General features: G+C 71.2%; 48 protein-coding genes, 5 tRNA genes and 6 pseudogenes (1 of these 59 only partly in view). 41 read left to right on the top strand and 18 right to left on the bottom strand.

Annotated elements, in window-relative coordinates; all coding sequences use genetic code 11:
* Positions 1-185: 185 nt before the first annotated feature.
* On the bottom strand, positions 186-1,736 hold the full coding sequence (locus IF89_RS0130600) for an MFS transporter (protein ID WP_030774937.1): 1,551 nt from the start codon (positions 1,734-1,736) through the stop codon (positions 186-188).
* Positions 1,737-1,838: 102 nt separating this feature from the next.
* Here IF89_RS0130600 and IF89_RS0130605 point away from each other — a divergent pair, with 102 nt between their 5' ends.
* On the top strand, positions 1,839-2,417 hold the full coding sequence (locus IF89_RS0130605) for a TetR/AcrR family transcriptional regulator (RefSeq protein ID WP_030774938.1): 579 nt from the start codon (positions 1,839-1,841) through the stop codon (positions 2,415-2,417).
* Positions 2,418-2,467: 50 nt separating this feature from the next.
* Here IF89_RS0130605 and IF89_RS0130610 read toward each other — a convergent pair whose 3' ends face one another.
* A complete protein-coding gene (locus tag IF89_RS0130610; protein ID WP_030774940.1) occupies positions 2,468-3,808 on the bottom strand; it encodes a PucR family transcriptional regulator in 1,341 nt (446 codons plus the stop codon).
* A gap of 158 nt (positions 3,809-3,966) precedes the next feature.
* Between IF89_RS0130610 and IF89_RS0130615 the strand changes: the two genes are divergently transcribed.
* Together IF89_RS0130615 and pruA are read left to right on the top strand one after the other, a co-directional pair.
* A complete protein-coding gene (locus IF89_RS0130615; protein ID WP_030774945.1) occupies positions 3,967-4,893 on the top strand; it encodes a proline dehydrogenase family protein in 927 nt (308 codons plus the stop codon).
* A gap of 32 nt (positions 4,894-4,925) precedes the next feature.
* Positions 4,926-6,557 carry an L-glutamate gamma-semialdehyde dehydrogenase gene (pruA, locus tag IF89_RS0130620; RefSeq protein ID WP_030774947.1) on the top strand — a complete coding sequence of 544 codons (1,632 nt, stop codon included), beginning with the start codon at positions 4,926-4,928 and terminating at the stop codon, positions 6,555-6,557.
* A gap of 100 nt (positions 6,558-6,657) precedes the next feature.
* Here pruA and IF89_RS38460 read toward each other — a convergent pair.
* Positions 6,658-7,358 (bottom strand): annotated as a pseudogene (locus tag IF89_RS38460) (nitroreductase family protein).
* Between the two features lie 147 nt (positions 7,359-7,505).
* Here IF89_RS38460 and IF89_RS0130630 point away from each other — a divergent pair.
* The 4 genes from IF89_RS0130630 to IF89_RS0130645 all read left to right on the top strand — a co-directional run bounded on the left by IF89_RS0130630 (position 7,506) and on the right by IF89_RS0130645 (position 11,004).
* The gene (locus IF89_RS0130630; RefSeq protein ID WP_030774949.1) at positions 7,506-8,042 is read left to right on the top strand and encodes a GNAT family N-acetyltransferase; all 537 of its coding nucleotides are present in this window, start codon (positions 7,506-7,508) and stop codon (positions 8,040-8,042) included.
* A 398-nt stretch (positions 8,043-8,440) separates the two neighbouring features.
* Positions 8,441-8,569 carry a hypothetical protein gene (locus IF89_RS49130; RefSeq protein WP_257856696.1) on the top strand — a complete coding sequence of 43 codons (129 nt, stop codon included), beginning with the start codon at positions 8,441-8,443 and terminating at the stop codon, positions 8,567-8,569.
* Positions 8,570-8,650: 81 nt separating this feature from the next.
* Complete coding sequence (locus tag IF89_RS0130640; protein ID WP_030774950.1) at positions 8,651-9,691, top strand: 3-isopropylmalate dehydrogenase; 1,041 nt, start codon at positions 8,651-8,653, stop codon at positions 9,689-9,691.
* 227 nt (positions 9,692-9,918) lie between these two features.
* Entirely contained in the window at positions 9,919-11,004 is a 1,086-nt protein-coding gene (locus IF89_RS0130645) for a branched-chain amino acid aminotransferase (protein WP_030774951.1), read from the top strand.
* A 70-nt stretch (positions 11,005-11,074) separates the two neighbouring features.
* On the opposite strand, the gene IF89_RS0130650 is transcribed toward IF89_RS0130645, so the two are convergent.
* Positions 11,075-12,502, bottom strand: a complete 1,428-nt coding sequence (locus IF89_RS0130650; RefSeq protein WP_043194621.1) for a cytosine permease — start codon at positions 12,500-12,502, stop codon at positions 11,075-11,077.
* Positions 12,503-12,657: 155 nt separating this feature from the next.
* Between IF89_RS0130650 and ureA the strand changes: the two genes are divergently transcribed.
* The 6 genes from ureA to IF89_RS0130680 all read left to right on the top strand — a co-directional run bounded on the left by ureA (position 12,658) and on the right by IF89_RS0130680 (position 20,252).
* Positions 12,658-13,395: an urease subunit gamma gene (gene ureA, locus IF89_RS0130655; RefSeq protein ID WP_051807853.1), complete on the top strand. Its 738-nt coding sequence runs from the start codon at positions 12,658-12,660 to the stop codon at positions 13,393-13,395.
* Complete coding sequence (locus tag IF89_RS0130660) at positions 13,392-15,134, top strand: urease subunit alpha (RefSeq protein WP_051807855.1); 1,743 nt, start codon at positions 13,392-13,394, stop codon at positions 15,132-15,134. Before ureA ends, IF89_RS0130660 begins: the two co-directional genes overlap by 4 nt.
* 30 nt (positions 15,135-15,164) lie before the next feature.
* Positions 15,165-16,214 carry an agmatine deiminase family protein gene (locus IF89_RS0130665; RefSeq protein ID WP_030774955.1) on the top strand — a complete coding sequence of 350 codons (1,050 nt, stop codon included), beginning with the start codon at positions 15,165-15,167 and terminating at the stop codon, positions 16,212-16,214.
* A gap of 30 nt (positions 16,215-16,244) precedes the next feature.
* Complete coding sequence (locus tag IF89_RS0130670) at positions 16,245-16,910, top strand: TetR/AcrR family transcriptional regulator (protein WP_030774961.1); 666 nt, start codon at positions 16,245-16,247, stop codon at positions 16,908-16,910.
* 285 nt (positions 16,911-17,195) lie between these two features.
* Positions 17,196-18,824: a citramalate synthase gene (gene cimA / locus IF89_RS0130675; protein WP_030774963.1), complete on the top strand. Its 1,629-nt coding sequence runs from the start codon at positions 17,196-17,198 to the stop codon at positions 18,822-18,824.
* 72 nt (positions 18,825-18,896) lie between these two features.
* Positions 18,897-20,252, top strand: coding sequence for a hypothetical protein (locus IF89_RS0130680; RefSeq protein ID WP_030774965.1), 1,356 nt, complete (start codon positions 18,897-18,899; stop codon positions 20,250-20,252).
* A 32-nt stretch (positions 20,253-20,284) separates the two neighbouring features.
* Here the strand turns inward: IF89_RS0130680 and IF89_RS0130685 are convergent, their stop codons facing one another.
* Positions 20,285-20,893, bottom strand: a complete 609-nt coding sequence (locus IF89_RS0130685) for a YceI family protein (RefSeq protein WP_030774967.1) — start codon at positions 20,891-20,893, stop codon at positions 20,285-20,287.
* 275 nt (positions 20,894-21,168) lie between these two features.
* Here IF89_RS0130685 and IF89_RS0130690 point away from each other — a divergent pair, with 275 nt between their 5' ends.
* A complete protein-coding gene (locus IF89_RS0130690) occupies positions 21,169-22,752 on the top strand; it encodes an acyl-CoA carboxylase subunit beta (protein ID WP_030774969.1) in 1,584 nt (527 codons plus the stop codon).
* Positions 22,753-22,824: 72 nt separating this feature from the next.
* On the top strand, positions 22,825-23,025 hold the full coding sequence (locus IF89_RS0130695) for an acyl-CoA carboxylase subunit epsilon (protein WP_030774971.1): 201 nt from the start codon (positions 22,825-22,827) through the stop codon (positions 23,023-23,025).
* A gap of 172 nt (positions 23,026-23,197) precedes the next feature.
* On the opposite strand, the gene IF89_RS0130700 is transcribed toward IF89_RS0130695, so the two are convergent.
* From IF89_RS0130700 to IF89_RS49135, 8 genes and pseudogenes are all read right to left on the bottom strand, one after another.
* Complete coding sequence (locus tag IF89_RS0130700; RefSeq protein ID WP_007266770.1) at positions 23,198-23,782, bottom strand: GTP-binding protein; 585 nt, start codon at positions 23,780-23,782, stop codon at positions 23,198-23,200.
* Positions 23,763-24,305: a DUF742 domain-containing protein gene (locus IF89_RS42590; protein ID WP_078628617.1), complete on the bottom strand. Its 543-nt coding sequence runs from the start codon at positions 24,303-24,305 to the stop codon at positions 23,763-23,765. The genes IF89_RS0130700 and IF89_RS42590 overlap by 20 nt, the downstream gene beginning before the upstream one ends.
* A 93-nt stretch (positions 24,306-24,398) precedes the next feature.
* Positions 24,399-24,665: pseudogene (locus tag IF89_RS42595) on the bottom strand (roadblock/LC7 domain-containing protein); the annotation flags it as partial.
* Positions 24,643-27,804 (bottom strand): annotated as a pseudogene (locus IF89_RS0130705) (nitrate- and nitrite sensing domain-containing protein); the annotation flags it as partial. The pseudogenes IF89_RS42595 and IF89_RS0130705, both read right to left, overlap by 23 nt.
* Positions 27,805-28,100: 296 nt before the next feature.
* The gene (locus IF89_RS0130710) at positions 28,101-28,682 is read right to left on the bottom strand and encodes a GTP-binding protein (protein WP_030774976.1); all 582 of its coding nucleotides are present in this window, start codon (positions 28,680-28,682) and stop codon (positions 28,101-28,103) included.
* On the bottom strand, positions 28,663-29,055 hold the full coding sequence (locus IF89_RS0130715) for a DUF742 domain-containing protein (RefSeq protein WP_030037344.1): 393 nt from the start codon (positions 29,053-29,055) through the stop codon (positions 28,663-28,665). Before IF89_RS0130715 ends, IF89_RS0130710 begins: the two co-directional genes overlap by 20 nt.
* Before the next feature lie 151 nt (positions 29,056-29,206).
* Positions 29,207-29,473 (bottom strand): annotated as a pseudogene (locus IF89_RS42600) (roadblock/LC7 domain-containing protein); the annotation flags it as partial.
* Positions 29,469-33,062, bottom strand: a pseudogene (locus tag IF89_RS49135) (nitrate- and nitrite sensing domain-containing protein); the annotation flags it as partial. The pseudogenes IF89_RS49135 and IF89_RS42600, both read right to left, overlap by 5 nt.
* Before the next feature lie 575 nt (positions 33,063-33,637).
* Here IF89_RS49135 and IF89_RS0130725 point away from each other — a divergent pair.
* The 9 genes from IF89_RS0130725 (at position 33,638) to IF89_RS0130765 (ending at position 37,615) form a co-directional block, all read left to right on the top strand.
* Complete coding sequence (locus IF89_RS0130725; RefSeq protein ID WP_030774981.1) at positions 33,638-33,826, top strand: hypothetical protein; 189 nt, start codon at positions 33,638-33,640, stop codon at positions 33,824-33,826.
* Positions 33,827-33,920: 94 nt separating this feature from the next.
* Complete coding sequence (locus IF89_RS0130730) at positions 33,921-34,709, top strand: fumarylacetoacetate hydrolase family protein (RefSeq protein ID WP_030774984.1); 789 nt, start codon at positions 33,921-33,923, stop codon at positions 34,707-34,709.
* Entirely contained in the window at positions 34,702-36,177 is a 1,476-nt protein-coding gene (gene gltX / locus IF89_RS0130735; RefSeq protein WP_051807857.1) for a glutamate--tRNA ligase, read from the top strand. The genes IF89_RS0130730 and gltX overlap by 8 nt, the downstream gene beginning before the upstream one ends.
* Positions 36,178-36,312: 135 nt before the next feature.
* Complete coding sequence (locus IF89_RS0130740) at positions 36,313-37,041, top strand: HAD family hydrolase (RefSeq protein ID WP_030774986.1); 729 nt, start codon at positions 36,313-36,315, stop codon at positions 37,039-37,041.
* An 85-nt stretch (positions 37,042-37,126) separates the two neighbouring features.
* A tRNA-Gln gene (locus IF89_RS0130745) sits at positions 37,127-37,198 on the top strand.
* Positions 37,199-37,225: 27 nt separating this feature from the next.
* Positions 37,226-37,298: transfer RNA gene (locus IF89_RS0130750), tRNA-Glu, on the top strand.
* Between the two features lie 64 nt (positions 37,299-37,362).
* Positions 37,363-37,435 (top strand) — tRNA-Glu (locus IF89_RS0130755).
* A gap of 21 nt (positions 37,436-37,456) precedes the next feature.
* Positions 37,457-37,528 (top strand) — tRNA-Gln (locus IF89_RS0130760).
* 14 nt (positions 37,529-37,542) lie between these two features.
* A tRNA-Glu gene (locus IF89_RS0130765) sits at positions 37,543-37,615 on the top strand.
* Between the two features lie 170 nt (positions 37,616-37,785).
* Here IF89_RS0130765 and ndgR read toward each other — a convergent pair.
* Positions 37,786-38,502 (bottom strand): IclR family transcriptional regulator NdgR, encoded by a 717-nt coding sequence (gene ndgR / locus IF89_RS0130770; protein ID WP_007266782.1) that lies wholly within the window; start codon positions 38,500-38,502, stop codon positions 37,786-37,788.
* Between the two features lie 181 nt (positions 38,503-38,683).
* Here ndgR and leuC point away from each other — a divergent pair, with 181 nt between their 5' ends.
* From leuC to IF89_RS0130790, 4 genes are all read left to right on the top strand, one after another.
* Positions 38,684-40,108 (top strand): 3-isopropylmalate dehydratase large subunit, encoded by a 1,425-nt coding sequence (leuC, locus tag IF89_RS0130775; RefSeq protein WP_030774987.1) that lies wholly within the window; start codon positions 38,684-38,686, stop codon positions 40,106-40,108.
* A 3-nt stretch (positions 40,109-40,111) separates the two neighbouring features.
* Positions 40,112-40,705: a 3-isopropylmalate dehydratase small subunit gene (leuD, locus tag IF89_RS0130780; protein WP_030774988.1), complete on the top strand. Its 594-nt coding sequence runs from the start codon at positions 40,112-40,114 to the stop codon at positions 40,703-40,705.
* 137 nt (positions 40,706-40,842) lie between these two features.
* Positions 40,843-41,070: a hypothetical protein gene (locus tag IF89_RS0130785; protein ID WP_030009267.1), complete on the top strand. Its 228-nt coding sequence runs from the start codon at positions 40,843-40,845 to the stop codon at positions 41,068-41,070.
* Between the two features lie 144 nt (positions 41,071-41,214).
* Complete coding sequence (locus IF89_RS0130790) at positions 41,215-41,892, top strand: HU family DNA-binding protein (protein ID WP_030774994.1); 678 nt, start codon at positions 41,215-41,217, stop codon at positions 41,890-41,892.
* 300 nt (positions 41,893-42,192) lie between these two features.
* Here IF89_RS0130790 and cofC read toward each other — a convergent pair.
* Positions 42,193-42,795 (bottom strand): annotated as a pseudogene (gene cofC, locus IF89_RS0130795) (2-phospho-L-lactate guanylyltransferase); the annotation flags it as partial.
* 245 nt (positions 42,796-43,040) lie between these two features.
* On the opposite strand from cofC, the gene IF89_RS0130800 reads away from it, so the two are divergent.
* Genes IF89_RS0130800 through IF89_RS0130810 form a run of 3 tightly spaced genes read left to right on the top strand, consistent with a single transcriptional unit; the run spans position 43,041 to position 45,997 of the window.
* On the top strand, positions 43,041-43,793 hold the full coding sequence (locus IF89_RS0130800) for a lysophospholipid acyltransferase family protein (protein WP_030775003.1): 753 nt from the start codon (positions 43,041-43,043) through the stop codon (positions 43,791-43,793).
* Positions 43,790-44,800 carry an NAD(P)H-dependent glycerol-3-phosphate dehydrogenase gene (locus tag IF89_RS0130805; protein WP_030775005.1) on the top strand — a complete coding sequence of 337 codons (1,011 nt, stop codon included), beginning with the start codon at positions 43,790-43,792 and terminating at the stop codon, positions 44,798-44,800. Before IF89_RS0130800 ends, IF89_RS0130805 begins: the two co-directional genes overlap by 4 nt.
* Positions 44,801-44,839: 39 nt before the next feature.
* Positions 44,840-45,997, top strand: a complete 1,158-nt coding sequence (locus tag IF89_RS0130810; RefSeq protein WP_030775007.1) for a D-alanine--D-alanine ligase family protein — start codon at positions 44,840-44,842, stop codon at positions 45,995-45,997.
* A 68-nt stretch (positions 45,998-46,065) separates the two neighbouring features.
* On the opposite strand, the gene IF89_RS0130815 is transcribed toward IF89_RS0130810, so the two are convergent.
* Both IF89_RS0130815 and IF89_RS0130820 read right to left on the bottom strand, forming a co-directional pair.
* The gene (locus IF89_RS0130815) at positions 46,066-46,557 is read right to left on the bottom strand and encodes a DUF3515 family protein (protein WP_030775009.1); all 492 of its coding nucleotides are present in this window, start codon (positions 46,555-46,557) and stop codon (positions 46,066-46,068) included.
* A gap of 23 nt (positions 46,558-46,580) precedes the next feature.
* Positions 46,581-46,814 (bottom strand): Lrp/AsnC family transcriptional regulator, encoded by a 234-nt coding sequence (locus tag IF89_RS0130820; RefSeq protein WP_030028650.1) that lies wholly within the window; start codon positions 46,812-46,814, stop codon positions 46,581-46,583.
* 245 nt (positions 46,815-47,059) lie between these two features.
* Between IF89_RS0130820 and IF89_RS0130825 the strand changes: the two genes are divergently transcribed.
* Together IF89_RS0130825 and thiD are read left to right on the top strand one after the other, a co-directional pair.
* Positions 47,060-48,043: a thiamine-phosphate kinase gene (locus tag IF89_RS0130825; RefSeq protein WP_030775012.1), complete on the top strand. Its 984-nt coding sequence runs from the start codon at positions 47,060-47,062 to the stop codon at positions 48,041-48,043.
* The gene (gene thiD, locus IF89_RS0130830; protein ID WP_030775014.1) at positions 48,040-48,840 is read left to right on the top strand and encodes a bifunctional hydroxymethylpyrimidine kinase/phosphomethylpyrimidine kinase; all 801 of its coding nucleotides are present in this window, start codon (positions 48,040-48,042) and stop codon (positions 48,838-48,840) included. Before IF89_RS0130825 ends, thiD begins: the two co-directional genes overlap by 4 nt.
* A 103-nt stretch (positions 48,841-48,943) precedes the next feature.
* Here thiD and rpmB read toward each other — a convergent pair whose 3' ends face one another.
* A complete protein-coding gene (gene rpmB / locus IF89_RS0130835; RefSeq protein WP_007266795.1) occupies positions 48,944-49,129 on the bottom strand; it encodes a 50S ribosomal protein L28 in 186 nt (61 codons plus the stop codon).
* Between the two features lie 243 nt (positions 49,130-49,372).
* Between rpmB and IF89_RS0130840 the strand changes: the two genes are divergently transcribed.
* The 8 genes from IF89_RS0130840 to rnc all read left to right on the top strand — a co-directional run.
* On the top strand, positions 49,373-51,064 hold the full coding sequence (locus IF89_RS0130840; RefSeq protein WP_030775016.1) for a DAK2 domain-containing protein: 1,692 nt from the start codon (positions 49,373-49,375) through the stop codon (positions 51,062-51,064).
* A gap of 26 nt (positions 51,065-51,090) precedes the next feature.
* Positions 51,091-53,283, top strand: coding sequence for an ATP-dependent DNA helicase RecG (gene recG, locus IF89_RS0130845; protein ID WP_030775018.1), 2,193 nt, complete (start codon positions 51,091-51,093; stop codon positions 53,281-53,283).
* A 73-nt stretch (positions 53,284-53,356) separates the two neighbouring features.
* Positions 53,357-53,935 carry a 16S rRNA (guanine(966)-N(2))-methyltransferase RsmD gene (gene rsmD, locus IF89_RS0130850; RefSeq protein WP_030775019.1) on the top strand — a complete coding sequence of 193 codons (579 nt, stop codon included), beginning with the start codon at positions 53,357-53,359 and terminating at the stop codon, positions 53,933-53,935.
* A 14-nt stretch (positions 53,936-53,949) separates the two neighbouring features.
* Positions 53,950-54,429: a pantetheine-phosphate adenylyltransferase gene (gene coaD, locus IF89_RS0130855; protein ID WP_030775025.1), complete on the top strand. Its 480-nt coding sequence runs from the start codon at positions 53,950-53,952 to the stop codon at positions 54,427-54,429.
* Between the two features lie 103 nt (positions 54,430-54,532).
* Positions 54,533-55,612, top strand: coding sequence for an ATP synthase F0 subunit B (locus IF89_RS0130860; RefSeq protein WP_030775028.1), 1,080 nt, complete (start codon positions 54,533-54,535; stop codon positions 55,610-55,612).
* Between the two features lie 140 nt (positions 55,613-55,752).
* Positions 55,753-56,403 carry a YceD family protein gene (locus IF89_RS0130865; protein ID WP_030775030.1) on the top strand — a complete coding sequence of 217 codons (651 nt, stop codon included), beginning with the start codon at positions 55,753-55,755 and terminating at the stop codon, positions 56,401-56,403.
* Positions 56,404-56,405: 2 nt separating this feature from the next.
* Positions 56,406-56,579 carry a 50S ribosomal protein L32 gene (gene rpmF / locus IF89_RS0130870; RefSeq protein WP_003965982.1) on the top strand — a complete coding sequence of 58 codons (174 nt, stop codon included), beginning with the start codon at positions 56,406-56,408 and terminating at the stop codon, positions 56,577-56,579.
* Between the two features lie 19 nt (positions 56,580-56,598).
* Positions 56,599-57,078 carry the 5' portion of a ribonuclease III gene (rnc, locus tag IF89_RS0130875; RefSeq protein WP_030775032.1) on the top strand. 366 nt of this gene lie beyond the right edge of the window, so 480 of the gene's 846 nt are visible here — the first part of the coding sequence; it begins with the start codon at positions 56,599-56,601; its stop codon lies beyond the right edge, outside the window.

The following is a 57,078-nucleotide window of genomic DNA, read 5'->3' on the forward strand; positions in this document are numbered from 1 at the left end:
GAAAAACGCTCGGCTGGGAAACCCCAGCCGAGCGTCTGTCTAAACTGCTGGCCACCACACGTCAGTGATCACGTGTTGCGACGACCCCTGGAATCTGCCTGACCCCGGGCCCTTCCGTGTTCTGCGTGCCGCGTCCCGCGTACCGGGTCTCTTGCATCCGCCTTCCGGCGGACGCGCCGCGCCGATCAGTGGTACGCCGCGTCCTGCTCCCGCGCCCCGGCGGCGCGGGCGGGCTCCGCCGGGGCGGGGGCGCCGATTCCCCGCATCAGGGCCGCTGCGAGTACGGCCGCCCCGAGCAGCAGCGCCGTACCGCCCCAGGCCGCGAACTGCATTCCGTGGACGAAGGCCTCGCGGGCCAGGGTCAGGACCTGCCCGCCGGCCTCCCCGCCGATCCGGTGGGCGGTGGCGACGGCACCGCCCAGGGTCTCCCGTGCGGCGGGCTCGGCGCCGGCCAGGTCGCTGCGGTAGACCGCGGTGCCCAGGCTGCCGAGGACCGCCATGCCCAGGGCGCCGCCGAACTCCGTACCGGTCTCCAGCAGGGAGGCGGCGGAACCGGCCTTCTCGGCGGGGGCCGCGCCCAGGGCCATGTCGGAGACCAGGGACATCACGGTGACGATGCCCGATGCCAGGACACCCGCGCCCGTCAGCAGCAGCCACAGGGAGTCGGTGCCCACCAGGCCGATCAGCGCGAATCCGGCGGCGGCGAGGACGAAGCCGCCGGCGACGACGTAGGCCCGGTCCACCTTCTGGGCGAGGGCCGCGGAGACGGGGGCCGCCGCACCGATGACGACAGAGGGGGCCAGGCTCCACAGGGCGGCTTCCAGGGTGCCCATGCCGAGCACCGACTGGAGGTACTGGGTGGTGAAGTAGGCCGAGCCGAGCATGGCGAAGGCGGCGAGGGTGTTCAGGCCGATGCCGGCGCCGAAACCGCGGCCCTGGAACAGCGAGCGGCTGACCATGGCGTCGTCACGGGTGCGCTGGCGGCGGACGAAGACGTACCCGAAGGCCAGGCCGACGAGGAGGCAGCCCAGGTGGAGGGGCTCGAAGCCCTCGGCGGCGATCTCCTTGAGGCCGTACACGACCGGCAGTACGGCGGCCATGGACAGCGGGACGCCGAGCAGGTCGAAACGGCCGGGAGCGGGGTCCTTGAACTCCGGGACCAGGACCGGGACCAGGGCGAGCAGGAGGACCATGGCGGGCACGTTGACCAGGAAGACGGAGCCCCACCAGAAGTGGTTCAGCATCACGCCGCTCAGCACCGAGCCGAGCGCGATGCCGCCGGTCATGGCCCCCGACCAGATGGCGATGGCCTTGCCGCGCTGCTTGTCGTCCTGGAACAGGTTGCGGACGAGGGCCAGTGTGGACGGCATCAGGGTCGCGCCGCCGATGCCGAGCAGCACGCGGGCCGCGATGAGCATCTCCGCGCTGGTGGCGTAGGCGGCGCCCACCGAGGCGAGGCCGAAGGCGCCGGCCCCGATCAGCAGCAGCCTGCGGCGGCCGATCCGGTCGCCGAGAGAGCCCATGGTGATCAGCAGACCGGAGAGGGCGAAGGCGTAGCTGTCGAAGATCCAGAGCTGCTGGGTGGCGCTCGGGTCGAGCTGCTCGGTGATCGCGGGGATGGCGAAGTAGAGGACCGAGACGTCCATCGAGACCAGGAGCAGGGGCAGCAGCAGGACGGCGAAGGCGGTCCATTCGCGACGGCCGGCGAGTCGCGCTGAGGCGGCGGGGTTCGTCATGCCGGGAAACATACACGCGTATAAAACAACTGTCTATGACGATTGTATGGAACGGTTGTCTGGGACTGTCGTGTAGGACGGCTGTCTCGCTATGGTGAGGCCATGGGACATCGCGAAGATCTGCTTGAGGGCGCCAAGAAATGCCTGGTGGAGAAGGGGTTCGTGCGGACCACCGCGCGCGACATCGTGAGCGCGTCGGGGACGAACCTGGCCTCCATCGGCTACCACTACGGCTCGAAGGACGCCCTGCTCACCGAGGCCTTCACCGGCCTGATCGAGGAGTGGGGGGCGGTCTTCCAGGACGGCCTGGACGGGGAGGGCGGTTCGCTGGAGCGCTTCCGCGCGCTGTGGGAAGGCGTCCTCGCGCAACACGAGAAGTCCGCGCCCGTCTGGGCGGCCAGCCTGGAGGTGGCGCTCGGCCGGGACCAGCGGCCCGAGCTGCGGGCCCTGCTCGCCGCCTCACAGGCCGAGGGGCGCCGCGGGTTGATCTCCATGCTGACCGGCACCCCCGAGGAGGATCTCGACGAGCGTGACGTGCGCACCCTGGGCTCCTTCTACCAGGCCCTCCTGAACGGCCTGATGATCCAGTGGCTCTTCGACCCCGAGTCGGCGGCCACGGCGGAGGAGTTCACCGAGGGCATGCGCCGCGCCGCCGAGACGATGACCCGCCCGGGGACGTAGACCCGGCCGCACCGTGGGGAACCGCTCGACCGGTGTCCCGGCGGCACGCCTCAGGCGAGCCGGGAGGCCTTGAGGGCCATGTGGAGCAGCAGGCGGTCCTCGCCCGCGTCCAGGTCGAGGCCGGTGAGCTGTTCGACGCGGCCGAGGCGGTAGTAGAGGGTCTGGCGGTGGATGCCGAGGGCGGCCGCGGCCCGCCCCGCCTGGCCGGCGCAGTCCAGGAACACCTCGGCCGTACGGGCGAGTTCGCGGTGGGCGGGGGTGAGCAGGGTCCGGGCCGCCGGATCGTCCACCGGATCGCCGGCCAGGGTCGCCAGCAGCCGGTACGGGCCGATCTGCGACCACCGGGCGACCGGGCCGAGCCGTGGTTCGGCGACCGCCGCCCGGGCCGCGGCGACGGCCTGCTCCCACGCCGCGGGCAGTTCGGCGAGGCCCCGGACCGGGTCGGCGACCCCGGCGGTCATCCGGTGCGCACCGGCCGGCGACCCGGTCGGCGGGCGGTCCCCCGATCCCGTCGGCGCTGCCGCTCCCGCCGCCTGCGCGGACGCACCCGCGGCTCCGCCGGACGCCCCCGCCCGTGGCCTGGACGTTCCCGCGGCGGCCGCCGCGGGCGTCGCCGGTTCCGCCGCGCGCGGCAGTAGCCGCGCCACCGCCGTCAGGGCCGGAGCCAGCGCGTCCGCCGACCGCAGCCGGAGCAGTACGGCCAGGGCCTGGCCGGCTCCGGGTCCGGTCGTCGACGCCCCGCCCGGATCGCCCGCGCCGCCCTCCCGCCGGGGTACGACGCACACGGCCGCCGCGCCCGGCACGGACGCCGGAGCCTCACCGGGCCACGGCGCCACGCACACCGCCGCGTGCAGGCCGTCCCCGCCCGGGCCGAGGGCGGCCCGCAGCGCCGCCACCGCCATGTCCTGCTGCCACCCCCGTCCGGCCGTGAGCACCGCCTGGAACTCCCGGGACAGGTCCGCCCCCGCCTTCGCCTCCTCGGCGAGCAGCACCCCGATCCGCTGGGCCACCTCCATGGCCGCCGTCAGTGCCGCGGGGTCGGGGCCGGGCGCGCCGGGCTCCTGGTCGAGCAGCCACACGTAGCCCTGCACGATGCCGCGGTACCGCACCGGCAGGCAGATCCGCCCCCGGAAGACCCCCGCGTCGGGTGCCGCCGGGATGCGGACCGGGCCGGTGGCCCGGGCGATGCCGAAGCCCTCGAACCAGGACCGGACGGCCGCCGTCGACTGCCGGGTCAGGATCGAGCGGGTCCGCACCGGGTCCATCACGAGGTCGTCGTCGCTGTCGTGGGCACCGAAGGCGATGAGGCGGAAGTCGCGGTTCTCCAGCGTCGCCGGGGCGCCGAGGAGCGCCGAGATCTCGTCCACCAGGTCCTGGTAATCGCCCTTCACCCGGCCATTCTCCCACTCCTGCCCCTCCTCTTCAGACAGATGTATGAGATCGCGGACACGGATGCGTGACAGCTGTCGATGGCAGAGGATCAAAGCGGTCCTTAAGTTTCACGGTGGTTCTACTTGCGCTTTTCTTCTGCCACCCGCTGGAGGTTCCCGTGCTGGGTCCCGTGATCCTTGCCGCTTCGCGCAGCGACAAGATGCGTCGTATCGTCTCGGCCGCCCCGGTGACCAAGCCCGTGGTGAATCGGTTCATCCCCGGCGAGACGGTCGACCAGGTCATCCCGATCGTCGAGGACCTCACCCGCAACGGCCTCGAGGTCACCCTCGACGTGGTCGGTGAGGACATCACCGCGGTGGAGCAGTCCCACGCCGCACGTGACGCCTACCTCCAGCTCATCGAGCGCCTCGCGGAGCTCGGCCTCGGCGAGAAGGCCGAGATGTCGGTCAAGCTGTCCATGTTCGGCCAGGCACTGGAGGGCGGCCACGAGCTCGCCCTCGCCAATGTCCGGCCGGTCGTCGAGGCGGCCGCCGCCATCGGCACCACCGTGACCCTGGACGCCGAGGACCACACCACCCTCGACTCGATGTTCGCCATCCACGAGGAACTGCGGGAGGACTTCCCGCAGACCGGCTGCGTCATCCAGGCGTACCTCTTCCGCACCGAGGCCGACGCCCGCCGCCTGGCCGCGAACGGCAGCCGCGTGCGGATCGTCAAGGGCGCCTACAAGGAGCCCGCCGAGGTCGCGTACCAGGACAAGGCGGAGATCGACAAGGCGTACGTCCGCATCCTGAAGATCCTGATGGAGGGCTCGGGCTACCCGATGATCGGGTCCCACGACCCGCGCCTGATCGCCATCGGCCAGGAGCTCGCCCGCACGGCGGGGCGCAAGCTGGACGAGTACGAATTCCAGATGCTGTACGGCATCCGCAGCGAGGAGCACCTGCGGCTCGCCGCCGAGGGACACCGGATGCGCGTCTACACCGCGTACGGGACGGACTGGTACGGCTACTTCATGCGCCGCCTCGCGGAGAAGCCGGCCAACCTGCTCTTCTTCGTCCGCTCGATGATCACCAAGAACTAGCCAAGAACCAGGTCTAAGGAGTTACCAGCCCCATGGATGCTGTGACCCAGGTCCCCGCGCCGGTCAACGAGCCGGTCCACTCGTACGCCCCCGGCAGCGCGGAGCGCACGCGGCTGGAGGCCCAGCTCAAGCTGCTGTCCGAGAACCCGATCGACCTCCCGATGACGATCAACGGCGTCAAGCGGATGGGCGGCGGCGAGCGTTTCGACGTGGTTCAGCCGCACGACCACAAGTCGGTGCTCGGTACGTACGCGAACGCCACCGAGGCCGACGCCCAGGAGGCCATCGATGCCGCCCTGGCCGCCGCCCCGGCCTGGCGCGCGATGTCCTTCGACGACCGCGCCGCGATCATCCTGCGCGCCGCCGAGCTGCTGTCCGGCCCGTGGCGCGAGAAGCTCGCCGCCTCCACCATGCTGGGCCAGTCGAAGACCGCCCAGCAGGCGGAGATCGACACTCCGTGCGAGCTGGTCGACTTCTGGCGCTTCAACGTCCACTTCGCCCGCCAGATCCTCGCCGAGCAGCCCGTCGCGAACTCCGCCGGCGTGTGGAACCGCAGCGACCACCGCCCGCTCGAAGGCTTCGTCTACGCGATCACGCCGTTCAACTTCACGGCCATCGCCGGCAACCTGCCGACCGCTCCCGCCCTGATGGGCAACGTGGTCCTGTGGAAGCCGTCCCCGACGCAGACCCACTCCGCGGTCCTCCTCATGGAGCTGCTGGAGGAGGCCGGCCTGCCCAAGGGCGTCATCAACCTGGTGACGGGCGACGGCATCGCGGTGTCCGAGGTGGCCCTGAACCACCCCGAGCTGGCCGGTATCCACTTCACCGGCTCGACCAAGACCTTCCAGTACCTGTGGAAGACGGTCGGCAACAACATCGAGAAGTACAAGTCCTACCCGCGCCTGGTCGGCGAGACCGGCGGCAAGGACTTCGTCGTCGCGCACCCCTCCGCGGACCGCGCGATCCTCAAGACCGCCCTGACCCGCGGCTCCTTCGAGTTCCAGGGCCAGAAGTGCTCGGCGTCCTCGCGCGCCTACATCCCGGCCTCCATCTGGAACGACGGCTTCAAGGAGGCCTTCGCGGCCGAGGTCGACGGCATCACCATGGGCCCGGTCACCGACCTGTCCAACTTCATCGGCGCCGTCATCGACGACCGGTCCTTCGCGAAGAACAAGGCCGCGATCGACCGCGCCAAGGCCGACCCGACCTGCGAGATCGTCGCCGGCGGCACCTACGACGACTCGGAGGGCTACTTCGTCCGCCCGACCGTCATCGTGTGCACCGACCCGGAGAACGAGGTCTTCACGACCGAGTACTTCGGCCCGATCCTCGCCGTGCACGTCTACGAGGACGACCAGTACGACGAGATGCTGGCGCAGATGGAGTCCGTCTCGGCGTACGCGCTGACCGGCTCCATCATCGCGGCGGACCGGTACGCGGCGGCGGACGCGATGGAGAAGCTCCGCTTCGCGGCGGGCAACTTCTACATCAACGACAAGTCCACCGGCGCCGTCGTCGGCCAGCAGCCCTTCGGCGGCGGCCGCGCCTCCGGCACCAACGACAAGGCCGGGGCCGCGTCCAACCTGCTGCGCTGGACCTCTACCCGCTCCATCAAGGAGACCCTGGTTCCGCCGACCGAGTACGGCTACCCCCACATGGGCTGATCCCCGCCCCAGCGACCCCGCCCCCGCCCCGGTACCCCCAAGTCCGGAGCGGGGGCGGTTTCCATGTGCGCGGCCGGTCCCACAGCCGGCCGGCCGGGCGTTACACCTCCACGACGACCTGGGTCAACGACTTGCGGACCAGGTCCGGGACGACGCAGTCGTCCGCCGGGTAGCCCACGGGGATCACCGCGAACGCCTTCTCGTTCGCCGGCCGGTTCAGGACGTGGCCCAGGAACCGCATCGGGCTGGGGGTGTGCACCAGCGCGGCGAGGCCGCTCAGGTGCAGGGCGGACAACAGCATGCCGACCGCGATGCCGACCGACTCGTCCACGTAGTAGTGCTTGCGCTTCGTGCCGTCGGGACCGAGCCAGTACCGCTGCTGGAAGACCACGATCAGCGCGGGGGCGTCCGTGAGGTGGGTCACACGGCGTCCGTGCCGAGCGGCCGCAGGGCCGCCAGCCACTCGTCGCCGAGGCGGCCGTCGTAGGAGAGCTCCTCCTCCTGTTCCGCGGCCGCACGGATCTGCGCGCGCACGGCCGGGTCCTTGACCAGGACGAAGGTCCACGGCTGCTGGTGCGCCCCGGACGGCGCGGTCGCCGCGCACGCGACGGCGTCCAGGACCACCTGCTCGGGCACCGGGTCGGGGGAGAAGTGGCGTACGGTCCGCCGCCGGTCCATTCTGGCCCTCAACTCCGCTGCCCGGGCGAGGGATTCCTGCCGCGGCATCCGCTCGGGCCGGTAGGCGGTGGGGCGGTACGGCTGGCCGTGGGTGGGGGTCCACTGCTGGGTTTCGGGCGACATGCGCCGAGTCTGCCGGGGTAGTGGTCCAGACCGCCAGGGGCGCGTCGGCCGAGGGCGGCCGGTGTGCGGCGGTCGGCGTCCGCATGCCGGTGATACGGACATTCGGATCTTGGTAACGTCGCCGGACACCGACTGGCTGGAGCAGGGATGGACACGCTGACCGCGCACACCTCGCAACTGACCGCCGACGAGCTCCGCGCGATCAGGTCGCTGCTGGACGACGCCTTCGAAGGGGACTTCGCCGACGAGGACTTCGAGCACGCGCTCGGCGGGATGCACGTGGTGATCGGCGTGGACGGCCGGCTCGTCGCCCACGGCAGTGTCGTGCAGCGCCGGGTCGTGCACCGGGGACGCGCCCTGCGTACCGGATACGTCGAGGCGGTGGCCGTACGGGCCGAGCTGCGGCGCCAGGGTCTCGGAGGGCAGGTGATGGCCCGGCTGGAGCAGGTCGTCGCCGGGGCCTACGAGCTGGGCGCGCTGTCTGCGTCGCAGGAGGGCGCCGGGCTCTACCTCGCACGCGGCTGGTCGGTGTGGCCGGGTCCGTTGGGGGCGCTCTCGCCCGCCGGGCCGGTGCGGCTGCCCGAGGAGGAGGGCTCCACCTACGTGTGGGCGCCGCCCGGCGGCGTCCGCCTGGACCCCGCAGCGCCGCTCGACTTCGACTGGCGCGACGGGGACGTCCTCTGAGCCGACTCGCCCGATGAGTTCACCGGTCCGGGCCTTCGGGGGCCGGTGAGGCAGGTGGTGTACGTCACTACGGCGGAAGCGGCTGCAACTCACGCTGTCAGGGCTCTGATCAGGGAACTTCGGCCCGGGAAGGGCTGAAACGGAGCACCTGGGCGAGGCTTTGGGAGGGGATGCGCGTCTCAGATAGTAGGAAGTCCGAGTAATTGCCGAGACATACAGCGGGACCTGTCCTAGCGTTGTAGAAGCCGAACGTCTCGCCGATCCGGCGAATGGCGGTCGAGAGCGCGCGCCCCTGGCAGGCAATCCCTGCGGCGCACTGCTCCCCGCCTCTTCCGGCGCCTTGAAGGAACCCCTCATCCGTGGCTCCGCCACGCCGTGATCTCAAGGAGTCGATCACCATGACCGCAACCACCGCCACCCGCCGCGTCCGCCACGCCTCCGCCTCGGCCGACGAGCGCAAGAACGCCGCCGCGGCCCTGCAGCGCGCCCTCGACCGCCGCGACAACGGCGGCTCGACCGGCCACTGACGCAGCGCGGGCCCGGGACATTTCACGTCCACATGGTGGACGTGAAATGTCTGAGGGCTGGACACGGAGTACGGTTTCGCCATGTCGACCAGCATCAATCTCGCAGTGATCCCCGGTGATGGCATCGGCCAGGAAGTCGTGGCTCAGGGACTCAAGGTCCTTACCGCGGTCCTGCCCCAGGATGTGAAGCTGGAGACCAAGCCCTACGATCTCGGCGCCCAGCGCTGGCACCGCACCGGTGAGACCCTCCCGGACGCGGAACTCGAAGCCCTCAAGCAGCACGACGCGATCCTGCTGGGCGCCATCGGCGACCCCTCGGTTCCGTCCGGCGTGCTGGAGCGCGGGCTGCTGCTGAAACTGCGCTTCGCCTTCGACCACTTCATCAACCTGCGCCCGTCGAAGCTGTTCCCCAACACCGCCACCCCGCTGGCCGGCCGCCCGGACATCGACTTCGTCGTGGTCCGCGAGGGCACCGAGGGCCCGTACACGGGCAACGGCGGCAGCCTGCGCACCGGGACCCCCGCCGAGGTGGCCACCGAGGTCAGCGTCAACACGGCATACGGTGTGGAGCGCGTCGTCCGTGACGCGTACGAGCGGGCCGCCTCCCGTCCCCGCAAGAAGCTGACGCTGGTCCACAAGAACAACGTCCTCGTGTACGCGGGCCACCTGTGGAAGAACATCTTCGACAAGGTGGGCCAGGAGTACCCCGAGGTCACCACCGACTACCTGCACGTCGACGCCGCGACGATCTTCTTCGTCACCCAGCCGGAGCGCTTCGACGTCATCGTCACGGACAACCTTTTCGGTGACATCCTCACCGACCTGGCCGCCGCCGTCACCGGCGGAATCGGCCTGGCCGCCTCCGGGAACATCAACCCGACCGGCGCCTTCCCGTCCATGTTCGAGCCCGTCCACGGCTCCGCCCCGGACATCGCCGGCACCGGCAAGGCCGACCCGACCGCGACGATCCTCTCGGTGGCCCTGCTGCTGCGGCACCTGGGTTACGAGGCCGAAGCGGTCCGGATCGAGGACGCCGTCACCGCCGACCTCGCCGAGCGCGACGGAACCTTCCGCTCCACCGATGCGATCGGCGACGCCCTCGCCGCGCGAGTAGCCGGCTGACCCGGCCGCTCCGTCCCAGGAAGCCGCCGGGTCACAATGGGACCTGGCGGCTTCACCTGTGCGGCCCCGGGTGCCACCATCTCCCCTGGGCCGCAATCCCCCCGCTTCTCCGAAGCCTGCCCCCGCGCGATAATCGAACGCGAGGCCGCGGAATGCGGGGAAGCTCGGACGTCCTAGTACGCCGTGAGCGCGGTCCGCCATACACAACCGGTGAAGGACAAGCACTCATGACGACGCCCACGATCGAGCTCAAGCCCTCCTCGAACCCGCTGTCCGACGCGGAGCGCGAGGCGATCCTGGCCAGCCCCGGATTCGGCCGCCACTTCACCGACCACATGGTGACGATCAAGTGGACCGAGGGCCGCGGCTGGCACGACGCCGAACTGGTCCCCTACGCGCCGCTCTCGATCGACCCGGCGAACATGACCCTGCACTACGCGCAGACGATCTTCGAGGGGCTCAAGGCCTACCGCCAGCCCGACGGCACCGTCGCCACCTTCCGCCCCGAGGCCAACGCCGAGCGCTTCCAGGCCTCGGCGCGCCGCATGGCCATGCCGGAGCTGCCGGTCGAGCTCTTCATCGAGGCCTGCGACGCCCTGATCAAGCAGGACCGCGCGTGGGTGCCGGACTCCGGCGAGGCCTCCCTCTACCTGCGCCCGTTCATGTTCGCCTCCGAGGTCGGCCTCGGTGTCCGCCCGGCCAACGAGTTCCTCTTCATCGTCATCGCCTCGCCCGCCGGCGCGTACTTCCCCGGTGGCGTCAAGCCCGTCTCCGTCTGGCTCTCCGAGGACTACGTCCGCGCCGTCAAGGGCGGCACCGGCGCGGCCAAGACCGGCGGCAACTACGCCGCCTCGCTCGTCGCACAGGCCCAGGCCGCCGCGCACGGCTGCGACCAGGTGGTCTGGCTCGACGCCGTCGAGCACCGGTGGATCGAGGAGATGGGCGGGATGAACCTGTACTTCGTGTACGGCGACCGCATCGTCACCCCCGAGCTCACCGGTTCGCTGCTTCCCGGCATCACCCGCGACTCCCTCCTCACCATCGCCCGCGACCTCGGCTACACCGCCGAGGAGGGCCGCCTGACCACCGAGGACTGGCAGCGCGACAACGCCAACGGCACCCTCACCGAGGTGTTCGCCTGCGGTACGGCCGCCGTCATCACCCCGGTCGGCTCGGTCAAGTCCGAGCGGGCCGACTGGATCCAGGGCGACGGCGAGCCCGGCTCCGTGACCATGCGCCTGCGCAAGGCGCTGCTGGAGCTCCAGACCGGCCGGGCCGCCGACACCCATGGCTGGATGCACCCGCTCGGCTGACACCCCGTACGCGAACGGGCCCGCACCCCGGAACTCCGGGTGCGGGCCCGTTGGCGTACACGGCGGGCGCTCAGGCGTTCGCGGGCTCCTCGGCGACGGCCACCGGGGCGGCCGGGGCGGGAGCGCGGCGGGCGGTGAGCGCCGTGTGCACGAGCCCCCCGGTGAGGCCGGAGAGGACGAAGGAGCAGTCCACGCCGCCGGTGACGGCGAGCAGCGGGCCCTCGTAGAACGGGGTGGTCACGGCGAGCAGCCCGACCGCCGCGCCGACCGCCCAGGATGCGGTCGCCGCGACGTTCCAGCCGCCGCGGTACCAGTAGGTCCCGCCCACCGACCGGCGGTTGAAGACCTGCAGCGCGTCTTCGTCGTACTGCCCGCGGCATCGGACGTGCCCGATGAGGGTGATCACGGCCCACGGCGTGCCGATCGCGGTCAGCACCAGGACGAAGGAGGTCATCGCGGACTGCACGTCCCACTCGAAGGACCCGAAGAACACGAAGGCGGTGGCGACGGCCGCCGCGATCACGGTGGCCGTGGTGCGGGTCGCGCGCGGGACGATGGCGTCGAGGTCCAGGCCCATGGAATAGAGCATCAGCCCGGCGTTGCCCACCGAGCCGGCCGCTGCGGCGACCAGCAGGGGGAGCAGGTACCACAGCGGCGCCGCTTCTACGAGCGGACCGGCGTAGTCCAGGCCGGCCCGGGCGGCCAGTGCCGTGTACGTGCCGAAGAGCTGCGGGACCAGCAGGCCGATCAGCAGGCCGAAGGCGGTGGCCCACAGGACCCTGCGCGAGCCGTGGCGGCGCGGTGAGATGTAGCGCGTGTAGTCGCCCAGCAGGGTGATGAAGGCGACGGGCCCGCTGAGGCCGGCGGCGACGGCCGCCAGCAGCCACGTCGGCCAGAAGGAGCCGAGCAGGTACGGGGTCTCCGGAGGCGCGGCGGTGGTGAAGTCGGGAGCGTAGGCGACGAAGCCGGCCGCCAGCAGCACGACCATGGCGACGGACAGCACCTTGCTCATGCGCAGCAGCAGCCGGTAGCCGAAGACGGCCGCGACCACGGTGCCCGCGGCGAGGAGGCCGTACATCACGGCCCGGGAGACGCCGCTGTCCGGGAGCCCGGTGAGGCGCGCGAGCGTGCCGACCATGACGTCGCCGCCGATCCACAGGGTGAGCGCCGTGTAGCCGAGCGAGAGCAGCAGGCCCACCACCGAGCCCACGAGCCGCCCGCGCACGCCGAACTGCGCGCCGCTGGAGGTGGAGAGGTTGGTCGCGGTGCGCAGGGAGACGAGGGCCAGCGGCGCGGTGAAGGCGATGCCGACGAGGGTGCCGGTCACGATGGCCGTGACCGAGGGCCACAGGCCCAGTCCGAAGGACGGGGGCAGCCAGCCGAAGACGATCACACCGAGGCACAGATTGGAGCCGAGGAGGATCGATATCAGGTCACGGGGACCGCTGGTCCGCTCCTCCTCCGGGATGGTGTCGACTCCGCGCTGTTCGATGGGCATGGGGGACTCCCTTGGCAGGGCGGGGGGTGGTGGCGCTTCGTTTGAGCGACACTCAATGTGACGCACGCCCTGCGTGGAGGTCAATGATTCCGTCCAACGAAATCAAGAGTTAGAGTGATGCTCTAACTCTTCGACTCGTGAGGTGGTGGATCGGCGTGCGGCTGACTCCTACGGAGCGCGACCGGCTGCTGCTCCGCAGCGCTGCGGAACTGGCCAGGGCCCGGCGGGCCCGCGGCCTGAAGCTCAACGTCCCGGAGGCCACCGCGCTGATCGCGGACACGGTCTGCGAGGCCGCGCGCGACGGCAAACGGCTCGCCGAGGCCATCGAGGAGGCCCGCAGCGTGCTGGGCCCGGACGACGTGCTGCCCGGTGTCGCCGACGTGGTCACCGAGGTGCACGTGGAGGCCGTCTTCGACGACGGCTCCCGCCTCGCCGTGGTCTCGTCCCCCGTCCGGGGCGCGGTGCCGCTCGGGGACGACGCCCCGGGCGCCGTCGTCCCCGGTCCCGGCGTCCCCCAGCCGGAGCCGGTCCTCCACCTGCACGTGCGCAACACCGCCGACGTGCCGGTGAGCGTGACCTCGCACTTCCACTTCTTCGAGGCGAACCCGCGCCTGGACTTCGACCGCGCCGCCGCCTACGGCATGCGGCTGTGCGTGCCCGCAGGCTCCTCCGTACGGTTCGACCCGCACGGCGAGGGCGACGTCGGCCTCGTCCCCCTCGGCGGCGACCGCATCGCGATCGGCTTCGCGGGCCTGGTCGACGGGCCGCTCGACGCCCCCGGGGCGAAGGCGGAGGCCCTGCGCCGCGCCGCGGCGTGCGGCTACCTGGGCGCCACCCCGGCCACGGCCGCCCGGGCCGAACCCACCGACCGCCCCGAAGGGACGACGGCATGAGCAGGCAGACCCCGCACACCGACCACAGCGCGCACTGTGCGCCGGGCAGCCGGCACATCGATCCGCACGAGTACGCGGCCGTGTTCGGTCCGCGGGCGGGGGACCGGGTCCGGCTCGGTGACTCGGGGCTGACGGTACGGGTGGAGTCCGACGCCCAGAAGCCGGGTGACGAGTTCCTGGCGGGCTTCGGCAAGACCGCCCGCGACGGGCTGCACCTGAAGGGCGCCGCGGTCCGCGACACCTGTGACGTGGTGATCAGCAATGTGCTGGTCATCGACGCGGTCCTGGGGATCCGGAAGGTGTCGATCGGCATCCGTGAGGGCCGGATCCACGCGATCGGCCGGGCCGGCAACCCCGACACCCTCGACGGTGTCGACGTCGTCGTCGGCACCGGAACCTCGATCGTCTCCGGCGAAGGCCTGATCGCCACCGCCGGCGCCGTCGACACCCACGTCCACCTGCTGTCCCCGCGCATCATGGAGGCCTCCCTCTCTGCGGGTGTCACCACCGTCATCGGCCAGGAGTTCGGCCCCGTGTGGGGTGTCGGCGTCAACTCCCCGTGGGCCCTGAAGCACGCCTTCAACGCCTTCGACGCCTGGCCGGTGAACATCGGCTTCCTGGCACGCGGTTCGTCCTCGGACGCGGCGCCGCTGGTGGAGGCCCTCGCCGAGGGCGGTGCGTCCGGGTTCAAGGTCCACGAGGACATGGGCGCCCACACCCGGGCCCTGGACACGGCCCTGCGCGTGGCGGAGGAACACGACGTCCAGGTCGCCCTCCACTCGGACGGCCTGAACGAGTGCCTGTCCGTGGAGGACACCCTGCGGGTCCTGGACGGCCGCACGATCCACGCCTTCCACATCGAGGGCTGCGGCGGCGGACACGTGCCGAACGTCCTGAAGATGGCGGGCGTGCCGAACGTCATCGGCTCCTCCACCAATCCGACGCTGCCGTTCGGGCGGGACGCGGTCGCCGAGCACTACGGGATGATCGTCTCCGTCCACGACCTCAAGCCGGACCTGCCCGGTGACGCGGCGATGGCGCGGGACCGGATCCGGGCCGGGACCATGGGTGCCGAGGACGTGCTGCACGACCTGGGCGCGATCGGGATCACGTCCTCCGACGCCCAGGGCATGGGCCGGGCCGGGGAGACGATCCGGCGCACCTTCGCCATGGCAGCGAAGATGAAGGGCGAGCTCGGCCCGCTGGAGGGCGACGGCGACGGCGACGACAACGCGCGTGTGCTGCGCTACATGGCGAAGCTGACGATCAATCCGGCGATCGCGCACGGCCTGGCGCACGAGATCGGTTCGATCGAGGTCGGCAAGCTCGCCGACATCGTGCTGTGGCGGCCGCAGTTCTTCGGCGCGAAACCGCAGCTCGTCCTGAAGTCCGGCTTCCCCGCCCACGGCGTCACCGGCGACCCCAACGCCGCCACCGACACCTGCGAACCCCTCGTCCTCGGACCGCAGTTCGGCTCGTACGGGGCCACCGCGGCCGACATCTCCGTCGCGTTCGTCTCCGCCGCCGCGGCAGCCCTCGGCAGCGACGGGATGCCGACCCGCCGCCGACGCGTCGCCGTCCGCGGCACCCGCGGCATCGGCCCCGGCGACCTGCTCCTGAACTCCCGGGTCGGCGCGGTCGACGTGGACGCGCGCAGCGGCCTCGTCTCCCTCGACGGCGAACCCCTGCGCTCCGAAGCCGCCGAGTCGGTCTCCCTCAACCGCCTGTACTTCCTGTAAACCAGCACAGCCCCTAAGGACCTGCCTGCCATGACCACCAAGCCCGTGCACGACGGATTCCGGATGCCCGCCGAGTGGACGCCCCACGAACGCACCTGGATGGCCTGGCCCAGCCCGAACCCGACCTTCACCACCGAGCAGGAGCTCGCCGAGGCCCGCGAGGCCTGGGGCGCCGTCGCCCGCGCGGTCCGCGCCCACGAGCCCGTCTCCCTCGTCGTCTCCCCGGGCGACGCCGAGAGCGCCCGCGCGATCGCCGGCGCCGGCGACGGCCACCCGCTCGACGTGATCGAGCGCGAACTCGACGACGCCTGGATGCGCGACATCGGCCCGACCTTCGTCACCAACGACGCGGGAGAGCTCGCCGCGGTCGACTGGACCTTCAACGGCTGGGGCGCCCAGGAATGGGCCCGCTGGGACCACGACGCGAAGATCGCCCGGCAGATCTCCGACGTGCTCGGCACCCGCACGTTCAGCACCCCGCTCGTCAACGAGGGCGGCGCGATCCACGTCGACGGCGAGGGCACCGTGCTGCTCACCGACACCGTGCAGCTGGGCAAGGGTCGCAACCCCGACTGGACCCGCGAGCAGGTCGAGGCCGAGGTCCACGCCCACCTCGGCACCACCAGGGCGATCTGGCTGCCGTACGGCCTGGCCGGCGACTACGGCACCTACGGAACCCAGGGGCACGTCGACATCGTCGCTGCCTTCGCCCGGCCCGGCGTGGTCATGGTGCACACCCAGCCCGACCCCTCCCACCCCGACCACGAGCGCTGCAAGACCATCGCGGCGATCCTGCGCGCGTCCACCGACGCCCGCGGCCGCCGGCTGGAGGTCGTGGAGATCCCGGCGCCGACCGTGCTGGAGGAGGAGGGCGAGTGGGTGGACTACTCGTACATCAACCACTACCTGTGCAACGACGGCGTCGTGCTGTGCGCCTTCGACGACCCGCGCGACGAGGAGGCCGCCGAGATCTTCCGGGGCCTCTTCCCCGAACGGACCGTGACCCTCGTCGACGCACGTACGATTTTCGCCGGGGGTGGCGGTATCCACTGCATCACCCAGCAGCAGCCGAAGGTCTGACCTCCGGCGGACCTGACGAAGGAGTGCCCCATGGCGGCGGGTGGAGTACCGGTACGGGCGGCGCGCAGGAACGCGCCCCCGCGCGAGGACGTACTCGTCGCCGCCATGGCCACGATCGCCGAGCGCGGCCTGGACGGCCTGACCATGGCCGGCCTCGGCCGCGAGGTCGGCATGAGCAGCGGCCACCTCCTCTACTACTTCCGCAGCAAGGACGAGCTCCTGCTGCAGACCCTGGAGTGGAGCGAGGCCGAACTGGGCAGGGCGCGGCGGGCCCTGCTCGCCCGCCGCGGACCCGTCGCCGAGCGCCTGGCGGCGTACGTGGACCTGTACGTGCCCACCCAGGCCCGCGACCCGCACTGGACGCTGTGGCTGGAGGTGTGGAACCGCTCCCAGAACGCCGGACCCCAGGAGCGCGAACGGCAGGCGGCCATCGAGGGGGCCTGGCACCGCGACCTGGTGGCGCTGCTGGCCGAGGGCATCTCCCGCGGGGAGTTCCGCCCGGTGGACGCCGAACGGGCCGCCACCCGCATCCGCGCCCTCCTCGACGGCTTCAGCATCCAGCTGGCCGTGGGCCTGCCCACCCTCGACCGGACGGACATCCTGGCCCACGTCCGCGAGTTCCTCACCGACACCCTCGATCCCGCCGGCGTCCGCGGCGCGGCGGACCGCCCGGGCGGAGGGGCCGCGCCCGCATGATGAGACGCCTGTCCATCCGCGGCGGTCGGTGTGCCACACTGCGTGCGTGCCTGCTCTGCTCATGATTATCGCCAGCAGCGCGCCGGTCCCCAGTGGCCGCTGAACCGTGGAAGAACTTCGCGGACGCGGCCACCGTGCCTCGGACCCGCGTGCAGACCTCTCGCTATCCGCGAGAGGTTTTTTCGTTTCCCGGCCCATCCCTGCCGGGACCGGACTGCGCGCGATGATGGGGGCAGTGGATCCCCGGTTGTACGGAACCACTCATCCGACAGGAGTCAGATCAGCATGACGACGACACCAGAGGCGGCAACTGCGCTGTCCGGGGGCCTGGACGACAGCTTCCACGTCTTCGACACCACCCTGCGCGACGGTGCCCAGCGTGAGGGCATCAACCTCACCGTCGCCGACAAGCTGACGATCGCGCGCCATCTGGACGACTTCGGAGTGGGCTTCATCGAAGGCGGCTGGCCCGGCGCCAACCCCCGCGACACCGAGTTCTTCGCCCGCGCCCGCGCGGAGATCGACTTCAAGAACGCCCGGCTGGTGGCCTTCGGCGCCACCCGCCGGGCCGGCGGATCGGCCGACCAGGACCCCCAGGTGCGGGCCCTGCTGGAGTCCGGCGCCCCCGTGATCACGCTCGTCGCCAAGTCGCACGACCGCCACGTCGAGCTCGCCCTGCGCACCACCCTGGACGAGAACCTGGAGATGGTCCGCGACACCGTCTCCCACCTGGTCGCCCAGGGCCGCCGGGTGTTCGTCGACTGCGAGCACTTCTTCGACGGCTACCGCGCCAACGCCGAGTACGCCAAGGCCGTCGTCCGCACCGCCCACGAGGCCGGCGCCGACGTGGTCATCCTCTGCGACACCAACGGCGGCATGCTGCCCGCCCAGGTCTCGGCGACCGTCGCCACCGTCCTCGCCGACACCGGGGCCCGCCTCGGCATCCACGCCCAGGACGACACCGGCTGCGCGGTCGCCAACACCCTGGCCGCCGTCGACGCCGGCGCCACGCACGTGCAGTGCACCGCGAACGGCTACGGCGAACGCGTCGGCAACGCCAACCTCTTCCCGGTCGTCGCCGCACTGGAGATCAAGTACGGGCGCAAGGTGCTCCCCGACGGCGCACTCGCGGAGATGACCCGGATCTCGCACGCCATCGCCGAGGTCGTCAACCTCACCCCCTCCACCCACCAGCCGTACGTCGGCGTCTCCGCCTTCGCGCACAAGGCCGGGCTGCACGCCTCGGCGATCAAGGTCGACCCGGACCTCTACCAGCACATCGACCCCGAGCGGGTCGGCAACACGATGCGGATGCTGGTCTCCGACATGGCCGGCCGCGCCTCCATCGAGCTGAAGGGCAAGGAGCTCGGCGTCGAACTCGGCGGGGACCGCGCGTTGATCTCCCGGGTCGTGGAGCGGGTCAAGGAGCGCGAGCTGCAGGGCTACACCTACGAGGCGGCCGACGCCTCCTTCGAGCTGCTGCTGCGGGCCGAGGCCGAGGGGCGCGCCCGCAAGTACTTCCGCATCGAGTCCTGGCGGGCGATCGTCGAGGACCGTCCGGACGGCACCCACGCCAACGAGGCCACGGTCAAGCTGTGGGCCAAGGGCGAGCGGATCGTCGCGACGGCGGAGGGCAACGGCCCGGTCAACGCGCTGGACCGGGCCCTGCGGGTGGCGTTGGAGCGGTTCTACCCCCAGCTCGCCAAGTTCGAGCTGGTCGACTACAAGGTCCGCATCCTGGAGGGCACGCACGGCACCGAGTCCACGACCCGCGTGCTCATCGCCACGACGGACGGCGTCCGCGAGTGGTCGACGGTCGGTGTCGCCCCCAACGTGATCGCCGCTTCCTGGCAGGCCCTGGAGGACGCGTTCACCTACGGCCTCCTCCACGCGGGCGTCGAGCCGGCCGAGTGACGGCGCACGTCGGCAGGAGCCCCTTATGTCCAACTCACACAGGAAAGTGACGGTTCGGGTAGCGTCGGGGATATGAGGACCAGGCTGATATCCGTGCGTGGGGGATCGTTGCTGTCCGGTCTGCTGCTGGCCCTGTCCGCGACGGCCCTGGCCGTCGCGCCGCAGGCGTCGGCCGCCACCGGGGTCGCCGCCGTGGGGGAGGCCCTCAAGGAGGGGCCCGTGTACGTCGACCCCCGGGCCCGGGCGCAGCTGCCGCCGGCCGAGGCCGACGCACTCGCGGAGAAGATCAAGGACGCCGGGAAGCCGGTCTTCGTCGCCGTCCTCCCGGCCACCGCCGAGTTCCCGCCGGACAAGGTGCTCCCCGCCGTCCGGGCGGAGACCGGCATCACCGGGCTCTACGCGATCCGGCTCGGCGACGGCTTCAACGCCGGCGCCGACCGGGCGGTCATGCCGGCCAACGCCGTGCGCAACCTCACCGAGGCGGTCAAGACCGGCGCCCCGGTCGACGCGAGCACCCAGCTGAACAACTTCGTGGACCAGGCCCTGGCGCAGGCCAGGGGCAGCGCCCCCGCCTCGTGGGGCACCACCGGCGCGGGCGACGGGGTACCGGTCGGCGGCCTGGTCACCCTCGGCGCCATGGCCGCGGTCGGCGGCGGCGGGGCGTACGCGTTGGTCCGCCGCAACCGCAGGAAGAAGGAGCAGACGCGGCGCGAGGCGATAGAGCGGCTCGGCGTGGTCGTCGACGAGGACATCACGGCCTTCGGCGAGGAGCTGGACCGCCTGGACTTCCACCCCGGTGAACCCGGCGCGGACGACGCGATGCGCGAGGACTACGCGCGGGGGCTCGACGCGTACGACAAGGCCAAACAGCTCATGGCCTCCGTGCAGTACCCGGAGGAGGTCACCGGCGTGACCCGGGCCCTGGAGGACGGCCGGTACGCCCTGGCCCGTCTGGACGCGCGCCGACAGGGCCGGCCGGTCCCGGAGCGCCGCGCACCCTGCTTCTTCGACCCGCGCCACGGGCCCAGCACCGAGGACGCGACGTGGGCCCCGGCGACGGGAGCGGCGCGTACGGTACCCGTCTGCACGGCGGACGCGGTCCGGCTGCGCGACGGGCACGACCCGGCGGTGCGCACCGTCGACACCGAGCGCGGGCCGCGGCCCTACTACGACGCGGGCCCCGCGTACGGGCCCTGGGCCGGCGGGTACTTCGGCGGCGGCATCCTGCCCGGCCTGCTCATGGGCACGATGCTCGGTTCGATGATGTCGACCCCCGCCTACGCCTCGGACTACGGCGGCGGCTTCGACGGCGGGGACTTCTCCGGCGCCGACTTCAACCCGTCCGATTTCGGCGGCGGGGACTTCGGCGGCGGAGGCGGGTTCGACGGGGGAGGATTCGGCGGCGGCTTCGACGGGGGCGGCTTCTAGGGCAGGCCGCCCCCGGGTCGCCGTGCGGCAGGTCAGGCCTGCTTGATGGCCGAGATGTCGAAGGTCAGCTTGACCTTGTCGCTGACGACGACGCCACCGGTCTCCAGGGCCGCGTTCCAGGTCAGGCCCCAGTCCGAGCGCAGGATGTCGGCGCTGCCCTCGAATCCGACGCGCTGGTTGCCGTACGGGTCGGTGGCGGAGCCGTTGAACTCCAGGTCGATGGAGAGCGGCCGGGTGACGTCCTTGATGGTGAGGTCGCCGGTGATCCGGTAGGTGTCGCCGCCGAGGAACGCGGCCTCGGTGGAGCGGAAGGTCATCAGCGGGAAGGCCTCGGCGTCGAAGAAGTCGGCGCTGCGCAGGTGGCCGTCGCGGTCGGCGATGCCGGTGTCCACGGAGGCGATCTTCACATCGATCGAGGCGGTGGAGCGGGCCGGGTCGGAGCCGTCGAGGTGCAGGGTGCCCTCGTGGTCCTCGAAGGCGCCGCGGACGTTGGTGACCATGGCGTGGCGGACGGTGAAGCCGATGCGGCTGTGGGCGGCGTCGACGACGTAGTCGCCGGTGAGGGCGGCGAGGGCCGGGTCCACGTCCAGCGTGGCGACGGCGGCGGTGTTCTCCGGGGTGCGGCGGTTGAAGAGACCCATGACTTACTCCTCGGCAGTGGTTCCTGTGTGGGGGCGCCGAGGTCGTTTAACGTTCAACGACTTCGACACCAGAAACACTAGAGGCATTCTGTTCAAATTTCAACCACTGGTCGGGGTGTCGGCGATTTCTGTGAAGGTCCTACAAGCGCACAGGACCCCGGATGGCGGAGTCCTTACTTCCACCGGTGGTTCTGTGCGGGCCGGACAGCGGAAGAGTCCCGAGACTGTGCGGAATGAACGGAGGTTTTTCATCACGATCTTCGTAAGGTCGGTACATGACCGTTGTGGACCAGATCCCGAGCGAGCCGACGGACGCCCGTGGGCGCGTGGCCGAGCTGCACTCCCTGCGCGAGCAGGCGCGGCGTGGACCCAGTGACCGTGCGACCGAGGCCCAGCACGCGAAGGGCAAGCTGACCGCCCGCGAGCGCATCGCCCTGCTCCTCGACGAGGGTTCCTTCAAGGAGGTCGAGCAGCTGCGCCGCCACCGCGCGACCGGCTTCGGCCTGGAGAGCAAGAAGCCCTACACCGACGGTGTCATCACCGGCTGGGGCACCGTCGAGGGCCGCACGGTCTTCGTCTACGCGCACGACTTCCGGATCTTCGGCGGCGCCCTGGGCGAGGCCCACGCCACGAAGATCCACAAGATCATGGACATGGCCATCGCGGCCGGTGCCCCGCTGGTCTCCCTCAACGACGGCGCCGGCGCCCGCATCCAGGAGGGCGTCTCCGCGCTCGCCGGCTACGGCGGCATCTTCCAGCGCAACACCAAGGCCTCGGGCGTCATCCCGCAGATCTCGGTGATGCTCGGGCCGTGCGCGGGCGGAGCCGCCTACTCCCCGGCTCTCACGGACTTCGTCTTCATGGTCCGCGACACCTCGCAGATGTTCATCACCGGCCCGGACGTCGTCCGCGCGGTGACCGGCGAGGAGATCACCCAGAACGGCCTCGGCGGCGCCGACGTGCACGCCGAGACCTCCGGCGTCGCGCACTTCGCGTACGACGACGAGGAGACCTGCATCTCCGAGGTGCGCTACCTCATCTCGATGCTGCCCTCCAACAACCGCGAGAACCCGCCCGTCCACGAGACGACCGACCCGGCGGACCGCCGCTCGGACGTCCTGCTGGACCTGGTCCCCGCGGACGGCAACCGCCCGTACGACATGCACAAGGTCATCGAGGAACTCGTCGACGACGGCGACGTCCTCGAGATCCACGAGCGCTGGGCCCGCAACATCATCTGCGCCCTCGCCCGCATGGACGGCCAGGTCGTCGGCATCGTCGCCAACCAGCCCGCCCACCTCGCCGGCGTGCTCGACATCGAGGCCTCCGAGAAGTCCGCGCGCTTCGTCCAGATGTGCGACGCCTTCAACATCCCGATCATCACGCTGCTGGACGTCCCCGGCTTCCTGCCGGGCGTCGACCAGGAGCACGGCGGCATCATCCGCCACGGAGCCAAGCTCCTGTACGCGTACTGCAACGCCACCGTGCCGCGGATCTCGCTGATCCTGCGCAAGGCCTACGGCGGCGCGTACATCGTCATGGACTCCCAGTCCATCGGCGCCGACCTCACCTACGCCTGGCCCACCAACGAGATCGCCGTGATGGGCGCCGAGGGCGCTGCCAACGTCATCTTCCGCAAGCAGATCGCGGACGCCGAGGACCCCGAGGCCATGCGCGTGCGCATGGTCAAGGAGTACAAGGCCGAGCTGATGCACCCGTACTACGCGGCCGAGCGCGGCCTCGTCGACGACGTCATCGACCCCGCCGAGACCCGCGAGGTGCTCGTGAGTGCGCTCGCCATGCTGCGGAACAAGCACGCGGACCTGCCGTCCCGTAAGCACGGCAACCCGCCGCAGTAACAGCCAGCACGATCTGCCGTCCCGCAAGCACGGCAACCCGCCGCAGTAACCGCGAAGGAGATCTGCCACCCCATGACCCACACCTCTGACACCCTGCTCCGCGTCGAGAAGGGCAACGCCGAGCCGGAGGAGCTGGCCGCGATCACCGCGATCCTGCTCGCCCGCGCCGCCGCCACCCCCGAGGAGACCGCCGTCCGCCTGCCCCGCCAGGCCGGCTGGCGCCGTCTGGAGCGCACCCCGGGCTTCCGCGCCCCGCACAGCTGGCAGGGCTGAGCCGAGAGCTCCCCGCGCCCCGAAGGCCCCGCACCCGTCCAGGGTGCGGGGCCTTGCGCGTACCGACGCACCCTCCGGGCCGTCCCGCCCGCCCGATCCGGCGCCGCCGCCCACGGCGAAGGCCCCCGCGTCATGGACACAGGGGCCTGTCGGATACGGCTGCGGCCGGCTCCTACCGCAGGCGCGCCATGAGGGCGTGCTCGACGAGCGTGATGAGCGCGCTCTTGGCGTCCGCGCGGTGGCGGGCGTCGGTGGTGATGATGGGGGCGTCCGGGCCGATCTGCAGGGCCTCGCGGACTTCCTCCGGCGTGTAGGGCTGGTGCCCGTCGAAGCCGTTGAGGGCGATGACGAAGGGCAGGCCGCTGTTCTCGAAGTAGTCGACGGCGGGGAAGCAGTCGGCGAGCCGGCGCGTGTCGACGAGCACGACGGCACCGATCGCGCCGCGGACCAGGTCGTCCCACATGAACCAGAAGCGGTCCTGGCCGGGGGTGCCGAAGAGGTACAGGATCAGGTCCTGGTCGAGCGTGATGCGGCCGAAGTCCATCGCGACCGTCGTGGTCGTCTTGTCACCGGTGTGGGTGAGGTCGTCGATGCCCGCGCTCGCGGACGTCATGACGGCTTCGGTGCGCAGCGGGTTGATCTCGGACACGGCTCCGACGAACGTGGTCTTGCCCACGCCGAAGCCGCCCGCCACCACGATCTTCGCGGAGGTGGTGGAGCGGGGAGCCGCTCCGCCGTTAGAGCTTGCGAAGTCCACTGAGCACCCTTTCGAGCAGTGTCACGTCTGGCTGGCCACCGGCAGACTCATCGCCGCCGGGCTGGTGAATGGCGACAAGGCCCGCCTCCGCCAGGTCGGCTACGAGGATGCGGGCGACACCAAGAGGAATGGAGAGGAGTGCCGAGATCTCCGCGACGGATTTGATCTCCTGGCACAGGCGGCAGATGCGCTGGTGCTCGGGCAACTGCCCTTGCAGACGCGCGGGATCCGCCGTGGTACTGACCAGCGCCTCGATGGCGAGCTGGTAGCGCGGCCGAGTCCGGCCGCCGGTCATCGCGTACGGGCGCACCAGCGGGTTGTGGGCCTTCGGAGCCGGCTGCCGCGGGGCGCGCGGAGGCGGCTGCGGAGGCATCTGGGGCTGCTGGGGCTGCCCGTACTGCTGGTAATGGTTCTGCTCCGGCACAGGCCGGCTGGGCGCGGAGGGGAAGTTGAAGCGGTTCTGGTCGTGCCCACCCTGCGGCTGCTGCGCGCCGCCATAAGGATGTCCTCCGGGTGTTGTCACGTCTCCTCCTCCGACTCCAAGAACGCAGTACTCCCTGTGGAACCGCGCCACCGCACCCTACGGTGCGATGGCGCGAAACGCACTGCCTGTTTGCTAGTTGAGAAGACTGCCCTGCAGTTCGGCGCGCAGGTCCGGGGTCAGGACACTGCCCGCGCGATCCACCAGAAGAGCCATCTCGTAACCCACGAGGCCGATGTCGCACTCCGGGTGCGCCAGCACCGCGAGGGACGATCCGTCCGAGACGGACATGAGGAACAGGAACCCCCGGTCCATCTCGACCACGGTCTGGTTGACGGCGCCGCCCTCGAAGATGCGGGAGGCACCGGCGGTCAGCGAGGTCAGTCCGGAGGCCACGGCCGCCCTGGACACCTCGCCGCAAGTTGCTCAACCTGCCGCGGACGTCCTCCGGAGCGCGGGAGACCTGGGGGCCGCCCTGCGGGGTCGTCTCCGCTGCGCCCTCGACCAGGTTGGCCTTGGGCACGCGCCGAGGGAGACCGGACGGGGTGACCCCGCCCGCCTTCGGCTCACGGAGTTTGGCGGCCTGCTGCCAGCGCTCGTCGTTGCCCGAGCGCCAACCCGTGCCACCGTCCTGGTCCTGCTCCGGCGCCGCGGCCTGCCGCTGACGCTGCGGTCGCTGCTCGAAGAGGGACCCGGAGGACTCCGCTTCCTGCTGTGCCGGCTGCCACTGCTGCTGGCTGCCGCGTCGCGGCAGGCCCGCTCCGGTCATTGCGTGACCGGTGTCGGCAGCGGCGCCCGGACGGTCGAAGCCTACGCGCTCCGCGGCCGGTTCGGGGACGGCCCGGGATTCCGATTCAGTCCCGTAATCCTGCTGGTAGGCAGCCGGATACGTGTTCTGTTCGGGCCACTCGGCCTGTGCCGACGGGGTTTCGTAGCCTGCGTCGTAGCTCTGCGTGCTCGACTGCTGGTCCGGGTAGCCGTCTTCCGTATAGGCGTAGTCCTGCTGCGGGTACGCCTCGTACCCCTGCTCCGGGCGCTGTCCGTCGTACGCAGGTTCGTAACCCTGCTCGGACTGCTGCTCGTAGCCCTGGTACGCCTGGTAGCCGTGCTCGGGCTGAGGTTCCGGATAGTCCTGGCCGCCCGGGCCGCTCCGGTCGGCGTACTGCTGCGGCTCCTGCGGGAAGCCGACCTGGGCCTCCAGGGCGGCACGCCGCTCGCCGCGGCTCAGGGAGCGGCCCACCGGGTCCAGGCCCTGTGCGTCACCGCCCTGCTCGTAACGCGAGTCGTCGAAGCCGAGCTCCGCCGCCGTGCGCATCGGGGCGGCCTGCTGGGCCTTCTGCTCCGGAATGATCTGCGAGACCGTGAAGTCGTCGTCCGGGATGCCCTCGCCACCGCCACCGTGCGTGATGGCGTCGGGCAGCATGATCAGCGACGTGGTGCCGGCCGCCTCGCCCGACGGGCGCAGCTGGACGCGGATGTTGTGGCGGTCCGCCAGCCGGCCGACCACGAACAGACCCATGCGCTGCGAGATCGCGGCGTCCACGGTCGGCGGGTTGGCGAGCTTGTGGTTGATGTCCGCGAAGTCCTCGGCGGTGAGGCCGATGCCCTTGTCGTGGATCTCGACCATGACGCGGCCGTCGGGCAGGCGCGTGGCGTTGACGCGCACCTTGGTCTGCGGGGAGGAGAACGTGGTGGCGTTCTCCAGCAGCTCGGCCAGCAGGTGCACGAGGTCGGTCACGGCCTGGCCGTGGATCTCGGCGTCCGAGACGCCGGAGAGCTCGATGCGCTCGTACTGCTCCACCTCGGAGGAGGCGGCGCGGAGCACGTCCACGAGGGGCACGGGCTGGTCCCAGCGGCGGCCCGGCTCCTCACCCGCGAGGATGAGGAGGTTCTCGCCGTTGCGGCGCATACGGGTGGCCAGGTGGTCCAGGCGGAAGAGGTTCTCCAGCTGGTCCGGGTCGGCCTCGTTGTTCTCCAGGTCGGTGATGAGGGTCAGCTGGCCCTCGATCAGCGACTGGTTGCGCATGGAGAGGTTCGTGAAGATCGCGTTGACGTTGCCCCGCAGGAGCGCCTGCTCGGCGGCGAGCCGGACCGCTTCCCGGTGGACCTGGTCGAACGCGCGGGCGACCTCGCCGATCTCGTCCTGCGAGTCGATCGGGATCGGCGTGACCCGGGTGTCGACCTTGCCCGGGTCGGTGCGCGACAGCTGGTCGACGAGCGACGGCAGGCGCTGCTCGGCGATGTCGAAGGCGGCGGTCCGCAGGCGGCCCATCGCACGGCCCATCTGGCGGGCCATCATGCCGGCCAGGATGAAGGCCGCGAGGAGGGCCACGACCACGATGGCGCCGTTGGTGATGGCGTCGACGCGGGCGTCGTCGGAGACCGCGACGGCGTCGTTGACGGCCTTCTCGAGGAGTTCCTTCTCGACCTCGTCGTAGCCGTCGAACTTGGAGGTGGCGGCGAACTGCCAGGCCGCCGGCGTGGTGCCGCCGTCGATGACCTTCTTCTTCGGCTCGCCGCTGGCGATCGCCTCGGTCATGCCGGTGAGGATCGACTTGTTGATCGGCGAGACGGGCGGGGACTTGAAGGGGGTGCCGGCCTGCTCGGAGGCGGCCTTGGCCTCCGCGAGCTTGGCGGCGCCCTCCTCGGCCTTCTTGGCCATGACCGTCTTCAGGCGGTTCACGTCCTCCTCGGTGCCCGCCGCGACGTACTCGCCGATGGCGATTTCCTCGAGGTAGGCGTAGGAGGAGAAGGCGACGAGCTGGGCCTTGCGGATGTTCTCGTCGTTGTTCGGGCGCACCAGGAGGTGCGTGCCCACGGAGCGCTGGAGCGAGTTCGCCGCCTTGGCGAGCTGGATCGCGTAGACCATGCGGCCGTAGGAGGTCACGTTGCCCGTACCGAGACCCAGTTCGTTGGCGAACTGCATCAGGTAGTGCTGGACCGTGACGTAGCCCTCTTCGGTGGGGATGGGGCCGAACGACGTGGGCGGGTTCTTCTTGGCGCTCTCGATCCCGGCCTGGTAGGCGGTCTGGCGGACGTCCGCCAGCTTGGGCTCCTCCGTGCGGAAGAGCTCCAGGCGCCGCTCCATGCCCTGGTTCTCGGGCAGGTCCAGGACGGCCTTGTCGAACTTCTCCTTCGCGGCGGTCGTCGCCGCGTAGGCCTTGCTGACCTTCTCGTCCTTGGTCAGGCCGTTCAGGAGCGGCTCGGCCGTGAGGTCACGCTCGTTGAGCAGTGCCTGGCTGTATTCCGAGGCCGCCTGAACGACCCGGGCTATCTGCTCGGCGTCCTTGGCCTCGTTCCACGTGTCGATGGAGCCCTTCACCTGGAAGCCGCCCATGACCAGGCCCACGAGGGCCGGTACGAGCAGAATGGCGTTCAGGCGGGTCGGCACGCGCCAGTTGCGGGGGGAGAACCGGCTGGTGCTCCCGCTCTTCACAGGCGGTTCCACGGGCACGTCGGCGGGCGACGCGGCCGCTCGCGGCGGCGGGGTGAAGTTGCCGCGCGCGGGTTCATCCGCGGGGCTTGCGTTGCTTCGCCTCACTCGACCAACAACCTCTCGGCGGTGCTACTAGCTAGTTCGTTGAATTCCAGCACGGTTGACTGCCGTGTTCCAAACAGTTGAAATCTGCCGCCCCGAGAGACTTATGCCTCACGTAAATCGGACATAAAGAGCGTCCCGCTGCAAAAACCGGGGCGGTTGTGAGCGCAGCGGCACCGATCGAACGCATCCCGTTGCCAAAAGGCTTCAATTCTCTGTCGAAACGTTATGAACGACAGGGGCGGGCCGTGTCCTACGACACAGCCCGCCCCTCCCGTGCGGCAGTTGGGACCGCCGCGCTACTTGAGCCGGGCCATCAGCGCGTGCTCGACGAGCGTGATGAGCGCGCTCTTGGCGTCCGCGCGGTGGCGGGCGTCGGTGGTGATGATGGGAGCGTTCGGGCCGATCTGCAGCGCCTCACGGACCTCCTCCGGCGTGTACGGCTGGTGCCCTTCGAAGCCGTTGAGCGCCACCACGAAGGGCAGGCCGCTGTTCTCGAAGTAGTCCACCGCGGGGAAGCAGTCGGCGAGCCGGCGCGTGTCGACGAGCACGATCGCACCGATCGCGCCGCGGACCAGGTCGTCCCACATGAACCAGAAGCGGTCCTGGCCCGGCGTACCGAAGAGGTACAGGATCAGGTCCTGGTCGAGCGTGATGCGGCCGAAGTCCATCGCGACCGTCGTGGTCGTCTTGTCACCGGTGTGCGTGAGGTCGTCGATACCGGCCGAGGCGCTGGTCATGACGGCTTCGGTGCGCAGCGGGTTGATCTCCGACACGGCTCCGACGAACGTGGTCTTGCCCACGCCGAAGCCGCCCGCCACCACGATCTTCGCGGAGGTGGTGGAGCGGGGAGCCGCTCCGCTAGATGTTCCGAAGGCCACTGAGCACCCTTTCGAGCAGCGTTACATCCGGCGTGCCGCCGGCCTCTCCATTGCCCGGCTGGTGGATCGCCACCATGCCGGCCTCCGCCAGGTCGGCCACGAGGATCCGGGCCACGCCCAGCGGCATGGACAGCAGTGCCGAGACCTCGGCGACCGACTTGACCTCGCGGCACAGGGTGCAGATGCGCTGGTGCTCCGGGAGCAGGCCGGACAGGTGCATCGGATCGGCGGTGGTGCTGACCAGTGCCTCGATGGCGAGCTGGTAGCGGGGCCGGGTCCGGCCGCCGGTCATCGCGTAGGGACGCACCAACGGCTGATCGCCTTCCGAGTACGAGTCTCCGTACGCATCGGGGTAGGCGGGGGGCGGGGTCATTCATCCTCCGGGCTGGACAGCAGTGGTCAGCGTGCCGTCTGACGGGGCGGCCGGTGGGGGGAACGGTATGACGGCCTGTCGGTTGTACTGGATTCCGGGGCGGGGCCCCGGTCTCCCGGCCGGCAGTACCGTCCGGCCGGGAGCTGGGAAGTCAGCCGAGCAGGCTTCCCTGCAGTTCGGCGCGCAGGTCCGGGGTGAGGACACTGCCCGCGCGATCCACCAGAAGAGCCATCTCGTAGCCCACGAGGCCGATGTCGCACTCCGGGTGCGCCAGTACGGCCAGCGAGGATCCGTCGGAGACGGACATGAGGAAGAGGAATCCCCGGTCCATCTCGACCACGGTCTGGTTGACGGCGCCGCCCTCGAAGATGCGGGAGGCACCGGCGGTCAGCGAGGTCAGTCCGGAGGCCACGGCCGCCGTTGCCAGCCTGACGGCCCTGCTGGATACCGCGTCGGAGGTTGGTCAGACGGCCGCGGACGTCGTCCGGCGCCCGCGAGACCTGCGGACCCGCCTGCGTGTCGGCCTGCTGCTGCGCGGTGCCGGCCACGAGGTTCGCCCGCGGGACCCGGCGGGGCAGCCCCGAGGTCGTGATGCCGCCGGCGGCGGGCTGGCGCACGCGCTCGGCCTGCCGCATCAGCTCGTCGTTCGGCGAGGACTTCCAGCTGACGGTCGGCATCGCGCCGGTCGTCGCCGCGGCGGGCTCGGCCGCCTGCTCCTGGCCGCGCTGCGGAAATTGCTGCTGCGGGGCCGGGGCCGCCGGAGCCGACTGCTGCGGCTGCTGGGGCACGGCCGGGACCTGCGCGGGGGACTGCTGTCCCTCCTCGCGGAACCAGTTCGACTCCAGCGTGTCGAAGATCGGGCTGCGGGCGTCGCCGGGGCCCTGGGCCGGGGGCAGCGCCTCGGGCCGGTGCGCCTGCGGCAGCCGCGGGGCCTCGGACCGCGCGGGCGGTACGGGTGCGTAACCGCCGCCCTGCGGCTGGGGCTGCTGCGGGGCCTGCGGCTGGCGGGCGAACCCGCCGACACCGGGGCCGCCGGGCCGCTGGGGCTGGTAGCCCGGGCGCTCGAACTGGCCGGTGGCGGACGGGTCGACGGGCCCCCGTACGTCCGGACGCTCGAACTGGCCGGTGGTGCTGCCCACGCCGTCGCCCTGGGGCATCGGCGCGTTGAAGTCCGGGCGGGCGAACTCGGCGGTGGAGCCGGGGCCCGAGAGCTCGTCGTGGCCGCGTGCCTGGTCCGAGCCCCAGCTGGTGGCCTGCGGGCCGGGAAGCTCCGCCCGGGCACCGGCGCCGCCGCGCGGCGGCAGCTGCGGCCGGGACCCGCCCGGGGCCTGAGCCGCGGGACCGGTCGGCTGCTGCTGGGCCTGCTGCGGCTGGGGCTGCTGCGGCTGCGCCGGAGGCTGCTGCGGGCGCTCGAAGCCGTTGCCCTGGGGGTGTCCGGGCTGGCCGGACGCGGGACGGGCCTGGGGGTTGCCGCCGTAGCCGACGCTCGGGATCGGGCCCCGGGTCGGCAGCGGACCGGAGCCGAAGCCGCCCTGGCCCTGGCCCTGGCCCGCGGTGGTCGGGCCGCCCTGCTGCGGACGGGCACCGGGAGCACCGGGAGTACCCGGAGCACCGGGGCCGCCCTGGGGCCGACCGCCCTGGGGACGCTGCTGGCCGGCGGCGCCGTCGCGACCGGGCAGGGCGGCGCGCTGGCCGCCGCCGACCTGACCGCGCTGCTGACCCGCGCCCACGGTGGGACGAGCGCCCGGACCGGGCACGGAGCCCTGGGCACCGGGACCGCCCTGGGCACCGGCGGGGCCGCCCTGACCCGGCGTCGGGCCCGGCTTCTTGCCGCCCTGGGCGACGTCCACCGGCAGCATGACGAGGGCCGTCGTACCACCCGAGTCGGAGGGGCGCAGCTGGATGCGGATGCCGTGGCGCAGGGACAGGCGGCCGACCACGAACAGACCCATGCGCCGGGAGACCGAGACGTCCACGGTCGGCGGCGACGCGAGCCGCTCGTTGATCGCGGCGAGGTCCTCCGGGGAGAGGCCGATACCGGTGTCGTGGATCTCGACGAGCACGCGGCCGTCGGGCAGCGCGTGACCGGTGACCTTGACCTTGGTCTGCGGGGAGGAGAACGAGGTGGCGTTCTCCAGAAGCTCGGCGAGGACGTGCACGAGGTCGTTGACGACGCGGCCGGCGACGTCGGTGCCGGGCACCGAGGCCAGTTCGACGCGTTCGTACTGTTCCACCTCGGACGCGGCGGCGCGGAGCACGTCGACCAGCGGGACCGGGCGGGTCCACCGGCGGCCCGGCTCCTCGCCCGCGAGGACGAGGAGGTTCTCGCCGTTGCGGCGCATGCGGGTCGCGAGGTGGTCGAGCTTGAAGAGGGAGGACAGCTGGTCCGGGTCGGCCTCGCGCGACTCCAGTTCGGAGATGAGCGAGAGCTGGCGCTGGATGAGGCCCTGGGAGCGGCGCGAGAGGTTGGTGAACATCGCGTTGACGTTGCCCCGCAGGAGGGCCTGCTCGGCGGCGAGGCGGACGGCCTCGCGGTGCACGTCGTCGAAGGCCGCGGCCACCTGGCCGATCTCGTCGCGGGTGTGCACACCGACGGACTCCACGGACGTGTCGACGTCCTGCGGGTCGGACTCGGAGAGCTGCTTGACGAGCTCGGGCAGACGGTCCTGGGCGACCCGGGTCGCGGTGTCCTGGAGGCGGCGCAGCGAGCGGATCATGGAGCGGGCCATGACGAAGGCGCCGACGAGGGAGACACCGAGGACGAGGAGGATCAGCGCACCGTTGATGATGGCGTCCTGCTGGGCCTCGTTCTTCAGCTCACGGGCCTTCTGCTCCATCTCTTCGAGCAGGGTCAGCTCGATGACCTTCATGGCCTGGAGCTTGGTTCCGTCCGCGTCGTACCAGTCCAGCCAGGACCGGTTCTTCTCGCGGAGGAAGGCGTCCTGGCTGGCCAGCACGCGGCGGGCGTAGTGGTCGGCGCTGGAGATCTCGGAGTTGCTGTCGCCCAGACCGGCGAGGAGTTCCTCGGTGCGGCCCTGGTAGACGAGCTCGAAGGTGGTCTTCGCCTGCTGCTCGCCCTTCTGCGCGGAGAGGGCGTAGAGGCGGTCGTTCTCCTTCAGCTCACCCTGCTTCTCGTTGGTGTCGGGAAGCGAGGCGGCGATGATCGCGCGCTGGATGGAGGCGTACTCCTTGGCGGCGGAGAACGCGGCCAGGGCGCGCGTGCGCTTGATCATCTCCGGGTTGGAGGTGGCCTGCGCCATGTCCTGGGAGAGCGAGAGCAGCGAGACGATCATCGCGTTGTACTCGCTGACGGTCTGCTGTGCGCCGCTGGCGTACGCCTTGGAGCGGATCGTCTCGATGTTGGTGAGCTGACGGCCGATCTGCAGCACGTTGTTGCGGATCGACTTGAGGGTGTCGTCCTTCTTGCCCGTGCTGTCGACCCGGTCGGTGGCTGCGGTGAAGGCCTTGGCGGCGACGTCCGTCTGCGCGCGGGCACTGTCGACCTGGCTGTTGCTCTTGCCCTTGGAGATCGACAGCGGACCCGCGGAGAGGTCGCGCTCCTCCTGGAGCATGGCCGCCAGGTTGGTGGCCTGTCGCGTCATCGTCGTCAGCAGCTGCATGTGCTCGAGCTGCGCGATGTCGTTGAGCGAGTCGTTGATGCGGAAGCCACCGAGCGTGGTGGCGGCGACGACCGGCAGGGTCAGCAGCGACACCAGTCGCGTGCTGATGCGCCAGTTCTGCATGGCGAGGCGGGAACCGGGCCCACTGGGGGCCTTCGGTATCGCCACGTCCGGCTCGGCCGACCCGGGCCTGTCCTTCTCCTTGGACTTGGCCTTCAGGCTCTTCGCGCGGCTCTTCGCCCTCACCGCCGCGGAGGCGTCGGGGCCTGCGCCCTCGACAGCCGGCCCGCGGTTCTGGGCGTGCTGGGGCGAGGAGCCACGGTCGGTCCCGCCGCGCGGCTCCTGCTCCGCCGCAGCGCTGCCATCCCTCTTGAATCGTCCCTGCACTAGCGTCGCAACCTCTGGACCAGGCGTCCCGCCGGGCGACCGGCGGAACGGTGTCGAGTCGTGGGGCATGTCCGCCCCATGGTGGTCGTCGGTGACCGGCGCGTCTTCCTTTCCGTGCGCCGCTCGGCGCTGAGTCGCGCCACCTGCGCGCTGGACCATGTCCCGCGGCGGTCCCGCGAATTCCAGCACAGTGGCGGATCTCCAACAAGGTGCGCGTGTCACCCCGGAGAGTCGGCCACGGCCCGTGACGGCGGAATTACTCGACGTGCGCCCGCATTCGGTTGAAAACGGACTTACACCATCCAAACAACCGGGCTGGCAAGGTGTCCCAGTCGCGATGATCAGGAGCGGAATGGCGCATTCAGTGGCGCAATGTCCGTTTCTATGGGCGCTGTTGGCTGTCCGTTATGGCGGAAATGTCTGGTCACGGGTGAGCAAACTCACACAGCCGTGGCCATTACTTCCCGGTTCCGCAGGGGATTCAGATGTTTAGCCTTGCCCCTTGAAGGGTTGGCGCCAGGCCGGTGCGGGCGCCGGCCGACATCCCCAGACCGAACCGAGGACCCCGAACTCCGATGAAGACGACGACGATGTTCCGCAACATAGCCAACCCCCGCCGCACCACCCTCGCGCACCTCAAGGACGCCGAGGAACTGCAGGCGGCGCCGGCCTCCCCGGAGCACGCCGTCGAACTGCCGACGCAGACCGCCAACCCCCGCCGCACGGTCCTCATGGACGCGCCGGTCGCCGCCGCCGCGCAGTAAGCCGCCCCGCACGGAACGTGAAGCGCCCCGTCCGCCGCGTTAGCCTGGGAACGCAGACTCCAGCCAGCGGAAAACAGAGGGGCAGACGCAACACGTGCGCATCGCCAGGTTCTCGATCGACGGCAATGTCGCGTTCGGCGCGGTCGAGGGCGACGCCGCCCCCGGCAACGAGGCGTCGCTCGTGCTCGACATCATCAAGGGCATCCCGTTCGCGGACTTCGAGCTCTCCGGCACGAAGGTCCCGCTGAGCAAGGTCCGGTTGCTGCCGCCCGTGCTCCCGAACAAGGTCGTGGCCATCGGCCGCAACTACGCGGAGCACGCGGCGGAGCTCGGCAACGAGGTCCCGGACGCCCCCATCACCTTCTTCAAGCCGTCCACCTCCGTGGTCGGCCCCGGCGACCCGATCACCTACCCGTCCTTCTCCCAGAACCTCCACCACGAGGCGGAGCTCGCCGTGGTCATCGGCCGCATGTGCCGCGAGGTCCCCAGGGAGCGCGTCAAGGACGTCATCCTCGGATACACCTGCGCCAATGACGTCACCGCACGCGACGTCCAGCAGCGCGAGAAGCAGTGGGCCCGGGCCAAGGGCTTCGACAGCTCCTGCCCCCTCGGCCCGTGGATCGAGACCGACCTGGACCCGGCCGACCTGACCATCCAGTGCACGGTCAACGGCCGGCAGCGCCAGCTCGGCCGCACCAGCGACATGGTGCGGTCCATCGAGGACCTGGTCGTCCACATCACCGAGGCCATGACGCTGCTCCCCGGCGACGTCATCCTCACGGGGACCCCGGCCGGAGTCGGCCCCCTCAACGTCGGCGACGAGGTCGCCGTCACCATCGAAGGCATCGGCACTCTCACCAACAAGGTGATCAAGCGTGGTTAACGGACCTGTCCGCGTACGTTTCTGTCCCTCCCCGACCGGCAACCCCCACGTGGGCCTGGTCCGCACCGCCCTCTTCAACTGGGCGTTCGCGCGCCACCACGGCGGTACGTTCGTCTTCCGCATCGAGGACACGGACGCGGCGCGCGACTCCGAGGAGTCCTACGACCAGCTGCTCGACTCGCTGAAGTGGCTCGGCTTCACCTGGGACGAGGGCCCGGAGGTCGGCGGCCCGCACGCCCCGTACCGCCAGTCCGAGCGCATGGACATCTACAAGGACGTCGCGCAGAAGCTTCTCGACGGCGGCTACGCCTACCACTGCTACTGCACCACCGAGGAGCTCGACGCCCGCCGCGCCGCCGCCCGCGCCGCCGGCAGGCCCTCCGGCTACGACGGCCACTGCCGCGAGCTCACCACCGTGCAGGTCGAGGCCTATCAGGGCGAGCACCGCCCCGCGATCGTCCGCTTCCGGATGCCCGACGAGCCCATCACCTTCACCGACCTGGTCCGCGGCGAGCTGACCTTCACCCCGGAGAACGTGCCGGACTTCGGCATCGTCCGGGCCAACGGCGCCCCGCTCTACACCCTGGTCAACCCCGTCGACGACGCGCTGATGGAGATCACGCACGTCCTGCGCGGCGAGGACCTCCTCTCGTCGACCCCCCGGCAGATCGCCCTCTACCAGGCGCTGATCGAACTGGGCGTCGCCAAGAGCACCCCTGCTTTCGGCCACCTGCCGTACGTCATGGGCGAGGGCAACAAGAAGCTCTCCAAGCGCGACCCCGAGGCCTCCCTCAACCTCTACCGCGAGCGCGGCTTCCTCCCCGAGGGCCTGCTGAACTACCTCTCGCTGCTCGGCTGGTCCTTCTCCAAGGACCAGGACGTCTTCTCGATCGAGGAGATGGTCCAGAAGTTCGACATCGACGGCGTCAACGCCAACCCGGCGCGCTTCGACCTGAAGAAGGCCGAGTCGATCAACGGCGACCACATCCGCCTCCTCGACCCGAAGGTCTTCGCGGACCGCTGCGCCCCCTGGCTGCAGGCCCCGCACGCCAACTGGGCGCCCGAGGACTTCGACGCCGAGGCCTGGGAGCGCATCGCGCCGTACGCCCAGACGCGCGTGGGCGTCCTGTCGGAGATCACCGCCAACGTCGACTTCCTGTTCCGCAAGGAGCCGGTCGAGGACCAGGCCTCCTGGGACAAGGCGATGAAGGGCGAGCCGGCGGCCCTGCTGACCACCGCCCGCGAGAAGCTCGCCGGTGCCGACTGGTCGGACCCCGAGTCCCTCAAGCAGGCCGTCCTGACAGCAGGGGAGGCCCACGGTCTCAAGCTCGGCAAGGCCCAGGCCCCGGTCCGTGTCGCGGTCACCGGCCGCACGGTCGGCCTGCCGCTCTTCGAGTCGCTGGAGATCCTGGGCAAGGAGCGCTCCCTGGCCCGCATCGACGCGGCCCTGGCCAAGCTGGCCGGCTAGCCCCGCCCACGCCCCCGGGGGCGGCCGCCCGACCACGGGCTGCCGCCCCCGGCGCGTTTCCGGCCGCCCTCCCGTTTCGGACGGATCTTCCCGTCGTCCCCTCCGGGCGGGGGAGCGCGGCGTAGGCTCGGCCCCATGCCGATCCGCGCCGTGCTGTGGGACATCGACGACACCCTCTTCGACTACACGGGAGCGGACGCGGCCGGACTCGCCGCGCAGCTGGAGGCCGTACGGCTCGCGGAGCGGTACGGGACGCCCGCGCAGGCCCTCGCACGCTGGCGGGAGATCACCGACCGCCACTGGGCGCTTTTCGCCGCCGGCGTGGGCACCTTCCAGGGGCAGCGGCAGGAGCGGGTACGGGAGTTCCTCGAACGGCCCGACATGACCGCGGCCGAGGCCGACAGCTGGTTCGACCAGTACGTCGAGCACTACAAGTCCGCCTGGACCGTCTTCCCGGACGTCGTGCCGGCGCTCGACGCGCTCGCGGCCGACTACCGGCACGGCGTGCTGACCAACTCCTCCAGCGCCAACCAGGACCCCAAGCTGCGCCACCTCGGCCTGCGCGAGCGTTTCGAGGTGCTGGTCTGCGCCGTGGAGCTCGGCGTCAGCAAACCGAAGGCGGAGGCGTTCCTCGCGGCGTGCGAGGCGCTCGGGCTGCCGCCCGCGGACGTGGCGTACGTCGGGGACCAGCCCGAGATCGACGCCCGCGGGGCCCGCGACGCCGGACTGCTGGCCATATGGATCGACCGGGACGGCGGCCGGGGGCCCGGACCCGAGGGGGCGCACCGGATCGAAGGCCTTGACCGACTGCCGGAGCTCCTGGCACGGGATACCCGTTTTGGAGCACGGTCGGGCATCCGGTAATGTTCTTTCTGCGCCGCCGGAGCGGGCCGAAAGGCCGGACGGAGGCGCCACTCGAAAGAAAGTCCCCCAGGGTCTTGACTTTCGGTGGGGTATAGTGTAATTGGCAACACGAGGGTTTCTGGTTCCCTTATTCTAGGTTCGAGTCCTGGTACCCCAGCGCAGTGCAGCAGTAACGCAGTGCTTTGCCCCCGTTGTGTAGCGGCCTAGCACGCCGCCCTCTCAAGGCGGTAGCGCCGGTTCGAATCCGGTCGGGGGTACAGATCCTTCCCGCAAGATCTCCTTTTGGGTAGCTCCCGGACGTCTTGATGCAGGATCGCTAGGGCCCCCGTTGTGTAGCGGCCTAGCACGCCGCCCTCTCAAGGCGGTAGCGCCGGTTCGAATCCGGTCGGGGGTACTGGTCTGGTATAGACCACATTGGGCTATGGTGTAATTGGCAACACGAAGGTTTCTGGTTCCTTTGTTCTAGGTTCGAGTCCTGGTAGCCCAGCGCAGTACAAGCAAGCCCCCGTTGTGTAGCGGCCTAGCACGCCGCCCTCTCAAGGCGGTAGCGCCGGTTCGAATCCGGTCGGGGGTACGCATGGAAGAGGCCCTCCGCGTTCGTCGCGGAGGGCCTCTTCGTCATGCCCCCGGTCCGCGCGGCCCGGGCGGCCGCGCACACAAGTACGGGCCCGGAGGCGCGTGTTCGGACGTGTGCGGCGTCGAACGCGCCCCCGGGCCCGGGGGTGGACGGATAGGGGAACGGCGTCAGCCGGAGCGGCGCAGCGCCTCCGTGAGGCGGGCGGCCGCGTCGATGACGGCCTGGGCGTGCATCCGGCCGGGGTGGCGGGTCAGCCGCTCGATCGGCCCGGAGACCGACACGGAGGCCACGACGCGGTTCGACGGCCCGCGCACCGGCGCCGACACCGACGCCACGCCGGGCTCCCGCTCGCCGATCGACTGGGCCCAGCCGCGGCGCCGTACGCCCGACAGGGCCGTCGCCGTGAAGCGCGCGCCCTGCAGACCGCGGTGGAGCCGCTCGGGCTCCTCCCAGGCCATCAGGATCTGCGCGGCCGAGCCGGCCTTCATGGGCAGGGTCGAGCCCACCGGCACGGTGTCCCGAAGGCCGGACAGCCGCTCCGCGGCCGCCACGCAGATGCGCATGTCTCCCTGACGGCGGTAGAGCTGCGCGCTCTCGCCCGTCACGTCGCGGAGGTGGGTGAGTACCGGTCCCGCCGTGGCCAGCAGTCGGTCCTCGCCGGCCGCGGCGGCGAGCTCCGCCAGCCGCGGACCGAGGATGAACCGGCCCTGCATGTCCCTCGCCACCATCCGGTGGTGTTCCAGTGCCACGGCCAGGCGATGTGCCGTGGGTCGTGCGAGCCCTGTCGCCGCGACCAGCCCGGCGAGGGTGGCCGGACCGGACTCCAGTGCGCTCAGTACCAGAGCTGCCTTGTCGAGAACGCCGACGCCGCTAGAGTTGTCCATGAAACGATATTCGCGTCTCACACTGTGAAACGCAAGTTCAATTTTTCCAAGAACCAGCGAGTCTGTATGTGCGGGTCCACGAACCACTGGGTCCGAGCCGTCGTCCGGGACGTGGGGTACGGGCGACCGGCGCACGAATCTCTATGAAGCGCCGGCACACCCGCCGGCCGGAGGGAAAGCGATGGGTAGGACTCTCGCGGAGAAGGTCTGGGACGACCATGTCGTCCGGCGCGCCGAAGGCGAGCCCGACCTCCTCTTCATCGATCTGCACCTGCTGCACGAGGTGACCAGCCCGCAGGCCTTCGAAGGACTGCGCCAGGCCGGCCGCACGGTCCGACGCCTCGACCTCACCATCGCGACCGAGGACCACAACACCCCCACCCTCGACATCGACAAGCCGATCGCGGACCCGGTCTCCCGGGCCCAGCTGGAGACGCTGCGCAAGAACTGCGCCGAGTTCGGCGTCCGCCTGCACCCGCTGGGCGACATCGAGCAGGGCGTCGTCCACGTCGTGGGACCGCAGCTCGGCCTGACCCAGCCCGGCACCACGGTGGTCTGCGGCGACTCGCACACCTCCACGCACGGTGCCTTCGGCGCACTGGCCTTCGGCATCGGCACCAGCCAGGTCGAGCACGTGCTGGCCACCCAGACCCTGCCGCTCGCCCGTCCCAGGACGATGGCGATCACCGTCACCGGCGAGCTGGCCGAGGGGGTCACCGCGAAGGACCTGATCCTGGCGATCATCGCCAAGATCGGCACCGGCGGCGGCCAGGGCTACATCCTGGAGTACCGCGGCGAGGCCATCGAGCGGCTGTCGATGGAAGCCCGCATGACCATCTGCAACATGTCGATCGAGGCCGGCGCCCGGGCGGGCATGATCGCCCCCGACCGGACCACCTTCGACTACCTCCGGGGCCGCGCCCACGCCCCCGTGGGCGAGGACTGGGACGCCGCCGTCGCGTACTGGGAGACCCTGCGCACCGACGAGGACGCGGTCTTCGACGCCGAGGTCGTCATCGACGGTGCGTCGCTGTCCCCGTTCGTCACCTGGGGCACCAACCCCGGCCAGGGCGCCCCGCTGTCGGCGAACGTCCCCGACCCGGCTTCGTACGAAGACGCTTCGGAGCGCCTCGCGGCCGAAAAGGCGCTGGAGTACATGGGGTTGAGCGCCGGCCAGCCGCTGCGCGACATCACGGTCGACACCGTCTTCGTAGGCTCCTGCACCAACGGCCGCATCGAGGACCTGCGCGCCGTCGCCGGGATCATCGAGGGCCGCAAAGTCGCCGACGGTGTACGGATGCTGGTCGTCCCCGGCTCGGTCCGCGTCGCCCTCCAGGCGGTGGAGGAGGGGCTGGACAAGGTCTTCAAGGAGGCCGGCGCCGAGTGGCGGCACGCGGGCTGTTCGATGTGCCTGGGCATGAACCCCGACCAACTGGCCCCCGGTGAGCGCTCCGCGTCCACCTCCAACCGCAACTTCGAGGGCCGGCAGGGCAAGGGCGGGCGCACCCACCTGGTCTCCCCGCAGGTGGCCGCCGCCACCGCGGTGCTGGGCCATCTGGCCTCGCCCGCCGACCTGTCCGCCGCCGACGCGACCGCCGGAGTCTGAATCATGGAAGCCTTCACCGTCCACACCGGCCGCGCCGTCCCGCTGCGCCGCAGCAACGTCGACACCGACCAGATCATCCCGGCCCACTGGCTCAAGAAGATCACCCGTGACGGGTTCGAGGACGGGCTCTTCGAGGCCTGGCGCAAGGACCCGGAGTTCATCACCAACCGCCCCGAGCGCGCCGGCGCGACGGTGCTCGTCGCCGGCCCCGACTTCGGCACCGGCTCCTCGCGCGAGCACGCCGTCTGGGCCCTGCAGAACTTCGGCTTCAAGACGGTCATCTCCTCCCGCTTCGCCGACATCTTCCGCGGAAACTCCCTGAAGAACGGCCTGCTGACCGTCGTGCTCCCGCAGGAGACCGTCGAGCGGCTGTGGGAGCTGACCGAGGCGGACCCCACCGCCGAGATCACGGTCGACCTGGTCGACCGCCAGGTGCGCGCGGAAGGCGTCGTGGCCGAGTTCGAACTCGACGACAACGCCCGCTGGCGTCTGCTGGAAGGCCTGGACGACATCTCGCTCACCCTTCAGAACGAAGCGGACATCGCCGCCTACGAAAGCGCCCGGCCGGCCTTCAAGCCGCGCACGATTAAGGCCTGATTCCTGCCTGATCAGCGCTTATTCACCTGCGGGTGATCACGTCGACAACACTGTGCCCCCCGCCTTCGGGCGGGGGGCACAGGCGTTTGTTGAGGCCCCGTGAGGCGACAACTCGCCCCAGATGGCACAATCTGTGCATGGAACGCGACAGTCAACTCGAGCTCTACGAACTCGTCGCGGACCGGCTGAAAGAAGCACACACACGGGTGCGCTCACTGCAAGTCCCGGAGGGCGTACGGATGGCGCTGTCCCGGAAGCTGTTGGTCGTCACGGCCGCGGCGAAGCATGATCTCGCCGATGCGGCAAGGCGCCTGGACAGGTTGATGAAGGACCTCGACGAGGGTCGATTCCCTGAAGGCGACTGATGCGAAGGAACTCCGTAACCGCCTCCGGCGTTGCGGCACTAGGGTGATTAGCCCGTTTCGTGTTTGATTTGCGGTATATATCCGCCTAACGTGCGAAATAAGCTTGAACACATTCGTTCTGGCGATGTCTCCGAAGGGGAAGACGTGAACAAGGCGCAGCTCGTAGAAGCGATTGCCGACAAGCTGGGCGGCCGCCAGCAGGCCGCGGACGCTGTCGACGCGGTACTGGACGCCATCGTCCGCGCTACCGTCGCAGGCGACCGGGTCTCGGTCACGGGCTTCGGCTCGTTCGAGAAGGTCGACCGCCCGGCCCGCTACGCCCGTAACCCGCAGACGGGTGAGCGCGTCCGGGTCAAGAAGACCTCGGTGCCCCGCTTCCGCGCCGGCCAGGGGTTCAAGGACCTGGTCAGCGGCACGAAGAAGCTGCCCAAGGGCGGCGAGGTGTCGGTGAAGAAGGCCCCGAAGGGCAGCCTGAGCGGCGGTGCCTCCGCGACGGTCAAGAAGGCCGCCGCGAAGAAGGCCACCACCGCCAAGAAGGCCGCCGCGAAGTCCACGACGGCGAAGAAGACCACGGCGAAGAAGACTACGGCGACCGCCAAGAAGACGGCCGTGAAGAGCACGGGCGCGGCGAAGAAGACGACCGCCGCCGCCAAGAAGACCACCACCGCCAAGAAGGCCCCGGCGGCGGCGAAGAAGACCACCGCCACCGCGAAGAAGACCGCCCCGGCGGCCAAGAAGGCCACCGCGGCGACGAAGGCGCCGGCCAAGAAGACGGCGACCCGCAAGGCCACCGCGAAGAAGACCACCGCCCGCAAGAAGTAGGGGCACGAGTCACACACGCCGGGCCGGCTTCCCTCCTCCGGGGAAGCCGGCCCGCGGTGCGCTCAGGGGGCGCCCGCCGTGCGGAAGGCCGGGAGGTCAGAAGGTCTGCAGCGTGATCAGGGTGATCCGCAGGTCCGCGCCCTTGCCGTCCGTCTCGATCCGGACCCGCTGTCCGGGACGCAGCAGCCGCAGACCGCCCGCGTCGAAGGCCGGCGCCTCGAAGGGCACCGGGGTGCCGTCGTCCAGCAGCACACTGCCGCTGCGGGTCTGGGAGTCGTACGTGTACGCGGTCGCCTGCATACCCGCACTGTATCGGGCGGTGTGGAGCCCCACACCGAGGGCGAGCGCCGTCCGCAGATCCGCCGCCGTGTCCACGTCCCGGCGCACGCTGTCCACGTCCGTCAATGCGATCTCCACCGCTCCCGAGGCGGAATGCCGGGCCCGCGACGGGCCCCCGAAGGACGGGGCCAATTCCACACCCGGCGCTGCGGAAAGCAGAGTCGTCCCGATTCCGGCCGCATCCGCCAGAAATGCCCGCGGAAATGCCGAGGCGTTTTCGAGCACGCGTAGCAATTCCCCGGGCCGCAGCGCCGGCAGGTCGGCGTTCATCGCCGCGACCGCGCCGCCGGGACGTCCCGCGCGCGCCGCGCGGGCGCCGTGCGCCAGCGCCGCGTTGAGACCGGCCCCCGGGGTGTCCGCGACGATCCGCGCCCCCAGCCCGGCCAGTTCCCGGCCGGCGCCGGCGTCGTCCGTGACGACCACCACATCCGCGACCGCGGCGCAGGCCAGCGCCCCTGCGACGGTGTCCTGGGCGAAGGCCAGGGCGAGCCCCGGACGGGAGGCCCCGACGGCCGCCGCGAGCCGGCTCTTGGCCACCGACAGGGGCTTCAGCGGGACCACCAGACTCCAGACCGCGTTCGTGGCGGCCCCCTTCCCCTCCGGTGCGCACCGGTCCCTGCCCGCACGGAGGTCGGGTCATGGCCGGGTCATGTGTCGTCCCATTGTCGCTCCCGCCCGGGCAGCCCGGGAGCCCGGCGGTCCGAGCGGGGCGTACGGTGTTCTCGACAGAGGCCGGGCCCGGGGTGACACTTGTCCGGCCGACGACGAGGTGCCCCAGCCGCGCACCGGTCCTAGAGGAAGGTGTCCGAGTGTCCCGCCGCAGAATCGGCTTCTGGTACCGCCTGGCGGCGGTCATCGCAAAACCGCCGCTGGTGGTGCTGTTCAAGCGGGACTGGCGGGGAATGGAGCACATTCCGGCCGAGGGCGGCTTTATCACCGCCGTCAATCACAACTCGTATCTGGACCCGCTCTCCTACGCGCACTTCCAGTACAACAGCGGCCGGGTGCCCCGATTGCTCGCCAAGGCCGCCCTCTTCAAGGTCCCCTTTGTCGGGTCGATCCTCCGCGGCAGCGGACAGATCCCCGTCTACCGGGAGACCACCAACGCCCTGGACGCATTCCGGGCCGCCGTCGACGCCATCGAGCGCGGCGAATGCGTCGCCTTCTACCCCGAGGGCACGCTGACCCGGGATCCCGACATGTGGCCGATGGCCGGCAAGACCGGTGTCGCCCGCGTCGCGCTGATCACGAGGGCGCCCGTCATTCCGGTGGCGCAGTGGGGTGCCAACCTCGCCATGCCGCCGTACGCCAAGGAGAACAAGGTCCGGCTCTTCCCCCGCAAGACCCTCCAGGTGCTCGCCGGACCGCCGGTCGACCTCTCGGCCTACTACGACCGGGAACCCACCCCGGACGTCCTCAAGGAGGCCACCGAGACCATCATGGCGGCCGTCACCCGGCTCCTGGAGGAGGTGCGGGGCGAGACCGCGCCCGACCAGCCGTACGACCATCGCAACGCCAGGGCGGAACAGCGGCGCAAGGCCGCGGGGGAGGGCATGAAGTGACACGTCCCATCAAGGCGACCGTCTTCGGAACAGGCTCCTGGGGCACGGCCTTCGCCATCGTGCTCGCCGACGCCGGCTGCGAGGTGACCCTCTGGGGCCGCCGCCGCGAGGTCGTCGACGCCATCAACACGACCCGGACCAACCCGGACTACTTCCCGGACGTCGAACTGCCCGCGAACATCCGGGCCGCCCACGAGCCGGCCGAGGCCGCGGCGGGCGCCGATTTCACCGTCCTGGCCGTCCCCTCCCAGACCCTCCGCGACAACCTCGCCGCCTGGGCCCCGCTGCTGGCCCCGGACACGGTGCTCGTCTCCCTCATGAAGGGCATCGAACTGGGCACCGCGAAGCGGATGAGCGAGGTCATCGAGGAGGTGGCCAAGGTCCCCGCCGAGCGGATCGCCGTCGTCACCGGCCCCAACCTGGCCGCAGAGATCGCCGCCCGCCAGCCCGCCGCCTCCGTCGTCGCCTGCGTGGACGAGGCCGTCGCCCAGCGCCTCCAGGCCGCCTGCCACACCCCCTACTTCCGCCCGTACACCAGCACGGACGTCATCGGCTGCGAGCTCGGCGGCGCCGTGAAGAACGTCATCGGCCTCGCCGTCGGCATCGCGGACGGCATGGGCCTCGGCGACAACACCAAGGGCTCGCTCATCACCCGGGGCCTCGCCGAAGCGACCCGCCTGGGCGTGGCCATGGGCGCCGACCCGCTGACCTTCTCCGGCCTGGCGGGTCTCGGCGACCTCGTCGCCACCTGCTCCTCGCCGCTCTCCCGGAACCACACCTTCGGCACCAACCTCGGCCGCGGGATGACCCTGGAGGAGACCATCGCGGTCACCCGGCAGACGGCCGAGGGGGTCAAGTCCTGCCAGTCCGTGGCCGATCTCGCGGGCCGGCACGGGGTGGACATGCCCATCACCGAGACCGTCGTCGACATCGTCCACCACGGCAAGCCCACCCTCGTGGCCCTGAAGGAGCTGATGGGCCGCAGCGCCAAACCGGAACGTCGCTGACACCTTTCCGGACGCATGAGCGGGTACTCTCATGCCGATATGAGCAGCGAGAACCTCCCCCAGACCCCTGAGCAGCAGGGCCGCAAGCCCCGCGTGGCCGTCGTGTTCGGCGGCCGCAGCTCGGAACACGCCATCTCGGTCGTCACGGCGGGCGCCGTCCTGCGCTCCATCGACCGGTCCAAGTACGAGGTGCTGCCCATCGGCATCACCACGGACGGCCGATGGGCGCTGACCGCCGACGAGCCCGCGCGGATGGCCATCGCAGACCGCAGGCTCCCGAGCGTCGAGGAGCTCGCCGAGTCCGAGGACGGCGCCGTCGTGCTCTCGGTCGACCCGGCCAGCCGCCAGGTCGTCTACACCGAGCCGGGCGCGGTCCCGAAGGCCCTGGGCGAGGTCGACGTCGTCTTCCCCGTGCTCCACGGGCCCTACGGCGAGGACGGCACCCTCCAGGGCCTCCTGGAGCTCTCCGGCATCCCGTACGTCGGCTCGGGCGTCCTCGCCTCGGCCGTCGGACAGGACAAGGACTACATGAAGCGGGTGTTCACGTCCTTCGGGCTGAGCGTCGGCCCGTACGTGACCATCCGCCCGCGTGAGTGGGAGGCCGACCGGGACGCCGCCCGGGCCCGGATCCTGGACTTCGCCGGCGAGCACGGCTGGCCGCTCTTCGTGAAGCCCGCCCGGGCCGGCTCCTCCATCGGCATCACCAAGGTCGACGACGCCTCCGGCCTCGACGCCGCCGTCAAGGAGGCCCGCCGCCACGACCCGAAGATCATCGTGGAGGCGCTGCTGCGCGGCCGCGAGATCGAGTGCGGCGTCCTGGAGTTCGAGGACGGTCCGCGCGCGAGCGTGCCCGCCGAGATCCCGCCGGTGTCCAGCCACGACTTCTACGACTTCGAGGCGAAGTACATCGACTCCGCCTCCGGGATCGTGCCCGCGCCGCTCACCCCGGAGCAGACCGCCGAGGTCCGGCGGCTCGCGATCGAGGCCTTCGAGGCCGCGTCCTGCGAGGGCCTCGTGCGCGCCGACTTCTTCCTCACCGAGGACGGCGAGTTCGTCATCAACGAGATCAACACGATGCCCGGTTTCACGCCGATCTCGATGTACCCGCTGATGTGGGAGAAGACGGGCATCGCGTACCCGGAGCTGGTGGACCGCCTGATCCAGGCCGCCCTGCGCCGCTCCACCGGGCTGCGCTAGCCCCCCGTACGCCGCCGCCCGCCGGACGCCCTGGGGAGGGCGGCCGGCGGGCGGCGGCGTGCCGGAACTCAGTAGGAGGAGATGCCCTCCGGCACGGTCGCGGCGATCGCCGTGGACAGGCCGACGAGCATCCCCGCGTCCGTGGCATGCTCCTTGTCGACCCGGACCTCCGTGTACGCCAGCCGCATACCGGTGGTGAAACGGAAGCCGTCGTCACCGAGCTTCTCCAGCATCCAGGCCACACCGTTGACATGGACGCCCTCCTGCTTCGGATCACGCATGCGGGGGGGCTGGGCGATCCCGCACCGCAGTACGATCGCCGAGCCGCCCCACGAGGCGGTCAGGTCGGACTCCGGTTCGGTCCGGGTCCGCGCCAGGCCGGCCACCGTCTCCGGGAGCTCCTCGTGCAGCGCCGCACAGAATCCCGCGACGTCGGACGGCGGCGGGGGCGGCGGTTCCACCCGGGCTTCGGCACCGCCCGGGGAGCACGCCGCCAGGACGGACACGGCCAGGGCGGCGGGCATGGCCAGGACACGGAGCGGCCGGCGGTGGAGGGACATCACCGGCCAAGAGTAGACGGGGGCTACAGATGGACCACGGGGCAGGTCAGGGTGCGGGTGATCCCCTCCACCTGCTGGACCTTGGCGACCACCATGCGGCCGAGCTCGTCCACGGTGTCGGCCTGGGCGCGCACGATCACGTCGTACGGCCCCGTCACGTCCTCGGCCTGGATCACCCCCGGGATCTGGCCGATGGACTCGGCGACGAACGACGCCTTGCCCACTTCGGTCTGGATGAGGATGTACGCCTGTACCACGGAACCTCCAGGGCGGCCACGAGGGTCATTTCCCCTAGTCTTCGGGTGGACCCCACACGATGGTCAGGGCCGGGGGAAGAAGGGACGCCACGGTACCGCGTCGCCGTGCGCCACGGGGAGACCTGCGGGCCCGGCGCCACGCACAGCGGGGCGTGCGGAGAGCAGAAGTTGACGTATCTGTTGACGGTACCCAGAGCTGTGACGGCTCGCGACCGCAAGCGGACTGGGCAAGAAGGGGCACAGCGATGAAGGGCACTGTCGGCGAGCTGGGGGAGTTCGGGCTGATCAGGGAGCTCACCTCACGGCTCACCACCACCCCGGCGGTCCGGCTCGGACCCGGCGACGACGCCGCGGTGGTCTCGGCCCCCGACCGACGGGTCGTGGCCAGCACCGACATCCTGCTGGAGGGCCGGCACTTCCGGCGGGACTGGTCCACGGCCTACGACGTCGGCCGCAAGGCCGCCGCACAGAACCTCGCGGACATCGCGGCCATGGGAGCCGTGCCGACCGCACTGCTCCTCGGCCTCGTCGTACCCGCCGAACTCCCGGTCACCTGGCCCACCGAGCTGATGGACGGCATCCGTGACGAGTGCCAGGTAGCCGGCGCCGCCGTGGTCGGCGGAGACGTGGTGCGCGGAGACACCATCACCGTCTCGATCACCGCCCTCGGCGACCTGCGCAACCACGAGCCCGTCCTGCGCTCCGGAGCCCAGCCCGGCGACGTCGTCGCCGTCACCGGCTGGCTCGGCTGGTCCGCCGCCGGCTTCGCCGTGCTCTCGCGCGGCTTCCGTTCCCCGCGGGCCTTCGTCGAGGCCCACCGGCGCCCCGAGCCGCCCTACCACGCCGGTCCCGCGGCCGCCGGACTCGGCGCCAGCGCCATGACCGACGTCAGCGACGGTCTGATCGCCGACCTCGGGCACATCGCCGAGGCCAGCAAGGTCCGTATCGACCTGCGCTCGGCCGCCGTCGACATCCCGACCCAGATGCACGACATCGGGCAGGCCGTCGGCGTGGACCCGCTGCAGTGGGTGCTCACCGGGGGAGAGGACCACGCGATCGTCGCCACCTTCCCGCCCGACGTGAAGCTGCCGGCCCGCTGGAAGGTCATCGGCGAGGTCCTCAACCGCTCCGCGCTGCCCCAGGTGACCGTCGACGGCGCCCCCTGGACCAGCACCGGCGGCTGGGACCACTTCGGGGCCGACCCGGCCGCCCAGGACGGCTCCCTGTGAACGCGGCACCGCCGCTGTGCCTGACCGTCGCCGGATCCGACTCCGGCGGCGGCGCGGGCATCCAGGCCGACCTCAAGACCATGCTGGCGCTCGGCGTCCACGGCATGAGCGTGGTCACCGCCGTGACCGCGCAGAACTCCCTCGGGGTGAGCGGCGCCTGGGAGCTTCCCGCCGAGGCCGTCACCGCCCAGTACCGGGCCGTGGTGGACGACATAGGCGTGCACGCCGTGAAGACCGGCATGCTCTCCTCCGCCGCGCTGGTGGAGACCGTCGCCGCGCTGCTGGCCGACACGGCCGCCCCGGCCGTCGTGGACCCCGTGGGCGTCTCCAAGCACGGGGACGCCCTGCTCGCCGCCTCGGCGCTGGACGCCGTACGCGGCGACCTGCTGCCCCGCGCCACCGTGGCCACGCCCAACCTCGACGAGGTCGCCCAGCTCACCGGCATCGTCGTGGAGAGCGAGGACGACATGCGCCGGGCCGCCGACGCGATCCTCGGCCACGGCGCCGGCTGGGCGCTGATCAAGGGCGGGCACCTCGCGCCGCAGGGCGACCAGGCCGTCGACCTGCTCACCGACGGCACCGAGGACCGCTGGCTGCGCGCCCCGCGCCACTCCAACCGGCACACCCACGGCACGGGCTGCACCCTCGCCAGCGCCATCGCGGCCGGCCTCGCCAAGGGCCTGCCCGTCCCCGAGGCCGTCACCGCCGCCAAGGAGTACGTGACGGGCGGCATCGCCGCCGGCTTCGCGCTCGGCCGGGGCATCGGGCCCGTGGATCACGCCTGGCGTCAGCGCTGACCCCGCCGGGCGGGCCCAACCCCCCCGGACAAGGCAAAAGGCCGGTTCACCAGAGGTGAACCGGCCTTCTTGGCAACCGGAAGGGGCTGCGCTACGACGGGCGTCAGCGCGAGACCTTGCCGGCCTTGATGCACGAGGTGCAGGCGTTGAGGCGCTTCGGCGTCCCATTGACCACGGCACGGACGCGCTGGATGTTCGGGTTCCAGCGACGCGAGGTGCGGCGGTGCGAGTGGGAGATGTTGTTGCCGAAGCTCGGCCCCTTGGCGCAAACGTCGCAGTTGGCAGCCACAGGTCACTCCAAAGACTTCAGATGCAATTACAGTGAAACCGGCGCACCGGTTCAGAGGTCTGAAGTGGTTTGCCGGGGAAAAGGCCCGACTCTCATCGGGCAACCGGAGCAGCATACAACGACTGCGCCCGTCCTGGAAAACTACCACGGCGCCCGGCGACCCCGCCCCGCGGTCCCGGCCCCGGCGACGCAGTCCTTCGTTACCCTGCGGTGAACCCTGGCCCGCACAAGGAGGAACGCCCGGTGCCGCACGAGGCTCAGCCGCAGCCCGCCGACGAGCTCGACGCCGAAGCCGTACGCACCTGGAGCTCGCTCGCCCTCGCCGCACTGGGCCGGGCCCGCGAGGACATCGACGCCATCAACGTGTACCCGGTCGCCGACGCCGACACCGGCACCAATCTCTACCTCACCGCCGAGTCCGCCGACCGCGCCCTCACCGAGGCCTTCGCGAACGCCACCGGCGCCACCCCTGCGGACGTGACCGGCGCCACCGCACCGACCTCCCTGTCCGAGGCCGTACGGGCCTGGGCGCACGGCGCGCTCGTCGGCGCCCGCGGGAACTCCGGGACGATCCTCGCGCAGCTGCTGCGCGGAGTGGCCGACGTACTCGGAGCGGAGCCGGACGAGCAGCACACCGGCCCCGGCGGGCTGCTGGCGCACGCCCTCACCCGGGCCGCACAGGAGGCGTACGCGGCCGTCGCCCACCCGGTGGAGGGCACCATGCTCACCGTCGCCGGCGCCGCCGCGCGGGCCGGCGAAGCAGCCTCGGCGGCCGCAGGCACCGCCGCCGAGGTGGCGCGCGCCGCCTACGACGGCGCCCGCGCCGCGCTCGCCGAGACCCCCGGACAGCTCGCCGTGCTGGACCGCGCCGGCGTGGTCGACGCCGGCGGCTGCGGGCTCGTCGCCGTACTGGGCGCCCTCTGGCAGGCGCTGTCCGGCCAGGAGCCGGCCCCCGAACCGGTGGAGGGCCGCACCCCGCCCCCCGGGCCCCGGCCGGCCGACCCCTGCGACCGGCACGAGGACGACAACGGCCCCGCCTACGAGGTGCTCTACCTGCTGGAGGCCTCCGAGGCCGCGGTCGCGGAACTGCGCGCCCGCCTCGACGCACTCGGCGACTCCCTCGTCGTGGTCGGCGGCGACGGGCTCTGGAACGTCCACGTCCACGTCGACGACCCCGGCGCGGCCGTCGAGGCCGGCGTCGTCGCAGGCCGGCCGTACCGGATCCGGATCACGCACTTCGGCGACGAGCGGCGCCGGGGCCGCGCCGAGCGCGCCCAGCGGGGCGTGGTCGCCGTCGTCCGCGGCGAGGGCCTGGCGAGCCTGTGCGACGAGGCCGGCGCCACCACCGTCCTGGTGCGCCCCGGCGAGGTCCCGGCCGCCGCGGAACTCCTCGACGCGGTCCGCCGCGCGCACGCCCGCGAGGTGGTGCTCCTGCAGGGCGGCGCCGAACTGCGCGCCGCCGCGGCCACCGCCGCCGAGCAGGCCCGCGCCGAGGGAGTGCGGGTGGCGGTCGTCCCCACCCGGTCCGCGGTCCAGGGCCTGGCCGCCCTCGCCGTGCACGACCCGGACGGCAGCTTCGACGAGGACGTCGTCGCCATGACCGCCGCGGCCGGCGCCACCCGGTACGGGGAGCTGGCCGTCGCCGAACGCCAGTCCTTCACCTCGGCCGGCATCTGCCAGGCCGGTGATGTGCTCGGCCTCATCGACGGCGACGTCGCCGTCATCGGCGCGGACCTGGCCGGGACCGCCGAGGCGGTGCTCGACCGCATGCTGGGCTCCGGCGGCGAACTCGTCACCCTCGTCCTCGGACCCGAGGTGCCGGAGGCCGTCGCCGAAGGCCTCCAGGCGTACGTGCAGTCCGGCCACCTCGCCGTCGACACGGTCACCTACCGGGGCGGCCGGTACTCGGCGCCGCTCCTCATCGGGGTGGAGTAGCGGGGTTGTCGGCGCCATGGTGTGCAATGGAACACGTGCCCGCGCTCGACGAAGACCTCAAGAAGACGCTCGGCCCCGCCACCGCCAAGGTGCTGGCCGAGCAGCTCGGCCTGCACACGGCCCTGGACCTGCTCCACCACTACCCGAGGCGGTACGCCGAGCGCGGTGAGCTGACCTCGCTGGCCGAGCTCGCCGACCAGATCGACGAGCACGTCACCGTCGTCGCGCAGGTCGCCGACGCGCGCATCCTGACCTTCAACGGGGGCCGGGGCAAGCGTCTGGAGGTGACCATCACCGACGGCAGCGGCCGGCTCCAGCTCGTCTTCTTCGGCGCGGGCGTCCACAAGCCCCACAAGGAACTGCTCCCCGGCACCCGCGCGATGTTCGCCGGCAAGGTCTCCCGTTTCAACAGCAAGCTCCAGCTCGCGCACCCGGCGTACGAGCCGCTCGGCGGCGACGCCTCCGACCGGGACGCCGCCACCGCCTTCGCCAACCAGCTGATCCCGATCTACCCGGCCTGCGCCAAGCTGGAGTCCTGGAAGATCGCCAAGTGCGTGGACGCCGTACTGCCCAGCGCCCAGGAGGCCGTGGACCCGCTGCCGCCCGCCCTGCGCGAGGACCGCGGCCTGGTCCCCCTCACCGAAGCCCTGCTGAAGATCCACCGGCCCGCCACCAAGGCCGACATCGAGGACGCCCGGCAGCGCCTGAAGTGGGACGAGGCCTTCGTCCTGCAGGTCGCCCTGGCCCGCCGCCGCCACGCCGACGCCCAGCTCCCTGCCGTCCCCCGCCGACCCGCCCCCGCCGGCCTGCTCGACGCCTTCGACGCCAAGCTGCCCTTCACCCTCACCGAGGGCCAGCAGAAGGTCTCCAAGGAGATCTTCGACGACCTCGCCACCAGCCACCCCATGCACCGCCTCCTCCAGGGCGAGGTCGGAAGCGGAAAGACAATGGTGGCGCTGCGGGCCATGCTGGCCGTCGTGGACTCCGGAGGGCAGGCGGCCATGCTCGCGCCCACCGAGGTGCTGGCCCAGCAGCACCACCGCTCCATCGTCGAGATGATGGGCGAGCTCGCCGAGGGCGGCATGCTCGGCGGCTCCGACCAGGGCACCAAGGTCGTGCTGCTCACCGGGTCGATGGGGACGGCCGCCCGCCGCCAGGCCCTGCTCGACCTCGTCACCGGAGAAGCCGGGATCGTCATCGGCACGCACGCGCTGATCGAGGACAAGGTGCAGTTCCACGACCTCGGCCTGGTCGTCGTCGACGAACAGCACCGCTTCGGCGTGGAGCAGCGCGACGCCCTGCGCTCCAAGGGCAAGCAGCCCCCGCACCTGCTGGTGATGACCGCCACCCCGATCCCGCGCACCGTCGCCATGACCGTCTTCGGCGACCTGGAGACCTCCGTCCTGGACCAGCTCCCCGCGGGGCGCTCGCCGATCGCCACCCACGTGGTGCCGGCCAAGGACAAGCCGCACTTCCTCGCCCGGGCCTGGGAGCGCGTGCGGGAGGAGGTCGAGAAGGGCCACCAGGCGTATGTGGTCTGCCCGCGCATCGGCGACGGCGAGGACGACCCGAAGAAGAAGCAGGCCGCGGAGGAGGCCGACAGGCGGCCGCCGCTCGCGGTCCTGGAGATCGCCGAGCAGCTCGGCCGCGGCCCGCTGGCCGGGCTGAGCGTCGAGGTGCTGCACGGCCGGATGGACCCCGCCGACAAGGACGACGTCATGCGGCGGTTCGCGGCCGGCGAGGTCAAGGTGCTGGTCGCCACCACCGTCATCGAGGTCGGGGTGAACGTCCCGAACTCCACCGTCATGGTGATCATGGACGCGGACCGGTTCGGCGTCTCCCAGCTCCACCAGCTGCGCGGCCGCGTCGGCCGGGGCTCCGCCCCGGGCCTGTGCCTCCTGGTCAGCGAGATGCACGAGGCGAGCCCGGCCCGGGCCCGGCTCGCGGCCGTCGCCGCCACCCTCGACGGCTTCGAGCTCTCCCGCATCGACCTGGAACAGCGCCGCGAGGGCGACGTGCTGGGCCAGGCCCAGTCGGGGGTGCGCTCCTCGCTGCGCATGCTCGCCGTCATCGACGACGAGGAGGTCATCGCCCAGGCCCGCGAGGAGGCCACCCGCGTGGTCGCCGAGGACCCGGCCCTGGAGCGGCTGCCCGGTCTGCGCACCGCGCTGGACGCGCTCCTCGACACCGAGCGCGAGCAGTACCTGGAGAAGGGCTGAGCGGTACGACCTATGGTTGGAGTGCCGCGGCAGACCGCCGCGCGCCCCCTGCCGCCGTACCGAAGGACCCCAGATGACCCGCGTGATCGCCGGCAGCGCCGGCGGGCGACGGCTGGCCGTGCCGCCCGGCACCGGCACCCGGCCGACCTCCGACCGGATGCGCGAAGGGCTCTTCTCGACCTGGGAGTCGCTGCACGGGGTGGAGGGGGCCCGGGTCCTGGACCTCTACGGCGGCTCCGGCGCCGTCGGCCTGGAGGCCCTCTCCCGGGGTGCCTCCCACGCCCTGCTCGTCGAGTCCGACGCCAAGGCCGCCAAGGCCATCCGGGACAACATCAAGGCGCTGGGTCTGCCCGGGGCCGAGTTCAGGGCCGGCCGGGCCGAGCAGGTCGTGGCCGCCCGCCCGGCCGGGGACCCCTACGACGTCGTCTTCCTGGACCCGCCGTACGCGCTGGACAGTGCGGACCTGCGGGAGATCCTCCTCACACTCCGGTCCAACGGCTGGATCACGGACGACGCGCTCGTCACCGTGGAGCGCAGCACCAGGAGCGGTGCCTTCCCGTGGCCCGACGGCTTCGAGCCGCTCCGGTCGCGCACATACGGCGAGGGCACCCTGTGGTACGGCCGCGCCGCCAGCACCAGCGAAGACTCATGAACGAGGGAGTTCAGTTGCGCCGCGCCGTCTGTCCGGGGTCCTTCGATCCCATCCACAACGGACACCTCGACATCATCGGACGCGCCTCCAGGCTCTATGACGTCGTGCACGTCGCCGTGATGATCAACAAGTCGAAGCAGGGCCTGTTCAGCGTCGAGGAGCGGGTCGAGCTGATCCGCGAGGCGACGGCCGACTACGGCAACATCCAGGTCGAGTCCTTCCACGGGCTGCTGGTCGACTTCTGCAAGCAGCGCGACATCCCGGCCATCGTCAAGGGCCTGCGCGCGGTGAGCGACTTCGACTACGAGCTGCAGATGGCCCAGATGAACCTCGGCCTGTCGGGCGTCGAGACGCTCTTCGTCCCGACCATCCCCACCTACAGCTTCCTGTCCTCCTCACTGGTCAAGGAGGTCGCGACCTGGGGCGGCGACGTCGCCCACCTGCTGCCGGCTCCCGTGCACGCGGCGCTCCTGGAGCGGCTGCGCAAGCACTGACCGCCTGACGGGGCGTCAGGCGGTGTCGGGGTTGCGCCCCGTGGCCTTACAGTCGTCCCGTCCGTCTCAGGAACCGCCCGAGGCCGAGAGAGTGCGAGCCCCCATGGACGTGCAGAAGAAGCTCGACGAGATCGTCGCGGCCGTCGGCGGCGCCCGGTCCATGCCCATGTCGGCGTCCTGCGTGATCAACCGCGCCGAGCTGCTCGCCCTGCTGGAAGAGGTCCGCCAGGCCCTCCCGGGCTCGCTCGCGCAGGCGCAGGAGCTCCTCGGCGGCCGGGAGCAGATGGTCGAGGACGCCCGCCGCGAGGCGGAGCGGATCATCAACGCCGCCCACGATCAGCGCGGGTCCTTGATCGCCGACACCGAGATCGCACGGCGCTCGCAGGCCGAGGCGGACCGGATCCTGGACGAGGCCCGCCGGGAGGCCGAGCAGATCCGGGCGGAGGCCGACGACTACGTCGACAGCAAGCTCGCCAACTTCGAGGTCGTGCTGACCAAGACGATCGGCTCGGTCGACCGCGGCCGCGAGAAGCTGCTGGGCCGCGGCCCCGGCCTGGACGAGGACGGCTACCCGGACGCGGACGCCCCGGAGCGCAGCCACGACCCCGAGACGCAGCGGCAGCAGGCCGACGCCTATGTGGACACCAAGCTGGCGACCTTCGAGGCGGTGCTCTCCAAGACCCTGGAGGCCGTCGGCCGCGGCCGCCAGAAGCTGCTCGGGCGGGTCCCGACGGACGACCTGGGCGTGCACATGGCCGCCCAGGACGCGGCCGCGGGCCCGTCCTCCCGCTCGGCGAGCGACGCGGACTTCCTGGCGGGCCTCGCAGAGCCGGAGCCGCCGCACGCACCGGCCCCGGTTCCGGCCCGTCCCGAGCCCGGGTACGACGCGTACGCCTACCAGCAGCCCGCCGCCCAGCAGCAGGACGCGTACGCCTACCAGGACCCGTACGGGGGCTACCAGCAGCAGCCGGACCCGTACTCCGGTGCGGCCACCGGCTCCACCGGAGCGGCCTACGCCGCGCACTACGGTGCGCAGCAGCCCGACCCCTACGCGGCCTACCCGCAGCCGCAGCAGGCCCCCCACCCGCAGCAGGCCCAGCAGCCCTCGCTCGACGAGACCAGCTTCTTCGACACCAGCATGATCAACCTCGATCAGCTCCGCCAGTACGAACAGGGGCGCTAGGACCGGATTGGGCTCTGAGCGAAGCGCCGGGTATCCTGGCTCTTCGGTCGCGCGTATGCACCGCGATCCGTGCTGCCCGTACGTGCGGGATTTACGCAGCAGTCTTCGATCTACAGCGATCTGTGAAAGCAGGAACGGCCCTGAACACCCGCCTCGACCACCGCAACCCCCTCGTGTTCGACACGCACGAGCTGGGTCGGCGTCCTGGTGCCATGCAGCGGCTGTCGCGCGAGATCGACGCACCGGCGGACCTCGGTCTCGCCGGGGTGATCGGAGTGCCGGAAGGCGCTCCGGTGAAGCTGGACCTCCGCCTGGAGTCGGTCATGGAAGGGGTGCTTGTCACAGGCACCGTCCGTGCATCGGCGACGGGGGAGTGCGTAAGGTGTCTGGAGGCCGTCGAGCGCCAGCTCAAGGCGGACTTCCAGGAGATGTTCTCGTACCCTGACGCCGACGACCGGGGCCGCGCCAAGGCGGAGCCGGCCGACGACGCCGAGGACGACGAGGACATGCTCTTCCTCGAGGACGGTTTGTTCGACCTCGAACCCGTGCTGCGCGATGCGGTGGTGCTCGCACTGCCGATGCAGCCGGTGTGCCGGGAGGACTGTCTCGGACTGTGTCCCGACTGCGGGGCCGGTCTGAACGACGACCCGGACCACCACCACGACGCCGTCGACATCCGTTGGGCGGCTTTGCAGGAACTCGTCGTTACCGATCAGGACGGCGAGAAGGACAACATGAGCGGCACTGCATCTGACGACGTTCAGAGCGCCGCCGAGAAGCAGGAGAAGTAGCCGTGGCTGTTCCGAAGCGGAAGATGTCGCGCAGCAACACGCGCCACCGCCGGTCGCAGTGGAAGGCTGCGGTCCCCACCCTGGTTTCGTGTGAGCGTTGCCAGGAGCCGAAGCTCCAGCACATCGCGTGCCCGAGCTGCGGCACCTACAACAAGCGCCAGGTCCTCGAGGTCTGAGCGGCTGGTGAGAGGCGCAATGTCTGAGCTGTCCAACGCTGAGAAGCAGGCAGACAGTAACAACGCGGCCTCGTCCCACACGCTTCTGGAAGGGCGGCTCGGGTACCGACTCGAGTCCGCCCTTCTGGTGCGTGCTCTGACCCACCGCTCGTACGCGTACGAGAACGGCGGCCTGCCCACCAACGAACGCCTGGAGTTCCTCGGGGACTCCGTGCTGGGCCTGGTGGTCACGGACACGCTGTACACCACCCACCCGGACCTTCCCGAAGGCCAGCTGGCCAAGCTTCGGGCCGCGGTGGTCAACTCGCGCGCACTGGCGGAGGTCGGGCGCGGCCTCGACCTCGGCTCCTTCATCCGGCTCGGCCGGGGCGAAGAGGGCACGGGCGGCCGGGACAAGGCCTCCATCCTCGCCGACACCCTTGAAGCGGTCATCGGCGCGGTCTACCTCGACCAGGGCCTCGACGCGGCCTCGGAGCTGGTCCACCGGCTCTTCGACCCG

The organism is Streptomyces sp. NRRL F-2664, assembly GCF_000719345.1.
Classification (GTDB): Bacteria; Actinomycetota; Actinomycetes; order Streptomycetales; family Streptomycetaceae; genus Streptomyces.

Bases quoted from the DNA above. Each gene is read 5' to 3' on its own strand.
- IF89_RS0130600 (WP_030774937.1), bottom strand. From the start codon at position 1,736: ATGACGAACCCCGCCGCCTCAGCGCGACTCGCCGGCCGTCGCGAATGG.
- IF89_RS0130605 (WP_030774938.1), top strand. From the start codon at position 1,839: ATGGGACATCGCGAAGATCTGCTTGAGGGCGCCAAGAAATGCCTGGTG.
- pruA (WP_030774947.1), top strand. From the start codon at position 4,926: ATGGATGCTGTGACCCAGGTCCCCGCGCCGGTCAACGAGCCGGTCCAC.
- IF89_RS0130630 (WP_030774949.1), top strand. From the start codon at position 7,506: ATGGACACGCTGACCGCGCACACCTCGCAACTGACCGCCGACGAGCTC.
- IF89_RS49130 (WP_257856696.1), top strand. From the start codon at position 8,441: ATGACCGCAACCACCGCCACCCGCCGCGTCCGCCACGCCTCCGCCTCG.
- IF89_RS0130640 (WP_030774950.1), top strand. From the start codon at position 8,651: ATGTCGACCAGCATCAATCTCGCAGTGATCCCCGGTGATGGCATCGGC.
- IF89_RS0130645 (WP_030774951.1), top strand. From the start codon at position 9,919: ATGACGACGCCCACGATCGAGCTCAAGCCCTCCTCGAACCCGCTGTCC.
- IF89_RS0130650 (WP_043194621.1), bottom strand. From the start codon at position 12,502: ATGCCCATCGAACAGCGCGGAGTCGACACCATCCCGGAGGAGGAGCGG.
- IF89_RS0130660 (WP_051807855.1), top strand. From the start codon at position 13,392: ATGAGCAGGCAGACCCCGCACACCGACCACAGCGCGCACTGTGCGCCG.
- IF89_RS0130665 (WP_030774955.1), top strand. From the start codon at position 15,165: ATGACCACCAAGCCCGTGCACGACGGATTCCGGATGCCCGCCGAGTGG.
- IF89_RS0130670 (WP_030774961.1), top strand. From the start codon at position 16,245: ATGGCGGCGGGTGGAGTACCGGTACGGGCGGCGCGCAGGAACGCGCCC.
- cimA (WP_030774963.1), top strand. From the start codon at position 17,196: ATGACGACGACACCAGAGGCGGCAACTGCGCTGTCCGGGGGCCTGGAC.
- IF89_RS0130680 (WP_030774965.1), top strand. From the start codon at position 18,897: ATGAGGACCAGGCTGATATCCGTGCGTGGGGGATCGTTGCTGTCCGGT.
- IF89_RS0130685 (WP_030774967.1), bottom strand. From the start codon at position 20,893: ATGGGTCTCTTCAACCGCCGCACCCCGGAGAACACCGCCGCCGTCGCC.
- IF89_RS0130690 (WP_030774969.1), top strand. From the start codon at position 21,169: ATGACCGTTGTGGACCAGATCCCGAGCGAGCCGACGGACGCCCGTGGG.
- IF89_RS0130695 (WP_030774971.1), top strand. From the start codon at position 22,825: ATGACCCACACCTCTGACACCCTGCTCCGCGTCGAGAAGGGCAACGCC.
- IF89_RS0130715 (WP_030037344.1), bottom strand. From the start codon at position 29,055: ATGACCCCGCCCCCCGCCTACCCCGATGCGTACGGAGACTCGTACTCG.
- IF89_RS0130725 (WP_030774981.1), top strand. From the start codon at position 33,638: ATGAAGACGACGACGATGTTCCGCAACATAGCCAACCCCCGCCGCACC.
- IF89_RS0130740 (WP_030774986.1), top strand. From the start codon at position 36,313: ATGCCGATCCGCGCCGTGCTGTGGGACATCGACGACACCCTCTTCGAC.
- ndgR (WP_007266782.1), bottom strand. From the start codon at position 38,502: ATGGACAACTCTAGCGGCGTCGGCGTTCTCGACAAGGCAGCTCTGGTA.
- leuC (WP_030774987.1), top strand. From the start codon at position 38,684: ATGGGTAGGACTCTCGCGGAGAAGGTCTGGGACGACCATGTCGTCCGG.
- leuD (WP_030774988.1), top strand. From the start codon at position 40,112: ATGGAAGCCTTCACCGTCCACACCGGCCGCGCCGTCCCGCTGCGCCGC.
- IF89_RS0130785 (WP_030009267.1), top strand. From the start codon at position 40,843: ATGGAACGCGACAGTCAACTCGAGCTCTACGAACTCGTCGCGGACCGG.
- IF89_RS0130810 (WP_030775007.1), top strand. From the start codon at position 44,840: ATGAGCAGCGAGAACCTCCCCCAGACCCCTGAGCAGCAGGGCCGCAAG.
- IF89_RS0130815 (WP_030775009.1), bottom strand. From the start codon at position 46,557: ATGTCCCTCCACCGCCGGCCGCTCCGTGTCCTGGCCATGCCCGCCGCC.
- IF89_RS0130825 (WP_030775012.1), top strand. From the start codon at position 47,060: ATGAAGGGCACTGTCGGCGAGCTGGGGGAGTTCGGGCTGATCAGGGAG.
- recG (WP_030775018.1), top strand. From the start codon at position 51,091: ATGGAACACGTGCCCGCGCTCGACGAAGACCTCAAGAAGACGCTCGGC.
- rsmD (WP_030775019.1), top strand. From the start codon at position 53,357: ATGACCCGCGTGATCGCCGGCAGCGCCGGCGGGCGACGGCTGGCCGTG.
- IF89_RS0130860 (WP_030775028.1), top strand. From the start codon at position 54,533: ATGGACGTGCAGAAGAAGCTCGACGAGATCGTCGCGGCCGTCGGCGGC.